This window comes from Methylobacterium sp. OAE515 (genome assembly GCF_041806315.1).
Lineage (GTDB): Bacteria > Pseudomonadota > Alphaproteobacteria > Rhizobiales > Beijerinckiaceae > Methylobacterium > Methylobacterium tardum.
This window is the reverse complement of the sequence record NZ_JBGMUV010000002.1, coordinates 115,344-171,242: the sequence shown is the minus strand read 5'-3', so window position 1 is coordinate 171,242 and position 55,899 is coordinate 115,344. Positions and strand designations below refer to the sequence as shown.

Annotated in this window: 50 protein-coding genes and 10 pseudogenes (2 of these 60 running past the window's edge); 20 read left to right on the top strand and 40 right to left on the bottom strand. The window is 64.0% G+C overall.

The window, feature by feature from the left end; all coding sequences use genetic code 11:
• The 8 genes and pseudogenes from ABIE45_RS31060 to ABIE45_RS31025 all read left to right on the top strand — a co-directional run.
• On the top strand, positions 1-204 hold the end of the coding sequence (locus ABIE45_RS31060; protein WP_192711392.1) for an amino acid ABC transporter permease. 471 nt of this gene lie to the left of the window's left edge; the window shows 204 of its 675 coding nt (coding positions 472-675); its start codon lies beyond the left edge, outside the window; the stop codon is at positions 202-204.
• Between the two features lie 23 nt (positions 205-227).
• Positions 228-1,004, top strand: a complete 777-nt coding sequence (locus tag ABIE45_RS31055; RefSeq protein ID WP_209578440.1) for an amino acid ABC transporter ATP-binding protein — start codon at positions 228-230, stop codon at positions 1,002-1,004.
• Between the two features lie 68 nt (positions 1,005-1,072).
• Positions 1,073-1,876, top strand: a complete 804-nt coding sequence (locus ABIE45_RS31050; protein ID WP_192711394.1) for a transporter substrate-binding domain-containing protein — start codon at positions 1,073-1,075, stop codon at positions 1,874-1,876.
• A gap of 155 nt (positions 1,877-2,031) precedes the next feature.
• Positions 2,032-2,958, top strand: a complete 927-nt coding sequence (locus tag ABIE45_RS31045) for a dihydrodipicolinate synthase family protein (RefSeq protein ID WP_192711395.1) — start codon at positions 2,032-2,034, stop codon at positions 2,956-2,958.
• A 246-nt stretch (positions 2,959-3,204) separates the two neighbouring features.
• Positions 3,205-3,798 (top strand): hypothetical protein, encoded by a 594-nt coding sequence (locus tag ABIE45_RS31040; RefSeq protein ID WP_192711396.1) that lies wholly within the window; start codon positions 3,205-3,207, stop codon positions 3,796-3,798.
• 332 nt (positions 3,799-4,130) lie between these two features.
• A pseudogene (locus ABIE45_RS31035) lies at positions 4,131-4,582 on the top strand (transposase); the annotation flags it as partial.
• Positions 4,572-4,784, top strand: a pseudogene (locus tag ABIE45_RS31030) (transposase); the annotation flags it as partial. The pseudogenes ABIE45_RS31035 and ABIE45_RS31030, both read left to right, overlap by 11 nt.
• A gap of 132 nt (positions 4,785-4,916) precedes the next feature.
• Positions 4,917-5,510: pseudogene (locus tag ABIE45_RS31025) on the top strand (transposase); the annotation flags it as partial.
• Here the strand turns inward: ABIE45_RS31025 and ABIE45_RS31020 are convergent.
• The 3 genes and pseudogenes from ABIE45_RS31020 to ABIE45_RS31010 form a co-directional block, all read right to left on the bottom strand.
• Positions 5,504-6,085: pseudogene (locus tag ABIE45_RS31020) on the bottom strand (helix-turn-helix domain-containing protein); the annotation flags it as partial. The pseudogenes ABIE45_RS31025 and ABIE45_RS31020 sit on opposite strands and share 7 nt — an antisense overlap.
• A 75-nt stretch (positions 6,086-6,160) precedes the next feature.
• The gene (locus tag ABIE45_RS31015) at positions 6,161-6,412 is read right to left on the bottom strand and encodes a hypothetical protein (RefSeq protein WP_192711397.1); all 252 of its coding nucleotides are present in this window, start codon (positions 6,410-6,412) and stop codon (positions 6,161-6,163) included.
• 62 nt (positions 6,413-6,474) lie between these two features.
• A pseudogene (locus ABIE45_RS31010) lies at positions 6,475-6,915 on the bottom strand (transposase); the annotation flags it as partial.
• Between the two features lie 393 nt (positions 6,916-7,308).
• Between ABIE45_RS31010 and ABIE45_RS31005 the strand changes: the two are divergent.
• The 3 genes from ABIE45_RS31005 to ABIE45_RS30995 all read left to right on the top strand — a co-directional run bounded on the left by ABIE45_RS31005 (position 7,309) and on the right by ABIE45_RS30995 (position 8,944).
• The gene (locus tag ABIE45_RS31005; protein WP_192711398.1) at positions 7,309-7,842 is read left to right on the top strand and encodes a hypothetical protein; all 534 of its coding nucleotides are present in this window, start codon (positions 7,309-7,311) and stop codon (positions 7,840-7,842) included.
• A 144-nt stretch (positions 7,843-7,986) separates the two neighbouring features.
• Entirely contained in the window at positions 7,987-8,502 is a 516-nt protein-coding gene (locus ABIE45_RS31000; RefSeq protein WP_373622931.1) for a hypothetical protein, read from the top strand.
• A 181-nt stretch (positions 8,503-8,683) separates the two neighbouring features.
• Complete coding sequence (locus ABIE45_RS30995) at positions 8,684-8,944, top strand: DNA recombinase (RefSeq protein WP_373622930.1); 261 nt, start codon at positions 8,684-8,686, stop codon at positions 8,942-8,944.
• A gap of 68 nt (positions 8,945-9,012) precedes the next feature.
• On the opposite strand, the gene ABIE45_RS30990 is transcribed toward ABIE45_RS30995, so the two are convergent.
• Positions 9,013-9,348 (bottom strand): hypothetical protein, encoded by a 336-nt coding sequence (locus ABIE45_RS30990; protein ID WP_192711399.1) that lies wholly within the window; start codon positions 9,346-9,348, stop codon positions 9,013-9,015.
• Positions 9,349-9,791: 443 nt separating this feature from the next.
• On the opposite strand from ABIE45_RS30990, the gene ABIE45_RS30985 reads away from it, so the two are divergent.
• Both ABIE45_RS30985 and ABIE45_RS30980 read left to right on the top strand, forming a co-directional pair.
• Positions 9,792-10,031 (top strand): hypothetical protein, encoded by a 240-nt coding sequence (locus tag ABIE45_RS30985; RefSeq protein ID WP_192711400.1) that lies wholly within the window; start codon positions 9,792-9,794, stop codon positions 10,029-10,031.
• Positions 10,032-10,046: 15 nt separating this feature from the next.
• On the top strand, positions 10,047-10,553 hold the full coding sequence (locus tag ABIE45_RS30980; protein WP_192711401.1) for a hypothetical protein: 507 nt from the start codon (positions 10,047-10,049) through the stop codon (positions 10,551-10,553).
• Positions 10,554-10,584: 31 nt separating this feature from the next.
• Here the strand turns inward: ABIE45_RS30980 and ABIE45_RS30975 are convergent, their stop codons facing one another.
• The 8 genes and pseudogenes from ABIE45_RS30975 to ABIE45_RS30940 form a co-directional block, all read right to left on the bottom strand.
• Positions 10,585-11,091, bottom strand: coding sequence for a hypothetical protein (locus tag ABIE45_RS30975; protein ID WP_192711402.1), 507 nt, complete (start codon positions 11,089-11,091; stop codon positions 10,585-10,587).
• Between the two features lie 143 nt (positions 11,092-11,234).
• A complete protein-coding gene (locus ABIE45_RS30970; protein WP_192711403.1) occupies positions 11,235-12,497 on the bottom strand; it encodes an ATP-binding protein in 1,263 nt (420 codons plus the stop codon).
• A 93-nt stretch (positions 12,498-12,590) separates the two neighbouring features.
• Entirely contained in the window at positions 12,591-13,001 is a 411-nt protein-coding gene (locus tag ABIE45_RS30965) for a hypothetical protein (protein WP_192711404.1), read from the bottom strand.
• A gap of 209 nt (positions 13,002-13,210) precedes the next feature.
• On the bottom strand, positions 13,211-14,140 hold the full coding sequence (locus ABIE45_RS30960) for a DUF4238 domain-containing protein (RefSeq protein ID WP_192711405.1): 930 nt from the start codon (positions 14,138-14,140) through the stop codon (positions 13,211-13,213).
• A gap of 210 nt (positions 14,141-14,350) precedes the next feature.
• Positions 14,351-14,839, bottom strand: coding sequence for a hypothetical protein (locus ABIE45_RS30955; RefSeq protein ID WP_373622929.1), 489 nt, complete (start codon positions 14,837-14,839; stop codon positions 14,351-14,353).
• Between the two features lie 56 nt (positions 14,840-14,895).
• Positions 14,896-15,084 carry a hypothetical protein gene (locus ABIE45_RS30950; RefSeq protein ID WP_373622928.1) on the bottom strand — a complete coding sequence of 63 codons (189 nt, stop codon included), beginning with the start codon at positions 15,082-15,084 and terminating at the stop codon, positions 14,896-14,898.
• Between the two features lie 77 nt (positions 15,085-15,161).
• Positions 15,162-16,127: pseudogene (locus ABIE45_RS30945) on the bottom strand (IS481 family transposase).
• 198 nt (positions 16,128-16,325) lie between these two features.
• Entirely contained in the window at positions 16,326-16,670 is a 345-nt protein-coding gene (locus tag ABIE45_RS30940; protein WP_373622927.1) for a hypothetical protein, read from the bottom strand.
• Between the two features lie 20 nt (positions 16,671-16,690).
• Here ABIE45_RS30940 and ABIE45_RS30935 point away from each other — a divergent pair.
• Positions 16,691-18,048, top strand: a protein-coding gene (locus tag ABIE45_RS30935; protein WP_373622926.1) for an IS3 family transposase whose coding sequence is annotated in 2 segments (ribosomal slippage) — positions 16,691-17,026 and positions 17,029-18,048 — 1,356 coding nt in all. Because the reading frame shifts where the segments join, the coding sequence is not laid out codon by codon here.
• Between the two features lie 74 nt (positions 18,049-18,122).
• A pseudogene (locus ABIE45_RS30930) lies at positions 18,123-18,686 on the top strand (IS701 family transposase); the annotation flags it as partial.
• Positions 18,687-19,494: 808 nt separating this feature from the next.
• On the opposite strand, the gene repB reads toward ABIE45_RS30930, so the two are convergent.
• The 5 genes from repB to ABIE45_RS30905 all read right to left on the bottom strand — a co-directional run bounded on the left by repB (position 19,495) and on the right by ABIE45_RS30905 (position 24,649).
• Entirely contained in the window at positions 19,495-20,559 is a 1,065-nt protein-coding gene (gene repB, locus ABIE45_RS30925; protein WP_192711408.1) for a plasmid partitioning protein RepB, read from the bottom strand.
• A gap of 4 nt (positions 20,560-20,563) precedes the next feature.
• Entirely contained in the window at positions 20,564-21,787 is a 1,224-nt protein-coding gene (gene repA / locus ABIE45_RS30920; protein ID WP_192711409.1) for a plasmid partitioning protein RepA, read from the bottom strand.
• Between the two features lie 752 nt (positions 21,788-22,539).
• Entirely contained in the window at positions 22,540-23,670 is a 1,131-nt protein-coding gene (gene repC, locus ABIE45_RS30915) for a plasmid replication protein RepC (RefSeq protein ID WP_192711410.1), read from the bottom strand.
• 180 nt (positions 23,671-23,850) lie between these two features.
• Positions 23,851-24,054 carry a hypothetical protein gene (locus ABIE45_RS30910; protein WP_192711411.1) on the bottom strand — a complete coding sequence of 68 codons (204 nt, stop codon included), beginning with the start codon at positions 24,052-24,054 and terminating at the stop codon, positions 23,851-23,853.
• 403 nt (positions 24,055-24,457) lie between these two features.
• Positions 24,458-24,649 carry a hypothetical protein gene (locus tag ABIE45_RS30905; RefSeq protein WP_192711412.1) on the bottom strand — a complete coding sequence of 64 codons (192 nt, stop codon included), beginning with the start codon at positions 24,647-24,649 and terminating at the stop codon, positions 24,458-24,460.
• Positions 24,650-24,998: 349 nt separating this feature from the next.
• Between ABIE45_RS30905 and ABIE45_RS30900 the strand changes: the two genes are divergently transcribed.
• Positions 24,999-26,098, top strand: a protein-coding gene (locus ABIE45_RS30900; protein WP_192711804.1) for an IS3-like element ISMex11 family transposase whose coding sequence is annotated in 2 segments (ribosomal slippage) — positions 24,999-25,251 and positions 25,251-26,098 — 1,101 coding nt in all. Because the reading frame shifts where the segments join, the coding sequence is not laid out codon by codon here.
• 43 nt (positions 26,099-26,141) lie between these two features.
• On the opposite strand, the pseudogene ABIE45_RS30895 reads toward ABIE45_RS30900, so the two are convergent.
• Together ABIE45_RS30895 and ABIE45_RS30890 are read right to left on the bottom strand one after the other, a co-directional pair.
• A pseudogene (locus ABIE45_RS30895) lies at positions 26,142-26,303 on the bottom strand (transposase); the annotation flags it as partial.
• A 215-nt stretch (positions 26,304-26,518) separates the two neighbouring features.
• Positions 26,519-27,079 carry a hypothetical protein gene (locus ABIE45_RS30890; protein ID WP_192711442.1) on the bottom strand — a complete coding sequence of 187 codons (561 nt, stop codon included), beginning with the start codon at positions 27,077-27,079 and terminating at the stop codon, positions 26,519-26,521.
• A 720-nt stretch (positions 27,080-27,799) separates the two neighbouring features.
• Here ABIE45_RS30890 and ABIE45_RS30885 point away from each other — a divergent pair.
• Positions 27,800-28,749: pseudogene (locus ABIE45_RS30885) on the top strand (IS481 family transposase).
• 5 nt (positions 28,750-28,754) lie between these two features.
• Here ABIE45_RS30885 and ABIE45_RS30880 read toward each other — a convergent pair.
• From ABIE45_RS30880 to ABIE45_RS30830, 11 genes and pseudogenes are all read right to left on the bottom strand, one after another.
• Positions 28,755-29,545 (bottom strand): annotated as a pseudogene (locus ABIE45_RS30880) (IS5 family transposase).
• A 60-nt stretch (positions 29,546-29,605) separates the two neighbouring features.
• The gene (locus ABIE45_RS30875) at positions 29,606-30,061 is read right to left on the bottom strand and encodes a hypothetical protein (protein ID WP_192711441.1); all 456 of its coding nucleotides are present in this window, start codon (positions 30,059-30,061) and stop codon (positions 29,606-29,608) included.
• A gap of 606 nt (positions 30,062-30,667) precedes the next feature.
• A complete protein-coding gene (locus ABIE45_RS30870; RefSeq protein ID WP_192711440.1) occupies positions 30,668-31,228 on the bottom strand; it encodes a hypothetical protein in 561 nt (186 codons plus the stop codon).
• The gene (locus ABIE45_RS30865) at positions 31,212-31,784 is read right to left on the bottom strand and encodes a hypothetical protein (protein WP_192711439.1); all 573 of its coding nucleotides are present in this window, start codon (positions 31,782-31,784) and stop codon (positions 31,212-31,214) included. Before ABIE45_RS30865 ends, ABIE45_RS30870 begins: the two co-directional genes overlap by 17 nt.
• A gap of 428 nt (positions 31,785-32,212) precedes the next feature.
• Positions 32,213-33,076 carry a MotA/TolQ/ExbB proton channel family protein gene (locus tag ABIE45_RS30860; RefSeq protein WP_192711438.1) on the bottom strand — a complete coding sequence of 288 codons (864 nt, stop codon included), beginning with the start codon at positions 33,074-33,076 and terminating at the stop codon, positions 32,213-32,215.
• Positions 33,073-33,582, bottom strand: a complete 510-nt coding sequence (locus ABIE45_RS30855) for an FHA domain-containing protein (protein ID WP_192711437.1) — start codon at positions 33,580-33,582, stop codon at positions 33,073-33,075. Before ABIE45_RS30855 ends, ABIE45_RS30860 begins: the two co-directional genes overlap by 4 nt.
• The gene (locus tag ABIE45_RS30850; protein WP_192711436.1) at positions 33,579-34,541 is read right to left on the bottom strand and encodes a DUF4399 domain-containing protein; all 963 of its coding nucleotides are present in this window, start codon (positions 34,539-34,541) and stop codon (positions 33,579-33,581) included. The genes ABIE45_RS30855 and ABIE45_RS30850 overlap by 4 nt, the downstream gene beginning before the upstream one ends.
• Positions 34,542-34,546: 5 nt before the next feature.
• Positions 34,547-35,173: a glycoside hydrolase family protein gene (locus ABIE45_RS30845; protein WP_192711435.1), complete on the bottom strand. Its 627-nt coding sequence runs from the start codon at positions 35,171-35,173 to the stop codon at positions 34,547-34,549.
• Positions 35,174-35,241: 68 nt separating this feature from the next.
• Complete coding sequence (locus tag ABIE45_RS30840; protein WP_192711434.1) at positions 35,242-35,700, bottom strand: hypothetical protein; 459 nt, start codon at positions 35,698-35,700, stop codon at positions 35,242-35,244.
• Positions 35,701-35,783: 83 nt separating this feature from the next.
• Positions 35,784-37,661: a bifunctional serine/threonine-protein kinase/formylglycine-generating enzyme family protein gene (locus ABIE45_RS30835; protein ID WP_192711433.1), complete on the bottom strand. Its 1,878-nt coding sequence runs from the start codon at positions 37,659-37,661 to the stop codon at positions 35,784-35,786.
• Between the two features lie 200 nt (positions 37,662-37,861).
• Complete coding sequence (locus ABIE45_RS30830) at positions 37,862-38,272, bottom strand: hypothetical protein (RefSeq protein WP_192711432.1); 411 nt, start codon at positions 38,270-38,272, stop codon at positions 37,862-37,864.
• An 887-nt stretch (positions 38,273-39,159) separates the two neighbouring features.
• On the opposite strand from ABIE45_RS30830, the gene ABIE45_RS30825 reads away from it, so the two are divergent.
• Positions 39,160-41,460, top strand: a complete 2,301-nt coding sequence (locus ABIE45_RS30825; protein ID WP_192711431.1) for an ATP-binding protein — start codon at positions 39,160-39,162, stop codon at positions 41,458-41,460.
• A gap of 204 nt (positions 41,461-41,664) precedes the next feature.
• On the opposite strand, the gene tssG is transcribed toward ABIE45_RS30825, so the two are convergent.
• From tssG to tssA, 8 genes are all read right to left on the bottom strand, one after another.
• Positions 41,665-42,654, bottom strand: coding sequence for a type VI secretion system baseplate subunit TssG (gene tssG / locus ABIE45_RS30820; protein ID WP_192711430.1), 990 nt, complete (start codon positions 42,652-42,654; stop codon positions 41,665-41,667).
• A 146-nt stretch (positions 42,655-42,800) separates the two neighbouring features.
• Positions 42,801-44,624, bottom strand: coding sequence for a type VI secretion system baseplate subunit TssF (gene tssF, locus ABIE45_RS30815; RefSeq protein WP_192711429.1), 1,824 nt, complete (start codon positions 44,622-44,624; stop codon positions 42,801-42,803).
• A 22-nt stretch (positions 44,625-44,646) separates the two neighbouring features.
• Positions 44,647-45,144 carry a type VI secretion system baseplate subunit TssE gene (gene tssE / locus ABIE45_RS30810; protein ID WP_192711428.1) on the bottom strand — a complete coding sequence of 166 codons (498 nt, stop codon included), beginning with the start codon at positions 45,142-45,144 and terminating at the stop codon, positions 44,647-44,649.
• The gene (locus ABIE45_RS30805; protein ID WP_192711427.1) at positions 45,141-45,926 is read right to left on the bottom strand and encodes a type VI secretion system accessory protein TagJ; all 786 of its coding nucleotides are present in this window, start codon (positions 45,924-45,926) and stop codon (positions 45,141-45,143) included. The genes tssE and ABIE45_RS30805 overlap by 4 nt, the downstream gene beginning before the upstream one ends.
• Before the next feature lie 32 nt (positions 45,927-45,958).
• Positions 45,959-47,545 (bottom strand): type VI secretion system contractile sheath large subunit, encoded by a 1,587-nt coding sequence (gene tssC, locus ABIE45_RS30800; protein WP_192711426.1) that lies wholly within the window; start codon positions 47,543-47,545, stop codon positions 45,959-45,961.
• Positions 47,542-49,044 carry a type VI secretion system contractile sheath large subunit gene (gene tssC, locus ABIE45_RS30795; protein ID WP_192711425.1) on the bottom strand — a complete coding sequence of 501 codons (1,503 nt, stop codon included), beginning with the start codon at positions 49,042-49,044 and terminating at the stop codon, positions 47,542-47,544. Before tssC (ABIE45_RS30795) ends, tssC (ABIE45_RS30800) begins: the two co-directional genes overlap by 4 nt.
• Before the next feature lies 1 nt (position 49,045).
• The gene (tssB, locus tag ABIE45_RS30790; protein ID WP_192711424.1) at positions 49,046-49,558 is read right to left on the bottom strand and encodes a type VI secretion system contractile sheath small subunit; all 513 of its coding nucleotides are present in this window, start codon (positions 49,556-49,558) and stop codon (positions 49,046-49,048) included.
• Between the two features lie 34 nt (positions 49,559-49,592).
• Entirely contained in the window at positions 49,593-50,720 is a 1,128-nt protein-coding gene (tssA, locus tag ABIE45_RS30785; protein ID WP_192711423.1) for a type VI secretion system protein TssA, read from the bottom strand.
• 120 nt (positions 50,721-50,840) lie between these two features.
• Here tssA and tssH point away from each other — a divergent pair, with 120 nt between their 5' ends.
• Both tssH and ABIE45_RS30775 read left to right on the top strand, forming a co-directional pair.
• Complete coding sequence (gene tssH, locus ABIE45_RS30780) at positions 50,841-53,567, top strand: type VI secretion system ATPase TssH (protein WP_209578446.1); 2,727 nt, start codon at positions 50,841-50,843, stop codon at positions 53,565-53,567.
• A 162-nt stretch (positions 53,568-53,729) separates the two neighbouring features.
• Positions 53,730-54,209: a type VI secretion system tube protein Hcp gene (locus tag ABIE45_RS30775; RefSeq protein WP_192711422.1), complete on the top strand. Its 480-nt coding sequence runs from the start codon at positions 53,730-53,732 to the stop codon at positions 54,207-54,209.
• A gap of 370 nt (positions 54,210-54,579) precedes the next feature.
• Here ABIE45_RS30775 and ABIE45_RS30770 read toward each other — a convergent pair whose 3' ends face one another.
• Positions 54,580-55,359, bottom strand: a complete 780-nt coding sequence (locus tag ABIE45_RS30770; protein WP_192711421.1) for a PP2C family serine/threonine-protein phosphatase — start codon at positions 55,357-55,359, stop codon at positions 54,580-54,582.
• Positions 55,359-55,899, bottom strand: partial view of a type VI secretion system-associated protein TagF gene (tagF, locus tag ABIE45_RS30765; RefSeq protein WP_192711420.1) — the 3' portion only. The gene runs 8 nt beyond the window's last position; the window shows 541 of its 549 coding nt (coding positions 9-549); its start codon lies off the right edge, out of view — the gene reads right to left on this strand; it ends in the stop codon at positions 55,359-55,361. The genes ABIE45_RS30770 and tagF overlap by 1 nt, the downstream gene beginning before the upstream one ends.

Here is a 55,899-nt window from a genome sequence, read left to right as displayed (position 1 = left end):
GGCTTCCTGGTGCAGATCGTCAAGAATACATCGTACTCGGTCGTGATCGGGTTCTTCGATCTGACCTATTCGGCGAAGGTCATCAACAACGCCACGTACAAGCCGTTTCAGGTCTTCACTATCGCGGCGTTGATATACTTCGTTATTTGCTACCCGATGTCGGTGCTGAGCCGGCGCTTCGAGGCGCGGATGCGTCGGGCCTGACGGGAGACCAGCGGATGGATGCCATGGCAATCGCCGACCCGCGCCTGGATGCCCCGGCCGCCCGGGCGGACCGGGAGACGATGGTCAGCTTCGAGGATGTGCGGAAGGCGTTCGGAGCTGTCGAGGTGCTGCGGGGCATTACCCTCGACGTGCACCGGGGTGACGTGACCGTGCTGATCGGCCGCTCGGGCTCGGGCAAGAGCACGGCGCTGCGCTGCATCAACGGCCTGGAGATGATCAACGGCGGACGGCTCACCGTCTGCGGACGCAGGCTCCACGAGCCTGGCATCGACCTGCGGGCCCTGCGCCAGGATGTCGGCATCGTCTTTCAGAGCTACAACCTGTTCCCGCATCTCACGGTGGCGCAAAATGTGATGCTTGCCCCGCGCAAGGTGAAGCGCATCGGGATCGGCGAGGCGCGGGAGCTCGCCCGGGAGGTGCTGGACAAAGTTGGCCTCGCCGACAAGGCGGAGGCTTACCCCGAGCAGCTGTCCGGGGGGCAGCAGCAGCGGGTCGCCATCGCCCGCTCGCTCGCCATGCACCCGCGCCTGATCCTGTTCGACGAGGTGACCTCGGCCCTCGACCCCGAGCTGACCGGCGAGGTTCTGCGGGTCATCGAAGGCTTGGCGAAAGCCGGCATGACCATGGTCCTCGTCACCCACGAGATGGGCTTCGCCCGCTCCGTGGCCGACCAGCTGGTGTTCATGCACAAGGGCACCGTGTGGGAAAAGGGCTCGCGCGAGATCCTGCGCGACCCCGCCACCCCCGAACTCCGCCAGTTCGTCGGCAACGGCCTCTGAGCCTGGCCTGCAATCCCGAACGAGAGCCGCGCCGAGGCGGCCGCACATCACATTCCGGAGGACATCCCATGTTCAGGACGCGCACCACCCGTCGCCTCACCTTCGCTCTCGGTCTCAGCGCGCTGGTGCCCGTTGCGGCGCAGGCTGCCGATACCCTCGACACGATCCGCCAGCGGGGCAAGATCCTCGTGGCGATCGACGTGAGCCATCCGCCCTACGGCATGCTCGATGGCAAGGCGCAGGAAACGGGTTCCGACGTCGACACCGCCCGCCTCCTGGCCAAGGGTCTTGGCGTCGGCCTGGAGATCGTCCCCGTCTCCGGGGCCAACCGGGTGCCGTTCCTGCTTTCCGGGAAGGCCGACATCGTGATCGCCTCCTTCTCGATCACTGAGGAGCGCAAGCGCGTCGTAGACTATTCCAAGCCCTACGGCGTGATCCCGGTGGTGATCGCCGCACCCGAGAGCGAAGCCATCGCGAAGCCGGAGGATCTCGCCGGCAAGACGATCGCGGTCGCCCGGGGCACCACAGCCGATATCGAATTGACCAAGGCGCTCAAGTCGGTCTCAGGCGCATCCATCGTGCGCTACGAGGATGAGGCCACCACCAACACGGCGGTCGCCACCGGCCAGCAGTCGATCCTCGCGGCGGCGCTCTCCACCGCCAACAGCGTGCGCGACGCCAATCCGGGCAAGAAGCTGGCGATCAAGATCACCATGAACGCCTATCCGATGGCGGTGGGCCTGCGGAAGAAGGACCCGGAGCTGAAGGCCTGGGTTGACGGCTGGGTCGAAACCAACCTGAAGAACGGCCAGCTCAACGGCATCTACCAGAAGTATTTCGGTCAGTCACTTCCGCCAGAGATGACGAACTGAAGCAATCCTTGCTTCGACTAACTTCCAGAGAGATCATGTCTCGATTGGGAGCAGGGCGAAGTCCCGCAGCCGTCGCGGTGTTGCTACAACGCACCGCCGACGGGTCTGCGGCCCTTCGTCGACGTTAGGACTTCTTCTTCCCGAGTATTATGCGCATGACAAACCTCGCCGGCCCCTACCGGGGCGTCTTCCCGGTCGCCCCCACGGTGTTCGACGCGTCCGGCGCCCTCGATCTCGACAGTCAGCGCCGGGCGATCGACTTCATGATCGCGGCCGGCAGCGAAGGTCTGTGCATCCTCGCCAATTTCTCGGAGCAGTTCGTCCTCACCGACGACGAGCGCGAGACCGTGATGCACGCCGTGCTGGAGCACGTCGCCGGGCGCGTGCCGGTGATCGTGACGACCACCCACTTCGCCACGCAGGTCTGCGCCGAGCGCGCGCGCCGGGCGCAGGCCGCCGGAGCCGCGATGGTGATGATCATGCCGCCCTATCACGGCGCCACGATCCGGGTGCCGGAACTCGGCGTCTACGAGTTCTTCCGCGCGGTGTCGGACGCGATCTCCATCCCGATCATGATCCAGGACGCGCCGGTGGCGGGCACGCCGCTCTCGGCGGCGTTCCTCGCGCGTATGGCCCGGGAGATCGAAAACGTCGCGTATTTCAAGATCGAGACCGCGGGCGCCGCGGCCAAGCTCCGCGAGCTGATCGCGCTGGGCGGCGACGCAGTGGTCGGCCCCTGGGACGGCGAGGAGGCGATCACCCTGATGGCCGACCTCGAGGCCGGCGCCACGGGGGCGATGACCGGCGGCGGCTATCCGGACGGGATCCGGCAGATCACCGACGCCTACGCGGCCGGCCGGCGGGAGGCGGCCATGGACGCCTACGCGCGCTGGCTGCCGCTGATCAACTACGAGAACCGGCAATGCGGGCTTCTGGCCTGCAAGGCGCTGATGAAGGAGGGCGGCGTGATCGCCCACGAGACCGCGCGGCTGCCGGTTCAGCCGCTGCACCCCGACACACGCGCCGGCCTGATCGAACTCGCCCGCCGGAACGACGCGCTGGTGCTCCGCTGGGGCCGGTGACCCGTTCGCACGACGGGACGGCGATCGCATCTCACGGCGAGGCTGCGCGATATTCGGCATGCCGTCCGTGCGCAAACGGTTCGGCATCGCCGCCGTCATACCCAACGTCCGCTGTGGAGCAGCGTTCGACGCCTTCTCAATGACAGGATCGGGCGCAAGTCCGAACATCCGGTTTCGCGCGCGATGGCGAGCTGGTGTGGTGTAGTCTGGCCGAATGCCGCTGTTCGGCCCCGGAGCAAGTCCGAGATGCTCGACGGTCATCCCCTTGTCCTGGCCGATCTGCGTGCGCGGTTGGCCGAGCCGCAGCGCGTCTACCACGGTCAGGCGCATGTCGACGCGCTGCTCAATGATTTCCGCGCCGGCCGCGACGCCTTCCACGTGCCCGATGCCGTCGAGCTGGCGATCTGGTTCCACGATGCGGTCTACGTTCCAGGGGCCCGGGACAACGAGGCGCGCAGCGCCGACCTGCTGCGGCGACGGCTGGATGGTCTGGTCTCGGCGCCGACACTGGCATTGGCCGAGACGATGGTCCGGGCGACTGAGCACCACACCGTCCCGGACGCTCTTCCGTCAACGCAGGCCGAGGACATCGCCGGCTTCCTCGACATGGACATGGCGATACTCGGCGCCGAGCCCGCGACCTATGACGATTATGCCGAGGGCGTAGCGCGCGAGTTCATCCCGGTCGTGGGCGAGGCATCCTATCGACACGGTCGCGCGGCCTTCCTGCGCGCAGCGCTCAATCCTGCCCGAACGCTGTTCCTCACAGTCCGTGCGCGGACTTCGTTGGACGGTCCAGCGCGCTCGAATATGCAACGCGAGCTGACGCATCTATGCTGACGATCCCATCGATGTGGCCGGGTCGAACATGCGTTTTGCGGCGGTCTCGAATTATGGACGATACGCGGCCCGCGTCAGCGAAGGCCCCAGCGCAGGAGCGGCCCCGCCGTACCGGTCGCATCGTCGACGTCGATGAGCCAGCCGCTGCCGATCGAGACCTGAGCCACCGTCCAGACCGCAGCGCCCTCTTTGCGAACGAGGACGGCATGTCCATGGGTTCCCGGAGCGCCGGCACGCCAAGCGGCGGCTCCGGCGATGCCAGCCGCTTCCCGCGCCGAGTGGACTTGCTCCGCAAAAGTGGAGAGCTCTTTTCCTGAAGGAGGAGGGTTCCGATGGCAGACCGGAAGCAAACCTTTACCCCTGAGTTTCGTGCTGAGGCGGTGCGATTGGCGCAGACGAGCGGGCGGTCCCGCCGCGAGGTCGCCGCCGATCTCGGTGTCGGGCTCTCGACGCTGCGCAACTGGATCGACGGTCGACGTGAGCGGGAGATGGACAACCCACCAGCCGACCGGCAGGAGGATATGGCCGCCAAGCTCAAGTGTCCGCGCCGCGAGTACGAGGTGCTACGCTAGGAGCGGGAGATCCTGAAGCGGGCCACCGCTTTTTTCGCCAAAGAGGGAAGTCGATGAGGTTCCGCCTCGTCGATGCGGCGAAGAAGGACTTCCCGGTCGCGCGCCTGTGCAAGGTCCTCGATGTCAGTCCGAGCGGCTACTTTGCCTGGAAAAACCGTCCGGCCTCGACGCGGCAGCACGAGGATCTCGTGCTACTCGCCCATGTACGGGCAACGGCACGGCATCGAGGGCACGATCTCGCAGGGCGTGCGCAGCTTCGGCCTGCGCCGAGCCCGCTACCGCGGACTGGCGAAGACGACCTTCCAAGGGGTGGCCACGACCGCTGCCCTCAATCTCGATCGTCTTGCCGCTTGGTTCGGGCACAGATCGCTGGCTTCGGCGCATACCTCACGCTTCAGCGCTCTCGCCACATAGCCATCGACTTCGCCAACAGTGTCCGGCCGTTTTCCCGTCAAGTTCCGTTCGCATAAGGGAAGGACACTGTTGGCGAAGTGAGCGTGGCCGGCCTGTAAGGCGTTGAGAAGGTTTCCAGTCCGGAGGCCGCCCATGTCGCTCCGTTCGCAACCTCTGCCGCCTGTCCCTGAAGACACCGCTCGAATCGCGCAGGCCGCGTTCCGGCGCGGTAACCCCTACATGCTCCTGCGCGACCGGCTCGGCGCCCTGTTCGCCGATGCCGACTTTGCCGACCTCTACCCGACGCTTGGTCAGCCAGCCTACGCGCCCTGGCGCCTCGCTCTCGTCACGCTGATGCAGTTCCGGGAAGGACTGAGCGACCGGCGCGCCGCCGAGGCGGTGCGAGGGCGGATTAACTGGAAGTACCTGCTCGCCCTCGATCTGGCGGATGCCGGCTTCGACTTTTCGGTCCTGTGCGAGTTCCGGGCCCGCCTGCTCGAACACAAGGCGGGCGAGCGCCTGCTCACCCGTCTCTTGGACGTGGCCCGTGACGGTGGGCTCCTGAAGGCCCGCGGTCGGCAGCGCACGGACAGCACGCACGTGCTGGCCGCCATCCGCACGCTGAACCGGCTCGAGTTGCTTGCCGAGACGCTGCGGGCGGCCTTGAACGCCGTGGCGAGCGAGGTGCCGGCCTGGCTGAACTCTATCGTTCCGGCGGACTGGCACGAGCGTTACGACCGAAGGGTCGTGTGGATCTTGTACGGCACGAACGCGACCAGCGCGCGGAGGAAGTCCGATGCGGTGTAGCGGTTGGCCTCCGTCTCCAGCTTGGCGAAAGCCAGCTTCGAGGTTCGGTCGATAGCCACAAATAGGTAAAGCTTGCCTTCTTCTGTCCTGACCTCGGCGATGTCGATGTGCATGTAGCCGATGGGGTAATCGGCAAAGCGCTTCTTCTTGGGCTTGTCGCCTTCCATCTCTGGCAGGCGACTGATGCCGTGCCGCTCCAGGCAGCGGTGGAGTGACGAGCGGGTCAGGTGCGGGATCGTGGGCTGCAAGCCGTAGAGGCAGTCGTCCAGCGGTAGAAGCGTATGGCGCCGGAAGGCGACGATGACCGCCTCCTCCTCTGGCGTCAGGACGGTCGAGCGGGGTTCTTTCGGCCCCATGGCAGCATCTGCCGTCGACTGCCGCGCGCGCCATTGCTGTAACGTGGTCGGGCTGACGCCGTAGCGCTTGGCCGCCGCTCTCACACTCTCTTGACGTAGCTGTATTGCGCGACGGACCGCCTCCGTCGTGCGGGCGCTGCCGTGGAGAATTTGGCCCATAGCGCATCCCTCGCAGCATGATGGTCAGCAGTACCACCACACCGCGGGATCAAACACCTAGGCCTTCAGGCCATATCATTCCAAGAGCAGGTCCTTCACCTCCTGGGTGGCCTTCTCGCCATAGCAACAGGCGGGGACCCGGCCGTGGTCTTCCAGCTCCAGCGTTACACCGCCTTTCAGCGCATCGAGGAAGGCCCTCTCTCGCTGCGGCTCAACGTAGAAAAAGTAGATCGCCAGGCGGCTGGTGCTGTCCTTCGCGCGGATGATGTGAACGTGCTGGGGCCGCTGGCCGATCAGGCGGTCGCCGTGGGAGCTTCCGGGCGACATGGCAGTCTTCTGCGATAGCGTCACCGCATGATATTGCCGTATCGTCAAAATGGCGAGTGCGTGGCCTGCAGCTCGCGGGTCAGGTCACAGCGGCTCGGCGTGGCCAGGATGGCGCCGAGTTGCCGATCCAGGCTCCGTCGCTTGGCCGAGAGCGTCGCGGCGGCGAGATCGGTGACCCGCTCGGCCAGTGCGAACACGCGCTGCAACCAGAGTTGTAGGCGCCAGGGTACGGGATCGTCGCTGACCTCGACGGCGTAGGCGACGTCGCGCGCCAGATGCCCCCGGCAGGTCTGGTGCTCGGCGGCATGACCTTGTTGAGCGGTGTAGCGGTCCGAGACCCACACCGCAGTTCGATGCCCGTCCATCATCTCGCGCACCACGACAGCGCCGCGTGTCGGCGAGGCCGCGTGCACCACCGCGTCGGCCGAGTGGAACAGCCAATGATTGGCGTTTGAGCCCTCGATGCGCACGCCGGTCTCGTGGCAGGCGACGACCTCGTCCCGGTGGAAGGTCAGGACGCTCATCGAAATATATCCATGTTCGATAAGCTGACTATAGAGAAAAAATCTCTACAAACATGTGCTATAGGATACGATACGAAGGGTTGTAATCCGCACTAAATCTTGACTTCCATCTTCATCATGCAAATTCCCCTTCCCTGTTTCTGGGCCGGTGTTCGTCGTGGTCGAAGGTGCTTCCCGAGCGCCGTTCCACAGGATCATCCATCACGTCCACGGGGCGCTCGTCCCCGTCGGGCACTTGATCGTCTCTGCATTTCACTGTATCCGATGGCCATCGCGTAGCATGATCGACAGTATTCGAACAAATTAGCGCAATCTGCATTGGCAACGCCGCTTGTTTGCCGATCGATGACGACGCATGTCGGGGAGGCGAGAATGGTCAAGCTGCCGGGGAATGTTTCAGGACCGATCGGAGGCCCGAAGACGCCGCCCGAAGGCGCAGTAACCCCCCCAACGATTTCCCCGCGCAACTACATTCAGCAATTCATCAAGCACCTGCAAAGCGGCACCGCGGCGGGCCAAGGCCAGCATTTCGTCTCGTTCTTCGCGACCGTCAGCAACGCATCGCAGGATGGCGATGGTGAGGTGAGCGTGAGTTGCGCCAACGGGACATTCTCCCTTCAGGGCGAGAAGCTCGTGAGCGCACCTTTGAACTTCGGCGCATTATCGTTCGGAGAAGAAATCCCATCTATCGATCTGGATCCGAAGCTGGCTGGCATCGTCATCACCATCGCGCTTGCGGGCGAAGATCTCGTCATGTCGACGAACAAGCTCGGGTCGACCAAGCTCGCGATCTCTTCTGGAGGCCTGTTGGGAGCACAGCAAGGCGGCGTCCTTACGGCAGCGCTGCCACCGCACGCGGATCTGCTTACCCCGGCAATGGCGAAATACACCGTCCCGAAGCTGTGACGGCGTCCCGCCTCACCGATCGCCGAGAAGCTGGAAGCATGGCCTCCATCGCCCTTCCAGCGCTCAGCGGCGAGCTTGTTATGGAAATTTCGCTTATGGTAAGACGGGATATAGAGGCGACCCCGCTCGCTCTCGGATGCCCGCATGTCGGCCAACCTTCCCGCCCCGCTCGCCCAGACCGCCTTCGACGCGGCCGAGGAATTCGCCCGGCAGTCGCTTTCGCCCGCGACACTCGCCGCTTACCGGACCGACTGGGTGACCTTCGTCGATTGGTGCCGATCGGTGGATCTCTCCCCGCAGTCGGCCGAACCGGCTACGGTCGCTGCCTATCTCGCGACGATGGCCCAGACGCATGCGCGATCGACCGTCGAACGCCGCCTCGTCTCGATCGGACAGGCGCACAAGCTGTCCGGCTTCGACTGGTGGCCGTCCGCACCCGGCGATCCGCAACACGCTCCGCGGCATGTTCCGCCGTCACGGCAAGCCGCCCCGGAAGGCGGCCGCGCTTGGCCGGTCGGAAGTAGGCGCGCTGCTCGATGTCTGCGAGGGGAGCATCGTCGCGAATCGCGATCGCGCGCTGTTCCTTGTAGCCTTCGCTGGCGCGCTCCGCCGATCCGAGCTCGCCGCCAGGTGCCGGGAGGACGTTGTGTTCCGGCCTGAGGGTATGCGGATCACCCTGCCGAGATCCAAGACGGATTAGGAAGGCGAGGGGGCCGAGATCGGCATTCCGAATGGTAACGATCCTCAGACCTGCCCGGTCCGCGCGCTCCGTCGCTGGATCGAGGCGTCGGGCTGCGTCGCCGGACCGATCTTTCGAAAGGTGCGAGCCGAAGGGACGATCATGGACGAGGCGCTGCACCCAGCCTCAGTCCGCTACATCCTCCGCAAGCGCGCCGAGGAAGCCGGTCTCGAGGTGGCGCGCAGCAAGCGGCTATCACCGCACGGCTTCGGGGCCGGGTTCGTGACGGAGGCCTACAAGGCCGGCGCCCGCGACGAGCAGATCATGAACCACACGCGCCACCGGAACCTGAACACGATGCGGGGCTACGTGCGCCGGGCGAAGCTGCTGCAGGACAGCCCGGTCAAGCTGCTCGGGCTGTGAGCCCAGTTAGGTTCAATCTGTTCAGTGCTGTACCTGTCTTGAACCTATCTTGATACGGCAAAGCGGCACTACGACGATCTCCGCACCCGATTGCTCGGCACGCGCCACTCGACCGGCCGCCCAGCCTGGTCGCGCACCCCCTTCCGCCCGCTCCACTCCTCAAGAGCCTCGATCAGAAGATCATGCACCTTGACCTTTGGCCCTCGCGCCAGGGCGAAATGCTTGAGCGCCAGCTTCGCCTCCGGACTCATATAAACGAGCGTCGGATCAGCCTTGGTCTCGACCGGCCGCTTCGGACGCGGCGCGTCCTCGGCGGCGATTGACTTCGCCCGCTCAGCCTCTGCCGGCTGCTCGGACGGCTTCAGCGATAGGGCGCCGTATGAAACTGGGGGTGCCTTCGCCATCTCGCCGCATCTCCAATCGAAGCGCTGGCGATACGACGAAGCGGCGATGTTGTGAAAGCCTGCTTAGAGCGTCCCGCACACGCGATTGAGCCAGGCCGATCGCCGTGCCGAGTCGGCGCCGGTCTTGATGTCCTCGGTCGCCCCGCGCTTGTCGCCGGCAGCACGCCGAACACCGATGCGTCTAGCCCAAAAGAGATCGTCATCGGGCTGGGCGCAAACGGCCGCCGTCGCGTCGGCGAGCGCCTGGACGACATTGCCGCCGTCCTTATGGACGGCCGATCGCACAAGCAAGGTTATGGCCCGGGTGCACGGATCGGTCGCGCGGACCGGCGGAATGGTTTCGGCCGCGCTCGCCGACGAGATCGCCCGCCGGCAACGAGAAGCGCCCGGTACAAGCTCATAGCGGAGGTCTCCTCGAATTGAGGGCGAAGCCGCCCCATGTTATGACCATGGCCATGCAACGCTCCACCGCCCGACAGGATCAGACAAAGCCCCGCCCTGCCCCGCAGGAGCGGAAGGCGAAGTTCGTCCAGCCGACGCCGAAGCGGCTCCGCGAGGTACGCAAGGGCATAGAGCTGACGAAGCGCTTGGTCGCAGGCGCGAAGGCGGCCGACGCCGGCGGCGGGACCGACGTGACCGATATGTCCTCAGAGGACTTCATCGCCTTCCTCCGCAGCCGATAACCGCCGGCAGCGAACATGCCGGCCCGGCTGAAGCTGCCGCATCTTGAGCCGAAGCGAAAGCGCGTCATCGCCTCGCCGACGTTCCGCGACCCGGCGAACCTGTCCGACGACGATGATTTTGCCCACGCGGTCGATCGCATCCGTACCTGCATCATCAACGGAACGCCGCTGCCCTCGAAATTCTACAGCAAGGGTGCCGGCGCGGTGCGCGATTACATGCTGTCGACCTACGGCATCATGCACCTGCACCTTGGCGACTGGTCGACCAATGAGCTGCTCTGGCTGGTCCAGTACCCGACGCATGTCGTGTTCCTCGAGCTGAGCGACCACAGACCATTTACCACCAGGCCGCCGGGCGTGAACCTAAACCGCTTTCATTATGCGGGCATCCGGCTCCGTGAACGCGAGATCGATCAGTTCCTTGGGTCTGAAGCCGCAGCAGGAAAGGCACCGCGCCTCACCTTCGGCGAGAAGCGGCGGATGGGCCTCGTCAAGCCGCCGGCGAAGCCGACGGGGAAATGACGTGCGATAGAGACTACCGGTCGTACTACGCTCAATGTTTTGCGAACACGAAGAACGCGGCGACCGCCAAAAAGAAAAACACCGTCGGGTGCTCGTTCATCCATTCGAAAATCGAGCGCCAGGCGAAGTAGATGGCGACGCAGACAATCCCGGCGCCGATCAAGAAGCCTTCATCATGCTGCAAATCGGGCCGGGCACTTACCCAGAAAAAGATGTAGACACTGCCGAGGAAGGCGAACACGCGGACCAGCCGCTCGGAAAACGAGAGGTCGAAAAAGCCGGGCGCGCGGGCTCGACCGGCACCATGTCCGTAGGCGACCGCGCCGCCACTTGATGGCGTCGCTCCCTGTCCGTGCTGCCAGCTTCCTCCATGCAAGCTCTTATGGATCTCGTCGAGGTTGCGATAATGCTCGCGACGGATGCTCTCGCGCTCTTGCTCCTGGCGCCGCTCGTCCGCGCAACGCTGATCGTCCGCACGACGACGCTCCCCGTCCTGCTGCTCGCGCCGGATCTGATCGTCTCTAAAAGGGTCCGACATAACCCGCTCCTCACCAGCCTCCACGAAGCCCTCGTCGACGGCAGGGGTCGTGTGCGGCGGCTGGCTTCGCCGATTGGATCAATGTAGTCGCGGTGGCATAGAGCGAAAAACCACTGACGATCATTTATTTTGACGGGGCGAATTCAGATATCCCGCCCGAGCGTGATGCCCTGATCCTCGGCGCGTAGCCGGACATAGCCGCGCATCAGGTTCTCGCGGAACCCGAACCATCCTGAGCCGTGCCCGATTACGACGCGGCCATGCCCTTCTTTCCGAAGCGAGAGCAGGCGCTGGTTGAAAGCGTCTCGTGGCAGGAAGCGCCGATCGCCCCGCGAGTCCATGATCCGCCGGTAGCTCGCGTCATGTATGTCGGTGACCTGGCGCCGGTCCGACGTGCTGTCGGCCAGCGCCCAAAGCGCCTCTTCATAATCGAGCGTGTTGCGCGTCTTCTGAACGGCCTTCTGGTACTGGGACCGCAGCACGACGTCGCTTCGCTCAAGCGCACCCTTGATCCCGGCCCGGAAATGCCGCCGCTCGACCGTCGTCACTGGGTCTGGATCGTCGAATACATTCCAGAACATCGTATCGCCGATCAGGTGGACGAAATGCGGGAAGCCGTCGCTGATCTGGCTGATGCGGACGAGCATCTCATGGGCGATCGAGATGCCGACCATCTCGGAAACCGTCGTGATGATTTTCCAGAGCGCGTCGTGGCGAAGACGCTCGAGCTTGATCGTCTCAAGGATGCGCCCCGCCGATTGGTGGGCGTTGATAAGCTCCTCGACGTCCGAGGCGATGCCGCAGAAGATGAAGCGAACTTCGTTGCCGAGGGTCGGAATGTTCTTGATGAACTCCGCGAACTTGTCGCGCTCCTCGACCTTCTCGATCCGTTCCATCTCGTCGATCACCACGACGAGCTTGCCCTTCCGCTTCTCGGCGACGTAACGGATGACGTCGAGCGCCTCGTCGATCGTTGTCGGCGCCGGGATTGCCGAGCTGCCGGGCGTGCCGGCGTTGACCCCGACACTGGCCCAAGGCGCCACCCCGAAGTTGAACCCCCGTCCCGTGGCGGGCTTCTCGAACCGCTCGACGATGCTGATCGTCTTGTTGCCGACCGCCTGGATGACGTCGCTGAACCCGCTGAGGCGGCCGCACGGGACATAGATCGGGATGTTCTCGCTGCCGGTGTGAACATGGGCAGCGGTGACGGCAAGGCTCGACTTTCCCACTCCTCGATCGCCATAGACGAAGATCTGGCGGCCGGGTGAATTCAGGGCGCGGTCGATAGCGGTCAGGTTCTTTTGCCGGCCGAAGAGGCGCTCGGGGGTTTTGATCTCTTCGGACGGCGTCAGGTTGGTCGCGATGATCTCGCGGAACTCGTCCTCGGTGATCCCGGCAATCGACATGCACGGCCCCCTGCCCGCCCAGCCTTCGGCCGTGGCGCAACCTGTGATGCCTACATGGGGGCCGAAGCGTTGCCGGCAATGGCGCGATGGGCCTCAGTGGTGGGTCGGGCTTGCCGCTGGCCGGAGCCGCATGCGTTTAGCGATCTCGCGCGCCTCGCGGTAGCGGTCGTTGCGAGGAGCGGTCTCGACGGGCGAGGCGTCAGCCGGCTCTTCAGTCACGTCCGGCGCTTCGGCACTGACGATGACGATCGGCTCAGGCGGCGCGGCCTCCTGCGGCTCGGGCTTCGGCGCCGCGCTCTTCGCGGCGGCTGGGGCTTCCGTCTGACGCATCAGGCCGGCAATCCAGCCGATGCTGCCACCCACGATGCCACCCGCCAGCGTGCCGATCACAGGAATAAACGAACCGGCGATTGCGCCTACGGCCACTCCTTCGACTGTGCTGGTGATCATGTTGCTGGCGACGCGCTCCGTAGCTTCACCTTCGGCGGCGGAAAGCTCGTTCATTTCCTTGCACTAGAACATGTGAATCACCCCGCGCTGGTACGCCTTTTGAAGGCATACCACTCAACCGCGGCGCAGGAAGGTGGTGGCTCAGCGCGTATCTGCCGGCCTCGGCGCTCGGCCTCGGAGCGACGTTCGTGCGCCCGCTGCTCGGGCTTCCCCTTACCAAAACGATCGGCCCCATTCACCTCATCGAGGAGAAGCTGCCGCGGTCATCGAGCCCGAGTTGGCGTGTGTAGAGTTGCTGTCGAGTTCCGCTCCGGACTGCCTTGCCTTCCAAGAACATCCTCGAGCACCTCCCGCGACTCTGCGCCGATCGTGTCGCATTCCGTGGCCAAGGCATCGTTGACAGCCTGCACCTCGCGATCTGTAGCGCTGTCAACCCCGAGCCCACGAGAATGCGGCACGACCTTAAGCGCGGCGCGGGACGCGACGGGAAGCCAAAGATCGGCGCCGGGCTTCGTCAGCAAAAATGGAGATCCCGGGCGGTTTACGGTGGTGACCGGCTGACTGCCGATGATGAAGGGCTTCTGATTATCTGTCAGGATGACAAGGTCGAACCGGCATTCCGATAAAACTTTCGCCAGCTCCGATCCCATCGGACTGCCCATCGCGTCGACGATGGTGTTCTGGCGCATCCGCTCAGCGGCTTCGAGCCCGACCAACGCGCCCTGCTCCGTTTCGGTTAGAGGGCGATACGCATCAACCCACTCTTTCACGCGCGTTTCAAGCATCGCCTCGAACTCTTTGTACCCCTCCAGATTTTGATTGAAGCCAGGTGTCCTTATCCACTGGTAGTAGAAGAACTCGACGACCGTATCCCGGTAATTTTGGACGGCTGACATATCGCCCGTTTGCGCGGCTGTAATGCACGCGTCGAGCGCAGGCGACCACACCCCTTCCTTTTGGCTGAAGCGCTCTTCCAACTCGACCGTCTTTGCTCCGTCCCTATCGACCTTCGAGTAGCCGTGTCCGACAACGAAGGCGTTGGCGATCTTGCTGGAGCGAATAGCCGGTTTCCTGTCCAGCTTGCTGAACAGTTGCAGGTTTTCGCCATCGAGCGTGAACCTGCGGAGGACCATCTCAGGCACGAAGTGATGCCGCTTTGGAACGGAGCGCGGCTTGGCATTTTCTGAGGTCATTTTGCGCTACATGGGCTGAGCGACCGTGGAGGCAAGCGAGTCCCCGTCTCGTCGCGTCTTTCCACGAAAGACGCTCAGCACGATCCATGAACGCAGCGTTTCGTCATATCGCCGCATCATCGAGCTTGGTGGGGTCACATCGCCAGTGTATGATGTTGTGGCCGCTCCCTCCCCTCACCTCGCCGTTGGCGCCGTTCGAGTCAAAAACATTCAGCGCTCGTTATTATCCTCTTCATATCCCGTAAACTCATCCTCATCCGGAGCATAGAACTCAACGGCATCGTAGGTCTGGGTTTTAACGTAACGGTCGGCAAGATCGACCGCAGCCAGCCGTGACAAGCCAGTAATCTTGAGACCGCACGCGATGCACTCGAACTGGTTCGGCAGATACTCCTGCTTCTCGATTATCTCACCCTTTTCGAGTTTTCGTGTCCATGCCAAGACGGGGCTGCCCACAACGAGCGCGTCCGATCCACAAGCCGGGCATTTGACACGATGGCCCGTTTGGCGCGTTGCCCATACCTGCGCCTGAGTACCGAGGGTGGTTCGATCCTCCGCCGATTTCGCTTTCCATACCTTTTGATGCGCTTCGACTTCGCCTTTCACCGCCTTCGCGCTTTCGTCGGCCGCCGCAGCCATGATGATTTTTGCAGCCTTCGCCTCGTCCTCACCGACGAATTCTTCCAGTGTCAGCCCCATCGACTCCAGCAGTACGGCACATGTCTGATAGAACCGTGGCTGCCAGGACGAACCCTTCACGCCGTCAAAGCCCAGCTCGCCTGAATGCAATTCGGCGTTGCGGCGGGCGGTATGCTGAGCGCCGAAGCTTTCGCGCTCGGGTGGAAGTCGGGCAGCATGGCTCCAAGCCGCCGAAAGATTTCCGACAGCTGTATCGATTTCGGCGAGTACTTCTTCTCGATAGGCTCGAAGCCAAGAGCGCTCACCAAGTGCGATCCGGTCCTATCATGTTCTGCCAGCAAAGCCGGATGGATGTTCGCTAGCGCCGCGCGAGCAAGCAGCTCTAGGTGTATGATCCCGGGATGTGGTGTGACGGATCGATCCTGAAGCGTTTGGGCTCTTTCGTCCAGACCTGCAGGACATCCTCGTAGGGCGTGAGGCCGCGCAGGGTCTTCAGCCGACGGGCATGGTTGTAGGCGTCGACGAACAGCTGCAGGTGCGCCCGGAGCTGTTCGTGGGTTTCGTAGTGGTAGCGCTTGACCGTGGCGTCCTTGATGGTGCGGTTCATCCGCTCGACCTGACCGTTGGTCCAGGGATGGTTGGGTTTGGTCAGGCGATGCTCGATGCCGTGCTCGTGGCAGACGCGATCGAACATGTGCCGGCTGTAGAGGGCTGTCGGGCCTGAGCGGTTGCGCGGGGCATGGCAGAATTGCACCCCATTGTCGGTCAGCACCGTGTGGATCTTGTACGGCACGAACGCGACCAGTGCTCGGAGGAAGTCCGATGCGGTGTAGCGGTTGGCCTCCGTCTCCAGCTTGGCGAAAGCTAACTTCGAGGTTCAGTCGATCGCCACAAACACGTAGAGCTTGCCTTCCTCCGTCCTGACCTCGGCGATGTCGATGTGGACGTAGCCGATGGGGTAATCGGCAAAGCGCTTCTTCTTGGGCTTGTCGCCATACATCTCGGGCAGGCGGCTGATGCCGTGCCCTTCAAGGCAACGGTGCAGCGACGAGCGGGTCAGGTGCGAGATCGTGGGCTGCAGGCCGTATAGGCAGTCGTCCAGCGGCAATAGGGTATGCCGGCGGAAGGCGACGATGATCGCCTCGTCCTCCAGTGTCAGGACCGTCGACCGAGCTTCTTTTGGCCCCATGGCGGCATCGGCCGTCGACTGCCGTCCGCGCCATTTCTGTATCGTGGTCGGGCTGACGCCGTAGCGCTTGGCCGCCGCTCTCACACTCTCTTGACGTAGCTGTATTGCGCGACGGACCGCCTCCGTCGTGCGGGCGCTGCCGTGGAGAACTTGGCCCATAGCGCATCCCTCGCCGCATGGTGGTCAACAGTACCACCACATCGCGGGATCAAACACCTAGAGCGAGGCTCGACCAGAGGCCATAGTCCCAGTCGTCTCGACCAAGGCCTTCCGTCTGCTGCATGTACCGAACAGCTTTGTCGTAGAGCGCTTGCGCGTCCCACGCGGCCGCCAGGGGGCCGGGCTTGATCGCTTGTTTCAATGAAGCCTCTCGAGGTACACTCGGGCGAGCTCGCGATTTTCGCGGCCAGGCACGATGGGCGGACGCGAATGAAGCATCCGCCAGTTGTCGATGACGAGCGTATCGCCGGCTTCGACTAAGGCGATCGGAATGGGCTGTACCGCTTCCAGATGCTGGCGCACCAATTCGAAAGCGCGTTCGCCCACTCGGCTTGCCGGTTTTAAGAACACTTCGTCCCAGCGAAGCAAGTCGCCTTCCTCGTTGCCCTGCTGCCATAGGCACAACGGCCGCATGACGCTGTCCGCCGTCAGCACTCCTGAGACAGATCGAGGGTCTTCACGAACAGAGGATGGCTGGTTCATCGTAGCCCCCAGGAGCGAAGATGAAACAGTCATCCGGGCCGGCGCGGAAGCCGGCAGAAGCCGTGATCAAGGACATCCGACGCGCCACGCGCCGGCAGTTCTCGGCCGAGGAGAAGATCCGCATCGTCTTGGAAGGGCTGCGCGATGAGGACAGCATCGCCGAGCTGTGCCGGCGTGAGGGCATCGCCAGCTCGATGTACTACGGTTGGTCCAAGGAGTTCTTAGAGGCCGGCAAGAAGCGGCTGGCCGGCGACACGGCTCGGGCCGCCACCGCCGACGAGGTCAAGGAGCTGCGTCGCGAGGCGGGTGCGCTGAAGGAGGTCGTGGCCGATCTCGTTCTGGAGAACCGCTTGCTGAAAAAAAGCATGACCGGGGCTGGGGGCGACGAGGCATGAGGTACCCGGCCTCTGAGAAGCTGGAGATTATCCAGCTGGTCCAGCAATCCCACCTGCCGGTGCGCGCTACCCTGGAGAAGCTCGCCATCCCGCGCGCCACTTTCTACCGCTGGTACGACGCCTTCCAGCGCGGCGGCCCCGAGGCTCTGGCGGATCGCCCCTCCCGTCCCAGCCGGGTCTGGAACCGGTTGCCCGCCGAGGTTCGCGATCAGATCGTCGCCCTCGCGCTGGAGGAGCCAGAGCTCAGCCCACGCGAGTTGGCGGTGCGCTTCACCGACGAGCGGCGCTACTTCGTATCGGAGGCCACCGTCTACCGCTTGCTCAAAGCCCAGGACCTGATCACCAGCCCGGCTTACATCGTGGTCAAAGCCTCCGATGAGTTCCACGACAAGACGACCGCGCCTAACCAGCTCTGGCAGACGGACTTCACCTACCTGAAGGTGGTCGGCTGGGGCTGGTATTACATCTCGTCCGTGCTCGACGACTTCTCGCGCTACATCGTGGCGTGGAAGCTGTGCACGACGATGCAGGTCGGCGACGTCACCGCCACGCTCGACCTTGCGCTGACCGCCGCTGGCCTCGATCAGGTGCAGGTGATGCATCGGCCACGGCTGCTCACCGACAACGGATCGAGCTATGTCGCGGGTGATCTGGCCAACTGGTTCGGCAGCCGGGGTATGACCCACATCCGCCGTGCCCCGCGCCACCCGCAGACGCAGACGCAGGGCAAAATCGAGCGCTGGCACCAGACGCTCAAGAACCGCATTCTACTCGAACACGCCTACCTGCCCGGCGAACTCGAGGCGCGTAAGGCCGCCTTTGTCGAGCACTACAACCACACTCGGGCTCACGAGAGCCTGGGCAACCTCACCCCTGCCGACGTCTACTTCGGCCGCGGCGAGGCCATCCTGCAGGAACGGGCGCGGATCAAGCGTCAGACCCTCGTGGACCGCCGCTTACGCCACCACGCGCGGGCTGCCTAACCTCTCAACCCAGAAGGACCAGAGCCTCCGTTCCTGAGCACCGCAAACCGTCTCAAATCATCTGACGACGGACAGTCACCGGTCAGCATCACTTCTGGTCCTGGGACGCACACCTCGACGTTGCGGGCACCGCCGCGGAGATCGCCAAGGGCATCCCTGATCAGGATTGGCTGCGCCTCTCGGCCGGAGCCGGCACGAAAGGACCGCGCCTGTACGACTGGGCCTATCTACCGCTGGCCACGCTCCGGGCCGACGCGCTCGACCAGAGCTTGTGGACGCGCGGCCTGCTGGTGCGGCGCGGCCTGTCGGATGGGGCGCTCGCCTACTTCACCACCTGGTGCCCGGCCGGCACGCCGGTCGAGAAGCTGGTGATGGTGGAAGGCCGCCGCTCTCGCGATCGAGGACGCATTCGAGACCGCCAAGACGGAACTCGGAGTGGCCCACAACGAGAGCCGCTCATGGCACGGCTGGCACCGGCACGTCAGCTTGGTGATGCTGGCTTTCGCGATGCTGGCGCGGGCGCGCCACTTGGCCAACGGGCCGCCCCCAAAAACGACGCTCATCGCCAAGCTCGCAGGTGCCGTGGCCATCCAAGAGATCCGGCGCGTGGCGATGCGGCTGGCGCAGCGCCGCATTGAGCCCGCCTTCGTGCTCGCCTGGTCAGCTTGGCGGCGCGCCCACCAAGCTGCCGCCCGACAGGCGCATCTCAGAAGAAGGATGCAACTGTAATGCTAAGCCCGATCCTTCCTGCGTAAGGGTCGCTATTCGAGGAACCGATCGAGGTTTCGTATCGGACGGAGTCGGTCGAGCAAACCCAGCGAGAGTCCCTCGTTCCAGTCCCTGACGACTCCTCGTGCGCCCTGCGGAGCACCTGGGACAGACTCGACCGGAGTAGCGACTGCGTCCGGCTTCAGCCCAACGATGAATATCGACCGGCTCATGATTATTCGAGATGCGCTGACAGACGTCCGGGCGGCCGGCGTGGGCCGATGTTGGACGGGCCGGCCGAGAGTTTGCATCCACGCCTTGCAGATAGCAGCCATCTCGACCGACCGAGCCTTATCTCCGTGCATGCTCGTCGGCGCTATCAACCCCCTCCTTAGATGTTCCGTCTCGTTGACGTACCGCGACTGACCTCACGCTGGTTCGAAGCCTGTCGCGCGATGACCGACGTAGACGCCACAAGAGGGAATACCGTGGGTTTCGCCTCTATGCGAACGTTCAACACTCCGAGCTCCGGCGCTGCAGACAGACTCGCTTAAGTCGAGCCGCGATGGGGCAACGAAAGTTGCCCACAATTGAAGTGGCAGCACCTTATTGGAGCATTAACATTGGTGGAAGTAGTCGCAACGAGTTCTATACATAAATGCTTCTGCTATAAGTTTCTTATTTCCTGACACAACCTTCTTGCAAACATCCTCTGCCCTTTGCCGCAAAGAGGCAACGCTACGCCGGCGAACTCTTCTTACGCTCCTGCTCTCGATGAAACGCAGCAAACAGCTCTGGAAGTCGATCTAGGAGATAATCACCAAATTTTGGGTGAACTGTTTCATCGATTAGCAGACCTAATGTCGTATCCGTGCGTTCGACCTTCACGAGGTGGTTGAGTTCGCCGTTCAATCTGACATCCGCCGTAACCGCCGGTGCTGCTACTGGCAAAGGTCTTACGGCCTCGAACAGGCGTAAAAAGCGTGAGTCGGAAGAAAGGAACTTAAAGGTATCTTCCGCGATCATATTTTCAGCTGCCGCCCGCATATCTGGGCTTGCCAAACGGTCTGCCAAACTCATCCAGCGGCGACGTCCAGCTTTTCGGGCAGGTCCTATGGCAGCTACCACAAAATCAGGTACCGTGCGCCGCACCGAGAGCAGGCGCGACAACTCCGTTTTATCGACTAGCAGTGCGGCCATTATAACTTCGCGGGTATGCCCCAATCCTTCAAGTGTCAGTGCGAAAGAAGCGCGCTCTATGAAGCTAAGATCCTCCCGTGCATTGTTTTCCTGTCCTTGAGCCACCACCAACTCAGCGTCCGATAGCGGCTTCACCATAGCTCGGACCGGCCGGCCTAACGCCACGGCGGCGCGCAAGCGCCTGTGCCCGAATGCAACTTGGTAACGACCACTGTCTTTGGGATGTGGACGAACGAGGATGGGCGTCTGCTGCCCCTGTGCTCTGATGATCTCGATAAAGGTGTTTTCGCTCTGTACATCAGTCACCGGCAATCTGTCCGGGGCTGGAGACGGATCAATGAGTGCTGGATCGAGTTCGACAGCAACTACACCAGCTCTGAGCTGCACTTCCGCGGTCCGCGCAGAAGCGGCCTCTGCTGTCAAGCGCTCGAGCGATCGGCTCATCGCACCCACGGCGCCGCGTCCAGCGAAGCTATGACCAACTAGCGAGGGCGCCTGCGCGGTTCGAGCAGAGCTCGCCTCAGACACCTCAGAGTTGACCGCGGTCAACTCTGACTGTTCGGTTGGATCGAGCAGGCCGGCGAGGAGATTTTTGCGTGCCATCGACTTACCGCCCCCATGCTGACCGAATGAGCGTTTCGATTTCACCGTTAACGGCATCCAAGCTTTCGATTGCCCGATCATAAGTCGCGCGCGTGAATTGGTCGCGACTGACCTCAAACAACGTTTGTTTGGTTATTCCAGCATCAGAAACCGCAGTACTCTTAAGCATAGCATTTGTGAGGACACGATCTCCAAACAACGTGCGCATGAATGCGACCATTTGCGTCTGCGGACCATCAGTAGGTTCGTAGCGAGTGACGAGGTAGCGCATCCAGTCGTAGTTCATGTCGCCACCGGCCTTAGCTACAACACCAAGCATCTCTGATGTCATTAATAGGAACTGACACATCGACATCACGTCGAGCATCTGGGGGTGTACTGTCACCAGCACACTTGTTGCCGCACAAAGCGCTGAGAGTGTGAGATAGCCAAGTTGAGGAGGGCAATCGACCACTACCACATCGTAGCGGTCGGCAACCGGGCTAAGGGCCTCCGCAAAACGGGTAAAGAATAACCCATCTGCGTTATTGGTACGTTCGAGCAGAGCCCGTGGCGTCTCATGCTCGAACTCCATGAGTTCAAGATTGCCTGGCACAAGATCAAGACCCGGAAAATATGTCTGCTGGATCACGTCGCTCAACGGACGTCGTGCTTGATCGTACCGAATGGCTGCGTAGAGAGTTTCGTTGTCGTGAACGTCGAACTCGGGCTGAATGCCGTGAAGAGCTGACAAACTAGCTTGTGGGTCGAGGTCTACGGCCAGCACGCGATAGCCGTGCAAGGCAAGGTGTTGAGCAAGATGAGCGGCTGTCGTCGTCTTTCCGGATCCGCCCTTAAAATTCACAGCAGCGATGACCTGAAGATGCTCGTGAGCACGTCGCTCTTTTTGGTATCGACGACCGGTCTTGGCGCCTTCGTCGAGTACGATCCGCAGCGCCCGAATATCCTCGCTAGAGTATGAACGCCGACCGGACGGTCCCACCTCGGGAGTAGGGCCCTTTCCATCGAGTGACAAACGACGCAGATAGCCGTCGTCAACCCCGATCAGCCTTGCGGCTTCTCCCGAGGAGAATCGCCGTAGATGTTTACGAGCTTTAGGTGGGAAAAGGCGTTGTCGATGTGATTGCAGCTTCGCAGATAAGGCCTGCGCGTCGCCGGCAATGAGGTCATGTATGGCGGTGGTTGACCTGGCAGAGGGCGTAGCGTCAGAGGCTGCGGTGCTGGCCACGGTTCCAATCTCCTGTCACGTTTTCAACCGTTACCAGCGCCGGCTTTCCGTGAGAAGAGCATGTACATGGTTAACGACCGCTTGACGCATCGTGCTTTGCCACGACCGCTATGGTTTTTCTGAGAAGCCCCAGATGGCGGTTGTCGGTAGTTGACCGCGGTCAACCGCTGATGAGATCGCCAGAGCAACGGTATGAGCGGCAGGCGCGCCGGTCACATTCCTAGCTAATTGGTTGTCTGAATTTCAGATGCCCTCGACTCCGCCGAAAATGTGCATAGTTAAAATCCAATCTTTCCTCCACCAAGAAATGCTGGCGGATAGCAGATCGCACCGTCTCGTTGATCTGCTAAAAAAGCGAATTCAAGCGACTAGCAGATATGCATGTAAAGAGGCAGTCGTGCCACGCGCGATATAGCTCGTGAGCTGCGGCGAGCATTGAGGGGGGAGGGCGGACTGCCAATGAGTGTGCTGTCATTGCAGACGGTATTGGCCACGGATTCATTTCCAATTCCATTGTTATACTTCGGACAATTTAAGTGATCCCAACTCGGCTGCTAACGTACGCTGATGCAATCCGATAAACCCAATGAGAGAGGGCAGGTTACAACGTTCACTCAGTGATTTTGTCTGGTTTCATCTTCGAAAGCCAACGTTACGTCATGCGATAAATCCGGTTCTCCATTATTAATTCATCTCATGGTATTTTAGTTTTAGGTGTATATAATGATTTCCGAGAAGCGGGCACCTCCCATTCACGTCATTTTTCTTCTTCGCATTGCCATCAACTCGGCCTCGATTCCGTAGCGACCCGCGGCGCACAGACGTGTGATCTGCCGGAAGTAACCGCCGGGATTTTTGATTCGGATGTCGCCGCGTCGTGCCTCATCGTCATGAATTTGCGCGATGATCAGAATCAGCACGGAGGCGCGGAACGCGCCGAGAGTTTCGCAGGCTTCGTCCCAGGCCGATGGATGTGCTCCGATAGAACCTCGCATCAGGCGACCAATCTCGATGATATTCTCCTTGGTTTTGAGGGGTGCGCCGAATTCGGCCGCGACAGGACAGGCGGCCGCGACGAGATCAGGGTCGGGCAGACGGTCTGGCCCAGGCTCGTTTCGAGAGCCGGTTGTACAAGGATCGGTAGGAGATCCGGTGTTTTGTTCTATGTGACGGCCAGAATTGCCGGCAGAGGCGGCTTGGAAGAACCGTTGTTCTGCCATGGCCTGAAGCTCTCCCCACGCCTCAAGAATTTGGTCTGGATCGGCGGTGGCATCTCGCCTACGGGGTGTATCGCGCTCGAGAGATTCGCGAGCGGCGAGCAGGTCGGACGCCTCAATTAGCGGAAATCGCGTTAGGAGAGCATTGAGAGCTTCCGATACGGCGCGGCGTCGAACGGTCAAAAGATCGAACGAACGCCGCCTATGGGCTTCTCTCGAGGTCGCCTCCAAAATCGCGCTAACCCACTCGCCCTTTCGCGCCACGATCGGGGTGAGATCGAAGCCGTATGCTTCGATGATCGCGCCGCCCGGCGCTCGTACCGCGAAGCGCTTGCCGTTGGCACTATCGCGGGGCGTAATAACTTCTAGGGCCACTAAGTCGCGCAGGCCGTAGCGGAGCGCCCGCTCGGACAGCCCGGTCATCCCACACAGGTGCTCGTTAGACGGCCAGACGACCAGACGGTCCCATTCTTGCTCTCCCCAGACAGCGCAAAGCGCCGACAGGATCGACCGTAGGGCAGGGCGCAGGCGCAGAGCCTTCGCAGCGTCCCGGCCCGCAGCCGAGAGCTCTTTGCGCGAGATCGTCCGCCCCTCTTCGAGCACACGTCTCCGACCGGCAAGGGCGGCGCGCGTCAGCGGCCGACCACCGGAATGAACCGTCTCCACCTTTCACCTCCTTCAGGAGGCAAAGCGAGATCGTTCACCCGCGAGGGTGTCATTGACGGGCGGTGCCCAGGAAGGTTAGAAAGGGGTGCGAATCACTTTCTGACCTGGGTCCCCACCTAGCGATGAGAGATCCAAAGGCCCTACGGCTCCCCAGCCGTGGGGCCTTTTGCTTTGCCGGGGTTACATCGAGTTGGTCTCCGTGAATGCTGCCTTGAGCGCGTGGACGATAGCAGTACGACGGTTCGGAAACCGACCGGCCCTCACGGCTTGGTCGATCGCCTCACGCACCGGCGCCGGCACCCAGACATTCGTCTCAACCTCACCTGAGGCCTTGCGCGCATCGCGCAAGCGCTTCACGCGGGCCTGAGACTGCATGTCGGGCATCGGGCATACCTCCCACGACTCGTAGCGTTACGAGTAGTCGGCTGATTCTGGGGACCGAGTCCAGATGGAGCCCAGATTCACACGGGGATTGATGGTTTGTTAAAGGTCAGATGGCGCACGGGCCGACCGCGATTTGGCCCTTCGCGTTCCGGATTACGCCCTCGTCGCGCGTTTCCGTCCGCGAAGTGTAGCGGGTTTCGATCGAATAGGCAGGCTTAAGCGGCTGAGCCTGCTTGGCGCCAATCTCCTCCAGTTTCACGCAGCTCATCGCGCTGATTGGGTTGAAGAAGACGTCATGTTGTAGAGATCACGCAGATGCCTGGCGATCTCCCGGGATCTCATGCCGCGAGCGTACATCGACACCCGGTCGTTTTCGCCGGTTGATACGCTCAGGGGAGGGGCTTCAAAGCCAGCGCTGGTAGCGGGCGATCAGCTGCCGGTCGCACGGGATCGGCCAATCGATCCGAGCAGTCTCGAACGTCACGTTCTTGCGGCCGTAGCCATTGCGGCGGCTGCCATCGTCGCTAGCCAGATTATGATCGATCTCAGTGCTAAGGGCGCACTCGCCGAAGGCCTTCTTCAACTCGTACAGCACGCCGTCGGCCTTACACGCCAGCATCGAGTGGGTGGCGGCTAGCTTCTAATACTGTATTAAGTTAGCAATGCGTAGCACATTGCATTGCGTCGTCGGGATTTTACTTCTTTTCTACTACGGTCACCTGCGCGAAAGCCCGGACAATCCGGCGCGCCCAATAGGTCGAGGCCGGTCGGAACTCCTGCTGCCATTACAGCTGGCCGCATTTCGCAGAGGCTGAAGCGGAATCCGCCATCTTGTCTCAGCGCAAGAATCGGGAACGCTACCTCACTGACGTCCCCCATCGCTTTGGTCCGGCGTGAGTGCGAGTTTTCCGGTTGTGTGAGACCCTGATGGGAGGAGCAGAGCCGTGAAGAAGGGCAGGTTCACCGAGGAGCAAATCGCCTTCGCGCTGAAGCAGGCGGAGACCGGGACACCGGTCGCGGAGGTGCTGCGCCGGATGGGCATCTCCGAACAGACATTCTACCGTTGGAAGAAGCTCTACGGTGGCTTGGGCACAGGCGAGCTGCGGCGGCTGAAGCAGCTTGAGGACGAGAATCGCAAGCTCAAGCAGCTCGTTGCCGATCTGAGCCTCGACAAGCACATCCTGCAGGACGTGCTCGCAAAAAAGCTCTGACGCCTGATCGGCGACGCGCGCTCGTGCACCAGGTTCAGGCGGCACACGGGGTGAGCGAGCGGCGCGGCTGCGCCGCGCTCGGCGTCGGCCGGTCGGGCGTCCGCTACCGCTCGACCAAGCCCGATCAGGCACCGCTGCGGATGCGCATCTGTGATCTGGCCAAGAGCCGGGTGCGCTATGGGTACTTCCGGATCTACATCCTGCTGCGCCGGGAGGGCTGGCGGGTAAATCACAAGAGGGTCCACCGTCTCTACCGGGACGAGGGGCTCAGCCTGCGGCTCAAGCGACCGCGCCGGCACGTCAGCGCGGCACACCGCGAGCGTCAGCCTGCTGCGCTCCGGCCGAACGAACGCTGGTCGATGGACTTCGTCTCCGACGCGCTGTTCGACGGCCGCCGGCTGAGGGCCCTGACGGTCGTCGATGCGTTCACGCGCGAGGCTCTGGCGATCGAGGTCGACCAGGGCATCAAAGGCGAACAGGTCGTGGCTGTCGTCGGCCGCTTGGCGCTGCTGCGCGGAGCACCGTGCGCGATTCAGGTCGATAACGGGCCTGAGTTCGTCTCGAAAGCCCTCGACCGCTGGGCCTACGAGAACGGCGTCACGTTGGACTTCTCACGGCCTGGCAAGCCGACCGACAACGCGCTGGTCGAGTCGTTCAACGGCCGTCTGCGCGACGAGTGCCTGAACGCGAACTGGTTCTTGTCGTTGGCCGACGCGAGGAGCAAGATCGAGACGTGGCGGCGGCACTACAACGAGAGCCGTCCTCACACCGCCCTGGGGTGGCGGACGCCCCAGGAATTCGCCCTGGCGGCGGCCATCCAGGCCGCCGAATGAGATCCGGAGGCTCACCTTTCGGCCGGACCAAGATCCGGGGGACCCTCATCCAATCCTTCATCTTCCTGGCCTGATCAAGCCGGAGGCCGCCGTACTCCTTGCGCCAGCGATAGTAGGTTTGCTCAGAGATCTCTGCTTCCTTGCAGGCCAAAGCCAAACTCTTGCCCTGGGCTGTCTGCACCTCAATCTGGCTCAGCTTGAGCACGACCTGCTCCGCGCTCGTCTTCTGTCCTCGCTTCCCAAATCCAGCCGGTCAGGTCAGGTCAACAGAACTTGCACCTATCGTGGAGGCTCACAACCGCGGCCGCCGGCTCGAACTCCTGCGTGGCCCGACGCCCTGAAAGTCCATCTATCAACCAGGACGGACGAGCCTGAACGCTTTAAGCCCAATTTTTGATATTAAATGCGGAGATCGAACATTTAACTATCGTCGTGCATCTTTTCACGCTTAACCGGTTCGTATGTATAGCCATCTGAGGTGGAATCAAGATGATTTACACAAATGTTCAGCTCACCGTTCGCAGTGGAGGTCAGTTTACCGCCAAGCCGGACGTGGGTAGAGCCGTGCACGGGAACGTTCTTGTGGCTTTTGTATTTTGCTCCTTGAAAGTTATTATAGTGTATATTTTGGTGATCAGGCAGATTTAGCGAGAAGCTAACAGTTTGGCCGGCTGCAAGATATACTTTTTTGGAAGCCGAATCCATTTCGTTGATTATTGCATTCTCTAAGTCTTTCATGTTTTCCGCATTGTCGGCTCTAATAACCGTACTTGGATTCGCTGGATTTATTCGGCCTATCGGATTTTCGGAATTCCATTCCTTTCCAGTGCCCGTGATAGTGCCTCGAATATGCGTGCCTCTTTCGTGGCGCATGGTCTCAATCCATCGTGCGTGTTTTTCAAAAGGCTTGCTCGAACCATCAAGGTAAAGATGCCGCTTTTGAAAGCCTTCGCTAAAGCTGACGGACGTAACTCTCGGCATGACCACCACCCTTTATGAGTAAAAATACTACGATGCTTCGCATAGATCGGTGATACGCGCTTTAGTTCCTATCTGCCGAGTCGAATAGGCTATATGCGACTTTTTTTATTGTCGCATATTAATATAGAAATTTATAATGGTTTAAAATTTTATTCTATGATAGCGATGAATGTGCTCAAGTTTGAGCTGCTCCGCTCGACCGGCAAGGAATTTTTGGGTTAGGCTATCGGTAATAAATGTTGCGCACGGATTTGCTGGAATCTTTGCTGGTGCCCGTACTGCCGTAATCGGACAGAGAGATCCGGCTTTAGCAAGCACCGCCGAACCCATCGCCGCAAAGGCCGGTGAAGTATGGACCTCCCATATGGATGCGATGGCCGTTGGCTGCATTGGAGCCGCCGGCAGAGGCGAGAGCCGGAATGCGGCCTGACGATAAGGTTGCGCCTGTCACAAAACTTATTGGCATCCAGGCGGCCCCGCCAAAATGTCTTCGGATATGCAGCACAGTAATGTGCATCGCAAGAGCAATTGTACAGCGTGTCTTTATGGACGTCCCCTTTTATCGTGTTGCAGCTGTAACGACATGGCGCTTTGTCTAAGGAATGCCAGCATGGAAACACCTGGCAGCGGTGCCGGCAAGGCCGACTCCACTTAAAGCGTCCGGTGTCTGATCCCGCAGTGTGGTGGTACGGTTGACCACCGCGCTGCGAGGGATGCGCTATGGGCCAGGTTCTCCATGGAAGCGCCACCACGACGGAGGCAGTCCGTCGCGCGATTCAGCTCCGTGAAGAGAGCGTAAGAGCGCTGGCCAAGCGCTACGGCGTCAGCCCGACGACGGTGCAGAAGTGGCGCAAACGGACGAGCACAGCGGATGCCCGGATGGCCCCCAAGGAGCCGCGCTCCACCGTGCTCACCGTCGAGGAGGAAGCGATCATCGTCGCCTTCCGCCGTCACACCCTGCTTCCGCTTGACGACTGCCTCTACGGCTTGCAGCCAACGATCCCGCACCTGACGCGCTCCTCGCTGCATCGCTGCCTGGAACGGCAGGCATCAGCCGACTACCCGAGATCGACGGCGACAAGCCCAAGAAGCAGCGCTTTGCGAGCTACGCCATCGGCTTCGTCCATATAGACATCGCCGAGGTGAGCACGGCTGAGGGCAAGCTCAGGCTGTTCGTGGCTATTGACCGAACTAGCAGGTTCGCCTTCGTGCGGCTCGTGGAGAGCGCCGGGAAGATGGAGGCTGCTCAGTTTCTGCGCGACTTCATCGAGGCGGTGTCTTACCGCATCCACACCGTGCTCACAGACAACGGCGTCCAGTTCACATCACGCCGGCAAGACACTTACGATAGCCAGCACATCTTCGACCGCGTCTGCGACGAGCACGACATCGAGCATCGGCTGACCAAGGTGAACCATCCTTGGACCAACGGGCAGGCCGAGCGGATGAACCGCACCATCAAGGATGCGAAGGTCAAGCGCTACCACTACGACAGCCACGACCAGCTTCGAACGCATCTGCACCTGTTCGTCGATGCCTACAATCACGCTCGTCGGCTCAAGACCCTGCGGGGCCTGACACCCGCGGAGTTCATCCTGAACGCCTGGACGAAAGAGCCTGATCGTTTCAGGATCGACCCGTCACACCTCATCCCGGGACCATACACCTAGCAGAATCATCGTTCGATGAAGCGCGGGACGATAAACGCTGCGGCCAGCACCGAGAAGGCGAGAGCGATGTCTGCCCGTCGCTCGTGGTGGATGGCGAAGCGGCGGTACTGAGCAAACCAAGCCAGCGTCCACTTGACGACTGACCTGCGCCGTCCCGGTCGTCGGCTGCTCTCGATGCCGCGGGGCGCGATGCGGTATTCGCATAACAGCGGGAGAGCGCCTGACGACAGCGGCTTTGATCGTAGCCCTTAACGGCATGCAGCCGAGTGGGGCGTTTGCGCGGCCCTTCGCAGCACGGGCGGATCGGCAGGACGGCAACGATGATCGCCTCGAGCATCTGGTAGTCGTGCAGGTTGGCATCCGTCAGCTCCAGCGCGAGGGTTATGCCCTTCGCATCGGTGGGGCCGTGGCGCTTCGTACCCGGTCTGCAGCGATCGGTTGAATGCGGTCCCGCCGGCTCCCTCTTTAGAGTCGAACGTCGCGCTTCCGAACAAATCGTGAATGACGTCGATCCCATTCCGACGGGCGAGCCGGTTGTGCAACTCCTGCTTTGGGCGTCCTACGCCCCGGCCTTCTGCCGGTCGCGTAAGCGGCGCCTGCAGGTCATGCTCGAGCCGCATCCCATCATATGCGGAAGCAACTCCCAGGACGTGCCCGAGCGCGGCACGAAGAAGATGCCCGTCGATTCCGCGAAGTCTGATGGGCGTAAGCGACCGCCTTTCGGCTTGGCCGGCTCATCCGGCAGCAACGGTGCGATCACGGTCCACAGGCCGTTGGGGCGACGCGGCCTTATCATCCTCCCACAACGCGGCACAACCGTTTTATCGCGCGTTTAAAGACTTGCTATATGGCTTCACTACCGAGAAATGTTTATTCCGGGGTGGCAGAGTCCCGTGCTCTGCGCGAGGATGGGCACGTTGCCGACCATGCTCTGGCGGGTCAGAGAGGCCGGCAGACCGGATCGGCTTCGTGCAGAAACGAATAGCGTCAATGCGACGATGTCGCCCTGCTGCACGGCACCGACGAACAAGGCCAGCTTGCTTGTGAGGACGATCTGGGCGATCGCGGCCCGTTCCCGTTCGATCAACGCGGCTTTGCCCTGGTGAAGATCTTCGGGACTCGCCGCGATCATGACCACGGTCGTACCGCTCGGAACGCCCGGAGCGTAATCCAGCTCCCGGAATTGCCCGATCGAGACCGCCTGGAAGCTGCAGGCTAGCGGAGCTGCCAATAATTCTTCAAGGAGCTCCCCTCCACGCGCGCTGCCGGTCGAGTAGAGACTGCCGATCATGAGGAGGAGCATCGCTCCCATGTTCGTCTCCCACCTTGATCCGCGCATCATCACTTCACTCTGAATTGGACGGTCTGGCCAGCTTGCGGCAACCGGAGGCGCTCAGGGGTGCCGTAGATGAACTGGACACCGTTCAGGCTTCTGCGAAGGGAGTCTCGCGGCGCGGTCATTTCGTCGCGTCCGCCATGATCGGCGGGGGCGAGCGCGCCTGCTATCCCGAGGCGTACGATGCGATCGGCCAACTGGGCCTGTCCCATATTGATCGGGATCCGAGGCGAGGACGCCGGACCCGCGAATGCTCTCCAGGAGGGAGCGAGACCGGCTCCCGGAGTGGGCGGGGAAGCCGGGATCGAACCCATTGGCTGGAGCCGGCCGATGATCGGAGCGTGTCGAGCCGGTGCGAATTGCGCAAGCGACGGAGGCGGGCCGCTCGCGGCGGAGGGATTGGCGATCACTTCACCGGGCCAAGGAGGTTCGAAATCGAAGCTTCGATTCTCGCCCGATGCCGTCTTGGACGGTTCCGCGGCGACGGCCGACGGGGCGGTCGTCGACGGGATGGTGGCCATCAAGAAGATGGACAAATATCTGTAGCATTTCGGACATCCGATAAGTGCGGACAGAATTGCCTCACAGAACGCGTATGGCTATCAATTTCTGCCCGAAGGCCAAATAGAACAACATATTGGTCGCAAGACGCGATCGGGTCTTTGGCACCCGAAACGATATCCGGCCGAATACGATCCGCTCGGTGTCGTCGCGACGCAACCGGCCGCTTACGGGGCGCGCGACGTCGAACAACCAATCGGTGCCGCCATGTCCATCGGAACGATAAAGGGCGAGGCCGAGCCAATCGAAGTGGGCCTCCTCCGCGGCGAGCTTCGCGCGTTCGAGCGGGTCGATCCGGACGTTCATGTACGCCACGGAGAACGTGTACGATCGTCCGGCATCTCGGCACATTACGACGCCGCTGGCCCTCATCCCCCAGGATGCTCCGAGACTTTTGATAGGAACCTGCGCGCGCGCGTGCGCACAGAACTGCGCAGGCGTGCCGAACGCCAGCCAATAGCCTCGGTCGGCTAGGTCGGCACGGGCGGGAACCGCCGTCGCGCCGGTCCCTACGGCGAGAGCAAGCACGCCGTGCAGGCTGCTCGAACGGGCGCGTCGTCCAAATTCAGCGAAGGGCGACATGGCCACCCTGATCAACCTGGATCGTCGCCACAAGTACGCGCCGCTTGACGTCGTTCAGCTTTCGCACCGCGAGATCGTGTCGGCCCTTCGGCTCGAACACGGTCCCGACAACCTCAACGCCGACACCGTCGGGCAGGGCGTTGGCGACGTATTCGATTTGGTAGGTGCCGGGCTCCGGCGTCGTAGATTGCCACAACTCGACGGCCGGGCCGCTCGTCATGTCGTAGCTCAGCGTGGCCTCCGAGCCGGCGTAGTCGCCTCCGCCGCGGTTGGCCTTGTACCAGTAGAATTCACGGCCGGCCGGATCCGTGACGTGTAGGTCGATGTCGGCACCGGGCACGAGCCATCTGATCTGGACGAGAAGGAACGAAGGCCCGGCAATGGAGGGTTGATCGGCTCTCGCCCGAGTCTCCCCCGGAGAGGCTTGCATGGCCGAGGCCGGATCTGCCGCCGCTCGCCCTCTTCCGTAATAGGGAAACAGGATCATCGTCACGAGAATGAATGCTCCGAGCGCCGACGCGAATAGATCAAGCGCCGAGATGCTGAAGATCTCCACCTGCCGCCTGCGTCTCCTGCGCATCGAGGCTGCTCAGCACATGGCGGCGGGTGACGTGGCGAGGACGGGCGGCCGACGGCAGCCTGCTTCGCGACTACTGGCGTGGCACGACGACGGTCGCGTCCGGGTCGTCGTCGCGGGCCGGGGAGGAGGGTGCCGGTCCGCCTCGCGACCAAGCTTCGTGTCGCGTACGACTGACGTCGCGCGCCGGCCACGACAAGGCGGCAGTAGCTTCCCGTGTCGGCGGGATCGGGTTTGTCCGCGCGACCGCCCCTTGACCTCCTGTCGAACGGTGCAACGGGTCGGCGGGACGTTCGAGCAGATCCCGGCCGGAAGCGCCGGGGCTGCCTCTCGGGACCAGGAGTGCGATGCGGGTGCGAACGTAGCGAAAAAATCCGAGCAGGAGGGCAAAAGGCAAGATTTCGCTTTCATGTCGGGTGGGCCGTTTTTGGAACGTAGAGCCGGTTGATTAGATGATCGAGGCAGTACTGTGCCGAGAGATTTAGGGATTTTTCTTCCTTTGTCTCGACAATATTTTGCCAGAGCATTAGTATCGCCGCCAACACAAGCGCGACCAGGGTGCCGTCGAACGATACGGCGAGCCGCGCTGTCACCTCGGTGAGGAGGCTCGGCTGTTGGTAGCGGCCAGGCTCGCCAGCATAGGACAGCGCGTTGCCGATGCCGGTCACGGTGCCGATGAAACCCAGCGAGGGTATCAGCCAGGTCACGTAGCGTAGAGGGGCGTAACGGAGCTCGACTTCGTGTGCGAGCATGTCAAGGGTGACGTTCATCAAGGTCGTACATTGCTCGACCGAGGCGCTGATCTGGAACTGTAGGATGCAGCGGGAGATCAGGCGCGGCAGAAAACAGCGATCTGCCATCCCGCCGTCTCGTACCCGCTGGAAGATCGGCCCGAGATCTTCGGCTTGAAGAACCACCCTGGGGTCCTCCGGCAGGTACCCCTGGCGGAGTTGCCGCATCTCGCGCGAGGCCGAGCGCATTCGCAGCGCCAGTTCGCCCGCGGCGACGCTGAAAGCCACCCACATGCAGTTCTGCACGGAGAACGGGTAGAGCAGGCCTCCGCGGTCCACGAGGACCTTGGCCGCTTGATCGGGAAGCGCGAAAGCGAGCCCGGCGCAGAGGCCGGCACCCGATAGGCCGGCCATGAGCGCGACCGCGGCCCGGTTCTCCACCAGCGACTTCCGGCGGAAACAACCACGCGTTCGGCCGGGCGCCGGCCCGGCGGCATTCAGATTGCTCTCGGGAACTCCTGCCGGGACCGGGGCGATCATGATCGGCGTACCACGATCCGCCCCGTCGCGGGATCGCGCTCCACCAGTGTACGGTTTCGACCCGACCCGGTCGTTTCGGCCAGCGCCTCCTGTGGCCGCGGCTCGGCTCGCTCCGCGGAGTCAGCCACATAGGCCGCATCGGACCGAGTCGTCACGGAGGCCGAGTCCGGGCGAGACGAACCGGCCCACGCCGCGTCCTCCGACGCAGCTCTCTCGGCTTCCAAGCCGTGAGCGCGCCTTTGGTCCGAGGCCGCACGTAGAAGCAGATCGGATACCGTGGTCACGACGTTTCCGAGTCGGAGCCGGTCGGCTTTGTGAACTTCGGCTTCCGTCAACGGCCGCCAGCCGTCGGCCGCGAAAAGGAAGCTCCCCGAGAGGCTGCTGGTGTCGACGAATCGGTAGGTGCCGTTCTCAGACGCAAAGAGCACGGCGTGCCGGCGCGACACGGTGGGGTCGGGCAGCACGATATCGCAGGTTCCGGAGCGACCGATCGAAAAGGACTTCATCGGCTGCGGCGGACCTTGATCGCTATCCTCCTCGACAAGAGAGGTGGATCGAAGCTGCGACCCTGAGGGTCGGTAAAGAAGAGCTGCAGCGTGTGCGCCCCAGGCTCCAACCTCAGATCCGTCTGGGTGGTGCCATCGGGGAAGCTCCTGTGCCGGTCGTCTTTTGGGAAGGGGAGAGCGGGATCAGGCGCGTCGGAGTCGATCGCGACGTGGAAATACCCGGTGTTGGGCACCTCGCTCTGTGCCGGTGCAACGCCCATGCCCTGGACTCCGAAGTACAGACGAACCGTACCGGGTAAGATCATCCCGTCCCGCAACCCGATCAGGGATACCGACGCGCCCGTAGGCGGGACGTTGCGCGGTTCCACGGCCACGACGGTGATGCGTTGCGATGCCACGGGCGGATCGTTGGGGACGTGGTTTGCGTCCCCAACGAGCAACTGAAGCGTGTGCGGGCCCGGGGTGAGGGTGACCTCGGCTTCCGTCTGACCACCGCCGAGATGGATGTGGTTGTCGTCCGCAGGGATCGGTCTGTCGACGCGCGGCAGCGGCGCATCGATGATAATATGATGATGGCCGGTGTTCGGCGCCATCTGATGGGCCCCCGTCGTGACGAGGATGCCGGCTGGCGCAACGCCCATGTTGGAAAGCCCGATGCGGACCAGGAGCTTCAATGGAACGCGCGCGCCGTCTTTGAGATCGATGAAGTAGACCCGTGCGCCAGCCGGTGGAGCGGATCCGGCAAGGTTCTGCGCGCCTGGGTCGGCGCTTTCGACGGTCTGTCCTTCGGCCGCCGCGGCTCGCCCGACCAAAGTGGCGGAAAGCAGAATGGCGAACGCGTGCGCTGCAAGTGGTAGCAGGGCCAGCCGACCGGCTCGAGTTCGCCGAACCGGCCGCGCCGCGGCGCTGGGCGGGAACGTCGTCGGTGCGGAACGGCGAGCCGTCAGATCGAAATCCATAGCAGTCACTCGTTGTCGAACGGCCACGGCTTGCGTGGTCCGGCTGGAGCGGGGGTTGGCTGGTCCGAACCGCCGCTCACGCCCTTCATGCCGGGCACGGCGAAGCGCTGGCCCGGCGGGCTGGGCACGGCGGACGCGGGGAACAGCCCGCTTCGCATCGCGACGGTCATGCGGCGCGCTCTCAACGGCGAGTCGATCCGGCTCCATTTGGAGTTTTCCATCGATACGACAGCCCCGTTCCAGTCCTGCACTTTAACTGCTTCGATCAGGCGGTGAAATTTTCCGAAGCTGGACTGTCCCATCTGATAGACCATGGATGTTAGGACGACCTTTCGCGGCAGATCCACTGTATCGAAGCGACGAAAGAACGTTCGAACACCTTTCAAAGCAACGTATTCAGAGAGCAGAAGCAGGGATTGAGCCTCGGCTTCCGTCAGGAAGGCCGACTTGGCGATCAAGTCCGACGCGGATTTCGTCGTGACGCTGCGCAGGACGCCGTACGCACCGGCCTCCAGGTTGAAGCCATAGCCGATCGTCGCGATCCCCTTGCTGTCCCGGTAGGCGACGTGAAGTCCGTTGCGCACCACGCGCCCCTCTTCGAAGATCAGCAGGTTCTTGAGCCGATCGGTCAAATCGTCGGCGTTGCCCGTGGAAGGCGTCGTAGGATGAGTCGACTCGGCGTCCCCGCGGCCCGCAGCCGTCACGGCAGATTGATGGTCACCAACGAAATTTTTTTTTGCGTGCAGGCCTGATCGACGCAGGCTTGGCTGATCCAGAAGGTCCCCCGCGCCAGACCTATCTCGTCTCCGCGTACGATGGTCTGTTGGTCGTCCATGACGTCGTCGTGCAACCCGGGGACGTTCAGGAGCTTCTGGCCGAGCGCACCGAGTTTCCCCTTCGCGATCAAAGTGTTCTTGCCTTCGTCCGTCACGCGGATCGTCGGCAGGGCTCGATCGAGCACCTGCGCGAGATTCCCCGAAGCGAGCCCCTCCGCGATGCCGTTGACCGTTCCCTCGTATTGCCCGACGTCGAACTGATGCGCATCGAGGTCGCGTCGAAGATCTGACGAAAGGACGTAGTTCCTGCGCTCCACATCCTGTGCTTTCGCAGACAGGACCGGCTGCAGCATTGCGAGGCCGATCAAGACGAGTCCCGGCATCCAGTCTCGCGAAGACCGCCTTGTCGCGAGGACACAGTCGCCCTGCGCAGGTGTCCTCCACCATGTCTCAATGCTTTCCCCCATCATCTAGGCCTCACATCGGTCGCGACACGGAAGCCATGTGCGTAGTACGGGGTGGCCGCCTCGTAATGGTATCGGGAGGCGGACCTCAGGTAGCGGGCGTCGTTGACGAAGCTGCCTCCGCGCAGGACCCGCTGGGAACAGCCAAAAATTTCCTTCGCGCTTCCGTCGCTCGGCGCGGATCCGTAATCGGGCGTCCAGCAATCCTGGACCCATTCGGCAGCGTTGCCGGCAGTGTCGTAGAGGCCGAACGGGTTGGAAGGATAGCTGCCTGCGCGCGTCACGGCATCGTTGGGCTTGTTGGAACAATCCGCGCAGTTCGCGTGATCCGAACCGCCGGCGCCACCCCACCAATAGGCGGCGCTAGTGCCCCCGCGCGCGGCGTATTCCCATTCCGCTTCGCTCGGCAGTCGGTAGCGCCGCCCGGTCGCCCCCGAGAGCCAGGTCAGGTATGTCTGCACGTCTAGCCAACTCAGGTTGGTGGCCGGATCTTCGCCTCTCGTGGCGCGAGCCTTGCGCGGGTTGCAGAAGCCGGCCGACACGCAGACTGCCCATTCCGCCTCCGTGACTTCCCGTTGGCCGATGGCAAACGGGGCGGCGAACGTGACATCGTGAACCGGCCGCTCATCAGGGCGCCCGTCGACCGAGCCCATCCGGAACGAGCCGGCAGGGATCACGACCACAGGTGGACATGTCGGGCAGTCCTTGAAGGTCGTCCCCGGTCGTGGGTCGGCAGGCCGCGAAGGCTGTGCGCTCGCCAGCCGATCCCTTGGCTCCTCGGCGGGAGCGGCGGTGGGGGCGGCCGTTTGTCGATGCTCGGTGGGCGGCAGAGCGTCCGGTGCCTCGACTGTCTTTTCCGGCCCGGAGCCACGCGGCACTAGCCACAGGCCTGCACCGCCAGCCACCGCCAGGACTGAAACTCCAAAAGCGATGGCCCAAACCCGCCGGGAGCGCACCGGCATGGTGGAACTGCTGGCGGATGTCCCGGAGCTTGCGATCCTGACATGTCGGCCTGGTCGTTCCGTCGGCGCAATTCGGTCGGCCGGATCGAACGAGGATCCCAGCACCTCCCGGATGGCGTCGACCGAACCGGGTCGGCCCTCGGGATCGATCGCCATCAACGTGTCGATCAGCTTCAGGAGAACGGGATCGTAGCGGCCGGCACTCGCGTGGCTCGCCGCCTCTAGAGGATCTGATCTCAGCCGACGCAGTGCGTCGACCGGTATGCTCCCAGTCACTGCGCGGTATAGAACGGCGCCGAGCGCGTAGAAGTCGGACCAAGGACCCTGCTGGCTACCGACCCCGTACTGCTCGGGCGAAGAGTAGTTCGGGGATACGATCTGCGTAACCGTGGCGCTATGCCGAAAGCCGAAATCGCGGGCCGCTCCGAAGTCGATGAGCACGGGGTTGCCGTCGGGGCGGAGGATGACGTTCCTCGGCTTCAGGTCCCGGTGCAGAATGGCTTGGTCGTGCAGCACCGACAGTCCGTCGACGATACCCTCGAGGATCTGCCGAACCTCAGGCTCGGGAAGCGGTGCATTGACGAGCGCCGCTTCCAGGGATCGGCCGTGCACGAACTCCAGGACCATGTATCCGGTGCCGTGCGCCTCGAAGAAGCGGCGCACCTGCATGATGTTGGGGTGCCGGAAGCGCGCGATGATGCGCGCCTCGTTGAGGAACGAGTCGACGCCTTGCTTGAAGGCCGCCGCCTCCCGGGTGGAGCGGGCGCGGGCCGACTGATCGGCGGTGCGTACCGCGGTGAAGCTCGGGAAGAACTCCTTGATCGCCACGACTTCGTCGAGGAGCGTGTCGTGGGCGAGATAGGTGATGCCGAAGCCACCGAAACCTAGAACTGCATCGATCCTGTACTCGAACAGCATCGTACCTTGCAGAAGGGCAGCGGCATGATCCTCCGCGCCGTCCGACGGACCACCAAGTTCTCCGGACCCGCTCGCGACAGTCTTCGCCGACGCCTGGTCCTGAGGCTTTCGAGGCGTCGCGGAAGTCACCTGAAAGGCGCGCTGCGATGCGTCTCCCGACGCACCCCTCGTTCGCCCCCCGGCCGTCTCGTGGAAATCCGTCAATTGGCTCTCCTGAATGAGAGCCCCTCGAACGCCCTGCAGGCTGGTTGACCCGAGTTAACTTGGAATCCGCCGAAGATGCCGCTCACGCGGCATACGAGCGGAAAGCGCGTCCGGCCAACATCGCCTCGTGCGGACGTGAACGTGATCGAGCCTGCACCCAGAGCATACCGCCCTTCCGCAATCCGGCTTCCACCCAGTTCCTGGATCCGGAAGCCTTCGTCGGGACGTAGCGTCAACGCGACCGAGGCGGAGAGATAGATCCCCTTCGCCACCTGGAAGCCGGCCGAAGGTCGCGGGCGCCCTTCGCCGGTAGCCGCCGCATAGACGCCGGTCGGGCCGATCGCGAAAGCGAGCACGTGGAGGCTTCGCAGGAAGTTCCACCGCGCTGTCGGATCGGTTGCCGGCACGCGCTCCGGCCCCGGGCGGACGACGGGCTGCCGTACACGCCTGAGCCGAACCGACCGGGATGCTCCTGTAGAAGCAGAGCGGCCCGGGACTTGGGCCGATATTCTCCCGGATCGGCCGGTCGGCGCAGGCATTCTGAGGCGAGCTGAAAGCAAAGCATCAAGGCACTGCTTCATGTCTTCTGAGACCCGAGTGCGTACTTTCATGCTGTATCATTCGGACTTCATGATTACAATTTGATGTGTAGAGTGTTACGATTGTAACTGATGCTAAATAGACAATCAAACCGATAGGACCTAAACAGCGTCAAGCGTGCGGGCGCGTCCGCCCCCGCGGAGGTGGCGGCTTCGGGAAGCAGTCTCGTGACCGAGTAAAGCGAGGTCTCGCACCGAAAGGGTCGGCGGAGTGCCGCATCCGTCGACGACCAGCGATATTGCTTCCTGTCTCGCGGCGCGGGTGCCGCCGCACCGGGCTCGTCCTGCCTCATGGAGGTGCGAGCCTCGTCACGACGCGGGCAGCGTCGAGCCCAGTGCCAGCCCGATGATCCGGACCGGCATCGTTCCCTGGTAGCGGACCATGGCTCGTCCCGATCGCAAGGTAGTACGGAATGCCGACATCCATGGCCGGGGTGCGCCATCCAAGGCGCCGGACGAGGCAGAGTCTTTTCCGTACTGAGCCGTGCCGGCGACCGGGCGGACGAGCGGTTGCCCATCAGCCGGCGCTTGCCGGCACCTGCATCCATGACCTCGCCGGGTTTCACGAGTTCTGATCGATGTTCCCGATTCCGTGGGCGAGTCGTGGCTCGGTTGGCTCTCGCCTACTGGAGAGAGCGGATGCGGAGCCTCGGGCGGGGAGCCGCGCGCATCCGAAGAGATGCCTCCGCCGTCGGATGGCCTTCAACGCTCTTCCAGTCGCCATACTGTCATGGCTGACGATGAGCGGTCCCGGCGATTCGGCGGTCTATGGCGGCGGGCTCGGTCCGGGCATCCCTGGCCATGCGGTGCGGGGTTTGCTCGCAACGCGGGAATTTCAAGGTCGGCGGGAACTCCCGTATCTCCGTTCTGGGGTCGACGCATCTCTGGACGCGGGGTGTTCAGCGGGACGCGGTCGGGGTGCGGGAGTTCGGATTGTCCACCACGAGACGCCCGAAATAGGTGCGCGCAACATCGGCGAGGTGGCCCTGTCTTCGGAGACCGAGGCAGCCCACGCCTGCGAGCTGCTTGCGGCGACCGCTGCCGATATTCCGGGCGGCGGGCCGGCCGGCGACGTCCTCGAACGCGCGCACGGGCGGATCGACGCTTCCGCCCGCGTCGAGCCGGTTGCGTCCGGGGCGATGCGCCGCCTCGGCCCGACATCGGCGAAACACGCCTCCCGAACCCGCAGCGACCTACTCGCCGGTGTATGCGGCCCGGTCCTGGACCTTGCCTTCCTGTCCTTCCTCCTCGTGCTGGCGCTGAGGATCCGATCTCTCGTCGTCAGCCTGCACCGGACCGTGCGCCTTCAGGGCATGATGGCGGCGGCAACCAATCTCGTCCTGGGCAGCCGACCCGACAGAGTATCGGACTACCTGCCCGACGTTCTGGCGACCGTCGGCGATGCGGTCGGGGCCGACCATGGATACGTCCTCGAGCTCGGCGCGACCGGCGACGCCTACGTCTGGTCGCGGCCCGGCCTCTCGTTGCCGTCCGGATGGCCCGAAGCGCAGCGCGCGGTGGTCCCCGAAGTTCTGGACTCGCCCGAGGATCTGGTCTCGTTCGATGCGAGCGCGGCCGGCTCCGTGGTCGAGATCCCGCGAAGCCTTTCCACTCGGGGGCTGGTCTCCTTGAGATGCCTGCGTCTGCGTCGTGAGGATCGGATCGTCGCCCTGCTATGCTTCGAGTACGCGACCCGTCCCGTCCCTCCGTGGCTGCATGAAGCCCGAGACACGCTTCTTGGCATCGGCAGCATCTTCGCAGCCGCGCTCGAACGCCGTTTCGCGTGGGAGCGTCATCGCGAGACCGAGGCCGAGTTGCGGCAGGCGCAACGCCTGGAGGCGGTCGGCACTTTCGCGAGCGGCGTCGCGCACAACATCAACAACGTGCTCAACGTCATCGTCGGGCATGCCGAGATCGCAGCCGAGGTGCTGCCGCCGGGCTCGCGGGCCACCCGTCAGATCGAGTTGCTCGTTCAGGCCGGTGAACGCGCGCGCCAGATCACCGATCAGATTCTCGAGTTCGGCCGGCGGGGACGTTGGACACGCCACCCCAATCCGATCGATGCGGTCGTGGCTGAAACTCTGGAGCAGCTGCGCAGCTCCACGGCCGAGCCCATTGCAATCCGTTTCGAAGGCTCGACCGGGGGAGCCTTGGTCGGCGGGGAACCGGCGCAACTGCAGCAGGTGATCTTCAATCTCATTCGCAATGCCGCTCAAGCCTCGGAGCCCGGCGCGGTGGTCGGCCTTCGTGTGACCATCGTCGGTGTGACGGGCGCCCGCCGGCTCTCGCACGGTGTCTTGCGCCCGGGACCTTACGTATGCCTGACCGTCGTAGATGCCGGCTGCGGCATGGACGAGGAGACGCACGCGCGGATCTTCGAACCTTTCTTCACGACGCGCCCGGCTGGCACCGGGCTGGGCCTCGCCACCGCATTCGAATTCGTAGAGGAGCAGGGCGGCGCCTTCGACGTCCGCAGCGCGCCGGGCGAAGGCAGCACCTTCGAGGCTTGGCTTCCCGTGGTCGCGCCGTCCGAAGCCGTCTCCGGCGGCCCAGCGGCTCAAGGAGTGCTGATGCTCGTCGGGCGCAATCAGGCCGCGGTTCTGGAGGACGAGGAGATGCTGGCTGCTCTCGGCTTCGAGCCGGTCGGCTTCGTGAATCCGCAGACGGCCCTGGCGGCTTTGTGCACGACGCCGGACCGGTTCGACTTGGTTCTCGTCGAGAGTTGGCTGACAACCATGACGGGACTGGAATTCGCGCGTCAGGCGAACGAACTCGCCAACAAGCCGATCATCCTGTCCGTTGCCTCCCATGAAGGCTACGAGACCGCCGCGGGTTCGTCCCTGGCCGACGTCGTCCACCGGCCGTGGTCCCCGCGGCTACTTGCGGCGGCACTCTCACGCCATCTCGGTGGCGCGGGCGAGACGTCGCTCGCCGAGATCGGCCGATCGCGAAAGGCGCGGCTCGAACACCGTCGCCGACTCGCCGCCCCACGCTGAGGTCGAACGACCGCGACCGATCGGTTGAGGTCTAGAATCTCCGCCGTGAGAGCCGACGCTGATGGGCGACGGTCGGCACCGTGCGAGATCCCGTGTCGGTGGCTCGGACCGCCTCAACAGGATCGGGCTTCGTGCAGGGCGAGTTATACCCGAACGCCACTTCCGTGATCTCCACGGTCCGGCATCCGACGATGGCATCGGACTCTACAGGTGAAAGGAAGCGTCTTCCGCATCGACCTTTCTGCCCTCCGCCACCGGGAGCCAACTTGTCCATCCGAGAAGACAGGACGATGCGCCGCCGAGGCGCGGCGGCGGCACGGCGGCGGCTGCCAGAACGGGCCTGAGCACGACGGCGGTTTCGCCGCCTAGATAGGCCCGCGCGAGGGCGCCGACCTGCGTCAGCAGTGGACCACCTGGTAAAAGCGCCCTGAACTGTCTCTCGTCGAGGGGACCGATCCTGAGCACGATGCGCGAACCGATGTTCCATGCCCGCACGCCCGCGCTCGCGTCAATCCCGAGTTGGTTGAAACGCCCAACGCCGTGCCTGGGCAGCCTCGTCATCTGATCACGGCCGAGTTCGAGCCACATACCGGCGAACTGTTCCGCCTCGACCGGGCGGCCGAGCCATTCGCCGAGCATCCCTGCGAGCCGCTCCGCCGACCGCGGCCGCGACGCGAACAGACCGGCGTAGTACAGGAGCGGATCCGGACCGGTCTCAAGGCGTGCACTCAGGTTCGGATCGGCGTAGCCGATCAGAGCGAGGAGTACGTCGCGCATGCCGTGCCGGGGCACGGCGGCCGCCCCGTCAATTGTCGTTCCTTCCGCGATGGCCGCAGCATCGGCCGCGCGGTGCGGACGATACTTGATCCCTGCCTGCGCGAACTGGGCAAGCGGCCGCTGCGCCAAAAGGTTGAGGAATCGCGGGAAGGCGTCCGAGCGTTGGCGAGCTTGAGCGATGGCCGTGGCGGTGTAGGGTCGAGGCAGTACCCCGCCCGGGCCGGTCAGCCCCAAAACCCCGGTCTCGGCCTTGAAGCCTCCGGCCTCCGTGGCGCGGATCGCTCCGAAGTCTCCGGGCACGTAGCCGAGTCCCAAGGCCGCTTCGAACCGCACCGCGGCTCCGGGATCGCTCTGTCCGCTCGCGCGCATCATGACAGCCACCGCCGCATCGAAGCTGAAGCGTGCAGGGCTTGCCATCAGGCTGTCGCGCAGGGAGAGCCGGGCAGGAAGTCGCTGGTCCCTACCGACGGGCGGCGCGTTCGGTGCGGCAGCAGCGGCGGGCCCCTGCTCCGGCTCGGCTTCCGCGTCCTCGAGCGGTATGACAGGAGCGAAGGTCGGGTTCCTCAAAGCAGCACCTGGGCTCCGGCCCGGGGAGCGAAGCGCGCGACCGCCTCGGGCCGTCCGGCCAGCAACGCCTCGGTCCGGGTGAAGGAGTTGACCGTCGCGTGCAGGGCGAGAAAGTGCTCCAGCACGCTCGCCAGCAGATAGAGGCCGCCGCTTGTCCAGGCGCTGCGGTCGAAGGTGAGCGCGATGTCCAACCCCCGGCAGAAGCTTCCGAGCCGCGCGCCCGGTACTCTTGCGGTCGCCTCCCTCGACGTTACCTCGAGCAGGGCTCCGATGGCCGCACGGGTGTCGGGCGTATCGCGGACGTCGTAGAGTTGCAGCACGTCGCGCAGGGCTGCTGCAGCATCGGGACCTCCGACGATCGACAGATGTCCGAGCGAGAGTTGGGAGATCAAGCGCCAGTTCCGGCGCGTGCGTAGCTGTGGGCGCCAACTCGCAGTCGGCGCGGTCAGGCAGGTGATCCGAGCCAGGGCGCTCAGGCCCTCTGCCGGAAAAAGGCGTGGCTGATCGACGCCGAACGGCAATCGCGCCGGCAGGTCGCGGCTGATGCACAGCGCGTCTATCGACAGAACCCGGTCCGACGGCTCGTCGGCCCGCAGATCGGGATCGAACGGTGCGATCAGGACCTCGCTGCCGCCGAGAGCCTCCGAGGCATCGCGACGGACGGTGGCGTAGTAGCCTGCCGTGGGCTCGCCGGGATCCAGGGCTGCCGGGCGACGATAGAAGGGTTGCCACGGCCGGCTTGCCCCATCCTCGCCGATCTCGCGCACCGCCTCCACACTCCACACCTCGTAGGCTTCGGACCGTCGGTAGTCGGGTACGATCGGGTATTCGGTGCGCGTACCGTCGAGGGCGATCGGTTCGCATTGCCGCGGAAACAGGTTCACCATCGGTGTGCAGCCGAGTGCGAGACAATCGGACCGCAGACGTCGCTCCAGCTCGGGTGCTGCCTGGTCGAAATAGACGAACAGATCGAGTTTGTTCGACTGCTGTATCAACGTCCGAGCTTCCAGGCCGACGAGGTCGAGGAACAAAAACTTCTCAGGGAGCGCGAAGTACTCCGTCAGCAGACGGAAGCCGGAGAACGACCGCGCCGACCATGGATAGAGCGCCTCCTCCGCGGCGAAGCCGACCGGCCGGATGCAATCCGCCGGCAGGAGAGTCGGCCGTTCGTCGTTCGGACCATCGGCGAGGGCGACACCCACGACGTGACCGCATAGCAGCTCGTAGAGCGTCAGCGCCTGTTCGAGCGGACCGCGGAGAAACATCCGCAGCGTTCCCGGCTCCAGCTCTGCGAACGTCGCCTCGGGATCGGCTAGTCGCAAGGTTGCCCTCAGGCTGGCGCGCGCGCTTCGAGCCCGTGGATTGACCGGCGCCGTTAATGGAAGACCGCTCAGCCGGATCGCCTCGATCTCAATCGGCCATAACGTAGTCGCGTATGCGGTGCGGAACCGGACGGGGTCGCCGTTGACGGGCTCGCTCTCCAGCATCGTTCCGGAGGGGACCGTCACCGGGACGCGAAGGTCGGGCCTGCAGGCAAACTGAACGATCGCCGACGAGGGCAGCGGCGCGAGGTAGTGCGGGTAGAGGACGCCGAGCAGCGCGTCGGCGATCTCCGGCAGTTCGTCGTCGAGCCGTCGCTGGACGCGGGCCGTGAGGAACGCGACGCCCTCGAGAAGCCGTTCGACGTGCGGATCGTCGACCGCCTCGCCGCTCAATCGCAAGCGACCCGCGACCTTCGGATGTGCCTCGGCGAAACTCTGCGACAGCTTACGCAGAGCGTCGAGTTCGCGGTTGTAGGTCCCAAGAAGTCCCTCGTCCATGATCACTCGCACACGGTCCCGTTCAGCCCACGTGAGTCGGCCGCAGCACGACGTCGGCCGCCGACGTATCGATGAGGGTGTCGAAGCCGATCGGCTCGGGCATTGGATCGATCAACAGCAAGGCGTCGATACGCAGGCGCAGCACTGCCCGAAGCGCGGTTGGCACCTCCGCGAGGCGAACCTGCACCTGCGCCAGCCGCGGTTCGAACCGGCGAATCGTCTCCTCCACGTCGCGGCGCAGTCGCTCCTGCTCCGCCGCATCGTTGAAGGTGCCGGCCGTGAAATCCGAGATGCCGTAGCCCAGCGGCGAGTTCGCCAGGGTCGGCCAGGGCAGAGAGCGCCACGGACGCCGCGCGTTCAGCAAGTTCTCGATGTCCCGATGGACTGCATGGCGAGCCTGGGCGACGGTTTCCGATGCGCTGCACGGCGGGTCCCGCGGCCGGTCGGGACGATCGTCGAGCAGCCGATCGAGCACCGAGGCCCTCGCCTTCGGGAGGCTTTCGCCGCGCCGGGTGCTCATGCAAACTCGACCGATCGGAGTTCCGTGATGGCTACGCCCTCGTCCCCCGCCAGGAACATACGCAGCCCGAGGCCTCTGACCGGCGCCCCGTCGCTCCACTCGGTCCGACGTCCGAGACGGAGGCCGTCGTCAGTACCGAGCGCCTCGTAGAGAGTCGGCAGATAGACGTCACCCTGCGGCCCGTCTCGTACGACCATCGTGCAGCGGCGCCAGTACAGATCGCGTGGGCGCCTGGGTGCGTGGCACTCCAAGCTGACGATGCGCGCGAGCGGAATCCAGAAGTACCTCCCCGTGGTCGCCAGGACTTCGAGACTGCCGCCGATAAGGTCGTCCGCGTCGCGGAAATCGTCGACTTCCCGTCCGTTGACCGCGCAAGCCACGACCGGACGGATCGACTCCGCGGTCTCGGCGGCGACACGGGCTCCGCCCCCATCGTCCGCTCGCTGAGCGACCAGGCTCGCCAGCGCGGCCTCCTGGTCGGGCGTCGGGCCGCCCACGAAATCGGGCAGCCGCCCTTCCTCGAACAGCTGGCGGCGTGCCGCTTCGGCCCGGAGCAACTGCCGGAACTCGGCCACCGTGAGCGCGGTATTTGGATCGAGCGTCTCGGCCGCGGCGACGACCGCATCCGCCCGCTCGAAGTCGGCCGCGAACAAGAGGAACTCAGCCAAAAGCATGCGGGCGGCCACGTCCGTCGGCGCCTGCCGCACCGCAAGCCCTGCGGCCGCGATTGCCTCGGCGAGACGGCCGTGTCGGAAAAGATCGCCGATTTCCGTCCCAACCATTCACGAAAGTCCCTTCTGAGAAAGGCGAAGCCTCAGGCCGCAGTGCCGGAGCTGCCGATGCCGGTCACGAGCCGAAAGGTCGTCGAGACGTCGTCCAGTTGATGGTATGGCTGGAGGTGGATGACGCAGCCGTAGGCACCCGGACGACCCGGCATTTCACGGACATGAACGTCGCTGGACACGAGCGGGTAACGGGCGCGGCTGTCGGCGGAGGAGGCCGCAGTCAGGTTCGTGTACCCGGCGAGCCACTGCCCGAGCCTCCGCTCGATGGCGGTGGCATCCGTCAAAGAGCCGGTCAGTTCCCGACCCAGGACCTTCACGTAGTGAGCGAAGCGCGACACGCACAGCATGGCATTGACGTGCGCGGAAATGCGCCTGTTCGCCTGGAAGGGGGTCGGGTCGCGGCCCGGAGCCTCGCTCGCGTTCGCTTGTATGCTGCGGACCGACGCGAAGGCTGCATCGCCGTAGGGTAGGGTGTTCAGCGGCATGAGCCCGGCAGCCACGAGGTCACGCTCCTGCCGGTCGGTTAGGGCGAGATCGATGGACGCGCGTGCCCAGCGGGTCTCGGCGCCGAAGACGAAGTGCTCGTCGGGAAGATCGAGGACGAGTCCGCCACCGACCCGATCGGTGCCGACGCCCCGCACGTCGGCGGGCCAACCGTGGGACAGGAAGGCGCGTCCGACCGTCGCCGCGAAGGCGTAGCCCGCGACGAACCAAACCCGCTCGGCCGACCTGGGCGTGTCCTCGGTGTAGAAGACGCTGCCGAGTTCGCGCGACCACGGCGGACGTGCCAGGATCCGAGGCAGCGTCGCGCAGAGGAAACGCGCCTCTTCCCGCCGCGTCATGGCTCGCCAGCGCGCGTGATCGTGGCCATCCAGGGCGGCCGTGACGTCCTGCGACAACGCAAGATCCTCGAAGCGGTCCACTCCGAGAAGTGCCGGCGAGGCCGCCAGCACGGTCGGCACGAAGGCGGCCGCGGCTATCTCCGCGAGCGCGCTCACCACGATCAGGTCGTCCACCGGGGCCGCCGCGCCTGGCGCCCGGCGCTCGGGTCGGTGTCTGACCTCGTGGTCGACGAGCAGGAGCCCGAATGGCTCGCCACCCGCCTGACCGAACTCGTTCTCGTAGATCTTCCGGAAGAGCTGCGACTGATCGAATTCGGTCGTGCGCGTCACGTCGCGCTCCAACTCCCGCCAGGTCGCGGTCAGGAGCCTGACCTTCAGCGGCGCGTCGGGAGCGAAGCGCGCGACGAGCCAGGCGAGGCCTCTCCATGAGCCTTCGAGCCTCTGGAGGCGCGGCTGGTGAAGCACGGCGTCGAGCTGGGTCGAGAGCAGGCGATCGATGACGACGACGTCCCGTTCGATCAATCCCCGCAGTCGCTCCGGATGCCGGCGCAGCGTCGCCGCCGCGTCGGATCCGAACCAAAGGTCGAGCGAGCCCGCGTCCGTCTCCATGAAATCGGCGAGCGCGCCGCCGAAGCCGCCCTGTTCCGCCGAGCCGCGACGACCAGCCAGCAGCGCGGCACGCAAACCACCCGGCATTGCCGCCGCCCGATCGGGCGGCCGGGGAGGTTTCCCTCGTCCGGCCCAGTCGTGGCCCGTCGCGACGGTGTCGCTCACACCCGCTCCGGGATGCGGGCGACCATCCGCATGCTGGTGGTCAACTCCTCGAGCTGGAGCCACGGCCGCATGTAGGCAACGGCGTTGTAGGCGCCGGGTCGGCCTGGGATCTCGCGCACCTCCACCCGCGCCTCGCGTAGCGGGAAGCGAGCCTTGTTCTCCGGCCCTGCGTTCTCATTGGTGTTGACGTAGTTCTGAATCCAGCGATTCAGCCAGCGCTCGCAATCGTCGACCTCCATGAACGAGCCGATCTTGTCGCGCGCCATCACCTTCAGGTAGTGAGCAAATCGGCTTGTCGCGAGAATGTAGGGGAGGCGTGCCGAAATCCGGGCGTTCGCGGTGGCCTCGGGCCGATCGTACTCCTTGGATTTCTGCGTCGTCTGGGCGCCGAAGAACACGGCGTGGTCCTGATTCTTGTAGTGGCACAAGGGCAGGAACCCGAGACCCGACAGTTCGTACTCGCGTCTGTCTGTGATGCCGATCTCCGTCGGGCACTTGGCATCGAGGTCGCCGTCATCCGACCGGAAGATGTGGGTCGGCAGGTCCTCGACCTTGCCCCCGCCCTCGGCTCCCCTGATCGCGGTACAGAACCCGTGCTTCGCGAAAGCCTCGGTCAGCCGCGCTCCCATGACGTAGGCGGCGTTCATCCAGCAGTAATGGTCGTGCTCCATCTGCATCGGTGCTCCGCTCGCGTCGAAAGGCGCCTCCTCGTAGCCGAACTCGTCGATCGGGCGCGTGCGGTCGCCGTAGGGAAGACGGGCAAGGACCCGGGGCATCACCAACGAGACGAAACGGCTGTCCTCGCTGTCTCGGAAGCCGCGCCACTTCGTGTACTCGACCGTGTCGAAGATTTTGGCGAGGTCGCGCGGGCGCGACAGGTCGCTCCAGCGCTCGAAGCCCATGAGAGACGCTCCGGCGGCCGAGATGAACGGCGCGAAGGCCGCGGCGCTGACGTTGGAGATCAACCGCAACGCCTCGATGTCTTCGGCGTGGTTGGTCCATTCGTAATCGCCGATGAGCGCACCGAATGGTTCGCCGCCCGGCGTCCCGAACTCGTTCTCGTATATCTTGCGGAACAGCAGGCTTTGATCGAACTCCACCGATCGGGTTAGATCTCGGTGCAGCTCGCGTTTGGACGCGTTCACGACTCTGATCTTGAGGTTGGTGCTCGTCTCCGTGTTCATGACGAGGTAGTGCAGACCTCGCCAGCTGCCTTCCAACTTCGTGAAGCGTTCGTCATGCACGATCGCGTTGAGTTGGATCGAGAGCGCGGCGTCGATCCGCGAGATCGCATTCTCGATGGTCCGGCTGAGGTTGCGATCGAAACGGACCGTGCCGCGGTTCGCCTCCTCGATCAGCGTGCGCACGAGATCCTGCGCCCGTCCCGGCTCGGTCTGCCGGGTGGCCGAGACCACCTGATCGAGCAGGCCTGGGCGCTCGGCACCCTGGGCTTGCGTCTCCGGAGCGGGTATGGCGTCGGCTGGTCGTACGTCGGACATCTCAGTCCTCCTTCTCGTTCGATCCGACGCCAAGTTCGCCCGAGATCGCTTCCAGGTCGGATTCATTCTTCAGGATCCGCTCCAGGAGCAGCTCCAGGTTCTCGGAGCGGTCGGCCTTGCTCATGAGATCGCGCAGGCGATTGCGGGTCTCGAGCAGGAGCCTGAGGGACGGCACCTGATCCAGCACGCGTCCCGGCGAGAAGTCGTCGATGCTGTTGAAGGCCAAGTCGACCGCCATGGTGCTTCCGTCGCCGGCCAAGGTGTTCTCGACGGTCAGCTTGAGCCCTGGCGAGAGACGTTGCATGACCTCGTCGAAGTTGTCCCGATCGATCTGAACGAACTTGCGGTCCGCGAACGGACGCAAGGGCTTGGTCGGGTCGCCGGAGAAGTCACCGACGACGCCGACGACGAACGGAAGCTCTCGGACGATCTCGGCTCCCTCGGTCTCGACCTCATAGGTGATGTGAACGCGTGGCCGTCGCACCCTGGCCAGCTTCTCGTGAATGCTCGGCATGATGTTCCTATCTCCGTCTTCGGAACCGATCCCACTACTCCGGGCTGGCGGCCGAACTCGGCTCTGTCAGCCTCATGCCGACGGATGTCGTCACGACGGACCGGGCTGCCGGATCCGGGACGAGTTCGCGCAGCAGATCGGGCCACGCGAGCCGGGCGCGCCGCACCGCCTCCTCCAAGGTGAAGCCGATCGGCGAGTTTGGCTCGTTGACCCGGAATAGGGCGGCGATCCGCAGGATCTGGTCGAGCAGGACGTCGCGACCGGCCTCCGCCGACTGCCCGGCATCCGGCCGCGCCGCCGGTGCTTGGCTGTGAGAACCGTCGGGCTCGACGTCGGAGGAAGCGGTCTCCGCCAGGCCCGGACGATGCGGGGCTTCTTCGGGCACGTAGCGGGCCGTCGTGCGCCGAAGCGCGTCCAGCACGCTCCGGACGCGGCCCGTCGAAGGCTGTGCCTGCGTCGGCACGACTCGGGCGATCGCATCCTCGAGACGTCCCCAGCCCGACGCCGCACGGGCGATCTCGCCATCCAAGACACGCAGGGCAGCAAGCCCGGAGCCGCGCGCCTCGGCCTCGATTTCCGAAAAAGGCACGACGGCGGCGGCCGACTTGGTGTCGGGCGCGGTTCCGCTGGCCGAGAGGCTGGCCGAGCGCTCGTAGTCCCATAGCGTGACCGGCATGCCGTCCGGCCGCTCGAACAGCACGGTCTTGCGCAGTTGCTGGAGCAGCGATCCGTCGCGATCCTGCCCGCTGAGCCCGGTTATGGCCGCTAAGCGTGCCTCCGGATCGTCTTCTTCGTCCACCGGGAAAAGCCCCTGGGACCAGAATCCGTCGATCAGGCCGGCCAGCAGTTCGGCGCCGTCCGCAAGCCCGGCGAGGCCGCCGAGGCGGGTCAAGCTTTCGGTCAGCCAGCAGCCGACCTCGACGTCCTTGCCGCGTGTTCTTAGGATCTCCGTCGCGAGGGCCTGCACCTGCGCCCACTGCGAGGGCAGAGCGCCGCCGAACTCCGGATCGTCGTCGGCGGCACGTTCCGCCGCGCGGGCTTCGGATCGGGCATCGCGCAGCCGATAGTACAGCGATTGCGGCGAGGCGTCGCTTCGGACGTCTTCGCCGGCCGGTTGCGGCTCCTCGAACGGATCGAGGAGTGGCGCAAGGGAGCCGTCCATGTCTGGATCACTCATTCCGCCAGTAATCTAGCGTCGTCAACGAGGAAGATTCGACAACATCCGCCAATGTTGTTTCGGATGATTACAAGAGTATTTCAGCCTGAACTTGCTGCGTTACAGATGAAACCGAACGCTTGTAGACATGCTCCCGGCATTTTGCCTACGCTTCTCCATGGGTTTACCGTACGGAGACCACCGGATTTGGCGACCATCGATCTGTCCAAGCTAGTGGGACGCTTGAGCGAAGGCGCGCGACGCACCCTTGAGGCGGCCGCCGGAAGCGCGAGCTCGCGCTCGAACTACAACGTCGAGATCGAGCATTGGCTGGTTCAGCTGCTCGACCGGCCGGAACTCGATGTGACCGCGATCCTGCGCGGGCTCGAAGCCGATCCCGATCGCGTCATGGCCGGCCTGACGAGCGCTTTGGATCGTATCGCCACGGGTAGCGGCCGGACGCCGAGCCTCGCGCCGGATGTCGTCCGTGTGATGAAGGAGGCTTGGCTTTTCGCATCCGTGGAGCATGGCACGCCTGCATTCCGCTCCGGGCATCTGCTGTGGGCGGCGCTGTCGGATGAGACCGTGGCGGCGCGGTTGGTCTCGGCCGCACCCGACCTGCGCCGCATCGGTCCCGATGCGGTGCGTCAGGGCTTCGCGGCTCTCGTGGCGCGCAGCGCGGAAGGCGGTCGGACCGCCCCGCCGGACGCGACCGCGGGTGAGGGTGGCGGAGCGGCAGGTGGGTCCACGAGCCTGAGTGCGACCCCGGCGCTGGACCGGTTCACCACGGATCTCACCGCTCGGGCCCGCGCCGGACGGATCGACCCGATCCTCGGCCGCGACGCGGAGATCCGTCAAGTCATCGACGTCCTGACCCGCCGCCGTCAGAACAATCCAATCCTTACCGGTGAGGCCGGCGTCGGCAAGACTGCGGTGGTCGAGGGTTTGGCGGCTCGGATCGCTGCTGGCGACGTGCCACCGCCGTTGGCCGACGTGGCCTTGCGGACGCTCGATCTCGGGCTCCTGCAGGCAGGAGCCGGCGTGAAAGGCGAGTTCGAAAACCGTCTGCGCGGCGTAATCGACGAGACGCAGGCGAGCGCCAAGCCGGTGATCCTGTTCATCGACGAGGCCCACACGCTGATCGGCGCAGGGGGGGCGCCCGGCCAGGGTGATGCCGCCAACCTGCTAAAGCCGCCACTCGCGCGCGGCGAACTGCGGGTCGTCGCGGCCACGACCTGGTCCGAGTACAAACGATATTTCGAGAAGGATGCGGCGCTGACACGCCGATTCCAGCCTGTGAAAGTGGGGGAACCCGACGAGGCAACGGCCATCGATATGGTGCGGGGCCTCTTGGCGACCTTGGAAGGGCATCACCGCGTGCGCATCCTGGATGAGGCGGCGCAGGCGGCCGTCCGCCTCTCGACGCGTTACATTCAAGGCCGCCAGCTACCCGACAAGGCCATCAGCCTCGTCGATACGGCCTGTGCCCGCGTCGGGATGAGCCAAGCCGCGACGCCTCCGGTGATCGAGGATCGCCGGCGACGGGCTGCGGCGTTGCGGAACCAGGTTCGCGTGCTCGAACGCGAGGAGGTCTCCGGCGCCGACCACGCCGTCCGGCTGGCTGCGTCCGCCGAGGAGGACGAAGCTCTATGTGCCGAGCTTCTCGAACTTGAGGCGCGTTGGAAGGAGGAGCGGCGCCTGGTGGCCGAGCTCGCGCGTCTCCGCGAACAGGCGGAGCTGACCCCCGGATCGGCCGACCTGCGCATGGAGCTGGCGGCCTCCGCGAAGGCGCTGCGCGCGATCCAAGGCGAGCGCCCCATGGTGTTTCCGGTGGTGGACGCCCAGGCCGTAGCCGAGATCGTCGCGGATTGGACGGGAATCCCGGCTGGCCGGATGCGCGGCGACGAGATCGCGTCGGTGCTCTCCCTGCGCGAGATGCTGGCCCGCCGAGTGGTCGGACAGGACCATGCCCTCGAGGCCGTTTCCCAGGCGATCCGCACTTCCCGTGCCGGCCTCACCGACCCGCGCAAGCCGGTCGGCGTCTTCCTGATGGTCGGAACGTCCGGAGTGGGCAAAACCGAGACCGCGCTGGCGCTGGCCGAGGCTCTTTACGGCGGCGAACAGACCATGACGACGATCAATATGAGCGAGTTCAAGGAGGAGCATAAGGTCTCCCTCCTGATGGGCAGCCCGCCGGGGTACATCGGGTATGGCGAAGGCGGTATCCTGACGGAGGCGGTCCGGCGGCGTCCGCACTCCGTGCTGCTCCTCGACGAGATCGAAAAGGCGCACCCCGGCGTCCAGGACGTTTTCTTTCAGGTGTTCGACAAGGGCACGATGAAGGACGGCGAGGGACGCGACATCGATTTCCGCAACACGATCATCATCATGACTTCGAACGCCGGCACGGCGCTGATCGACAGTCTCTTCGCCGACCCCGTGAGCGCCCCGGATCCCGAAGGACTCGGCGACGCGCTGCGGACCGAGATGACGAAGCATTTCAAGCCCGCGTTCCTGGGTCGCGTCAGCCTCGTACCCTACCTGCCGCTCGGCCCCGACACCCTCGACCGGATCGTCGACCTGCAACTCCGGCGCGTCGCCGACCGAGTCGCGGAACGTTACGGAGCCGACTTCACGGTCAGCGACGCGGCCCGGGCGGCGATCCGTTCGCGCGCCGACGTTGCTGGAGCCGGCGCCCGCGGCATCGAGGCATACCTTGCAAGAAGCCTTTTGCCTGACCTTTCCGCACGGTTCCTCGCCCGTATGGCGGAGGGGCAGCCGATCGCCGAGGTCCGGATCGATGTCGATCCCGCTTCCGATCCGGCACATGCGCTGGCTTGCATCGTGGCGTAGTAATGTCCGGCAACATTACCGATCTTTTTGCCCGTTGATCCAGAGCATGGGCGCAGGTTACGCCTGCAATAACATTCGTATATTCGGCAACAATTCCGCAACTTTTGGACTAAATACTTGGATATCCGCAGTCGCGGGCCGAAATAGGACGGGAAATTACCGATGGCTATCTACTTGAAAATTCAAGGAGCGGAAGGCGACGTTACGGAGTCCGGTCACAAGAAGTGGATCGAGTTGCTCGACGTGCGCTGGAACATGTCGCGCACGATCCGGAGCGCGGTGGGCGTGGGCAACAACCGCGAGTCCTCCTCCGCGTATGTGAGCGAGGTGATGGTCACGAAGTACGTCGATAGCGCCAGCAAGGGCGTGGCGAGTCTCGCCTTCGTAGGGACCGCGAAGGATGCCACGATCGAGTTCACCCGCGTAGACAAGGGCCAGGAAGCCACGTTCCGCAAGCTCGTGCTGACCGAAGCCATCATTAGTAGCCTGTCCAACCAGGCGGCCGGCTCCGATCGCCCCGTCGAGGTGATCACGCTGAATTTCACCAAGATCGCGATCACCGATACCGACCAGAAGGACGACGGGACGCAAGGTTCACCTGCCACGACGACCTACAATCTGGCCACCGCGCAGACCGAGTAGACACCCGACGGCCTCGTCGCGGCGGGCCCCATCCGTCGGTGCCGCCGGCGGGGTGCGCCGCTCGACGCGCCGCGATATCCCGAGGGCACATCCCCGCGCTTCTCGAGTTGGGTGCGGCTTCTCGCCGACGGCCACCGTGTCCCGCAGCGGCGCGTAGAACAGAACGCGGCAGCGCGTTCTGATGCGTCCACGGCGGAGACATTGTCGGGATGGTTGCCGGTCCGCGCCCCTTATTCCTGGGCGCAAGCGCCTTCATGGACCGGGTCGCGCCTTCCCCGAGCATTGGATCTCGCGGGTGCGTAGGACGTTTGGGCGCTCCCGATCGGGAACGGTGTAGGCGTCCGTAATTGTCCGGCCGCCCTACGGAATCTTAGATGAACTCCCCTTTTTCGTTCCCCTGATTACCAGGCGACGGCGGAGTGGGAGCAGCCTTATGATCGCCGCCGCAAGCCTGCGCAACTATGACGGTTACGTTGTCCTTGACCCCGGCACCGAGCGCCGCTTCGAGGAGCGCGGCAGCTGGATCATCCTCGTCCATGTGACTTTCGATGTCCTGCGACGACAGCGCTTTGGGCAATCCATCGCTGCAGAGCAGGAATCGGTCGCCCGGCTCCGCCGCCGCGACGACCTTGTCGAGGGGAGCGTTGTCGGGCCCCACCCCGAGCGCCCGTGTAATGATGTTGGCGTCAGGATGGCGTTCGGCCTCGGCATCGGTCAGCCTGCCGGCCCGCACCAGTTCTCCGACCATGCTGTGGTCGCTGGTCAGTCTCAAAAGCTCGCCGTTGCGGAAAAGGTACGCGCGAGAGTCGCCGGCCCAGACGCAGGCGAGATGGCTACCGCTGAACAGGAGAACGACGACGGTGCTCGCGGGAGAATTCCGCCTACCGCCACCCGAGATGGTACGTAAGCGTTTGTGCACCGACTGAAGCTGATCCCGTACCGCGGCGAGGATCTCGGCGGGACCGATGGAGTCGGGGATCTGCTCGAGAGCCTTCACGACTTCGGTGGCTGCAAACGCGCCCCCGCCATGACCCCCGACTCCGTCCGCGACGGCGAACAGACCTATCTCGGGGCGGCAGAGGAAGGCGTCCTCGTTACTGGTGCGTCGGGTTCCGGGATGCGTGATCGCCCAGTGTCGTTGCGTACCCATCAAGACCTGACCATCTCCATGAACGCTGTCGCATCGGGCCAGCCGGGTGTCTCCAGATCCTCGTTCGAGGCCAGCCGATCTCCACGCCACCACCGAGCCTGCCTGTCCCGAGCTGGAACGGTGATCCGATCCGGGATCACGCGAGGTTCCGCATGGCTGCCCAGGGCGGCGATCAGGTCGTCCGGCGAGACGTCACCGCGGATCGCATCCGCGGCAACCGCTTCTGCCGCGTCCAGGAAGCCGTCCGTCAGCAGCACGCCTTGAGCGGCCAGAAGGAGCGGGAAGGGGCGTCCGACGCTGTCGGAACTCGCGAACCAGACGCCGCTCAGGAGGGCTTCGCCGCAGAGCCCGGGCGCAAGGAGGAAGCGCCAAGGCCGCAAAGCCTCCCAGTTCCCGTACCAGTCGCCGTCCAGCTCGCATCGGGCCACCGGGAGAACCCGCTCGACCCAGCCGTCCCAAGCCTGTGCGACTTTCCTCGGCAGTCCCTGCCTCAGGAAGTCGCCGCGGGCCGGCAGCTTGCCGTAGAACCCGGCCCGTACC

Coding starts and splice junctions, on each gene's coding strand:
- ABIE45_RS31055 (WP_209578440.1), top strand. CDS start 228: ATGGCAATCGCCGACCCGCGCCTGGATGCCCCGGCCGCCCGGGCGGAC.
- ABIE45_RS31050 (WP_192711394.1), top strand. CDS start 1,073: ATGTTCAGGACGCGCACCACCCGTCGCCTCACCTTCGCTCTCGGTCTC.
- ABIE45_RS31045 (WP_192711395.1), top strand. CDS start 2,032: ATGACAAACCTCGCCGGCCCCTACCGGGGCGTCTTCCCGGTCGCCCCC.
- ABIE45_RS31040 (WP_192711396.1), top strand. CDS start 3,205: ATGCTCGACGGTCATCCCCTTGTCCTGGCCGATCTGCGTGCGCGGTTG.
- ABIE45_RS31015 (WP_192711397.1), bottom strand. CDS start 6,412: ATGTCGCCCGGAAGCTCCCACGGCGACCGCCTGATCGGCCAGCGGCCC.
- ABIE45_RS31005 (WP_192711398.1), top strand. CDS start 7,309: ATGGTCAAGCTGCCGGGGAATGTTTCAGGACCGATCGGAGGCCCGAAG.
- ABIE45_RS31000 (WP_373622931.1), top strand. CDS start 7,987: ATGTCGGCCAACCTTCCCGCCCCGCTCGCCCAGACCGCCTTCGACGCG.
- ABIE45_RS30995 (WP_373622930.1), top strand. CDS start 8,684: ATGGACGAGGCGCTGCACCCAGCCTCAGTCCGCTACATCCTCCGCAAG.
- ABIE45_RS30990 (WP_192711399.1), bottom strand. CDS start 9,348: ATGGCGAAGGCACCCCCAGTTTCATACGGCGCCCTATCGCTGAAGCCG.
- ABIE45_RS30985 (WP_192711400.1), top strand. CDS start 9,792: ATGACCATGGCCATGCAACGCTCCACCGCCCGACAGGATCAGACAAAG.
- ABIE45_RS30980 (WP_192711401.1), top strand. CDS start 10,047: ATGCCGGCCCGGCTGAAGCTGCCGCATCTTGAGCCGAAGCGAAAGCGC.
- ABIE45_RS30975 (WP_192711402.1), bottom strand. CDS start 11,091: ATGTCGGACCCTTTTAGAGACGATCAGATCCGGCGCGAGCAGCAGGAC.
- ABIE45_RS30970 (WP_192711403.1), bottom strand. CDS start 12,497: ATGTCGATTGCCGGGATCACCGAGGACGAGTTCCGCGAGATCATCGCG.
- ABIE45_RS30965 (WP_192711404.1), bottom strand. CDS start 13,001: ATGAACGAGCTTTCCGCCGCCGAAGGTGAAGCTACGGAGCGCGTCGCC.
- ABIE45_RS30960 (WP_192711405.1), bottom strand. CDS start 14,140: ATGACCTCAGAAAATGCCAAGCCGCGCTCCGTTCCAAAGCGGCATCAC.
- ABIE45_RS30955 (WP_373622929.1), bottom strand. CDS start 14,839: ATGGGGCTGACACTGGAAGAATTCGTCGGTGAGGACGAGGCGAAGGCT.
- ABIE45_RS30940 (WP_373622927.1), bottom strand. CDS start 16,670: ATGAACCAGCCATCCTCTGTTCGTGAAGACCCTCGATCTGTCTCAGGA.
- repB (WP_192711408.1), bottom strand. CDS start 20,559: ATGGCACGCAAAAATCTCCTCGCCGGCCTGCTCGATCCAACCGAACAG.
- ABIE45_RS30910 (WP_192711411.1), bottom strand. CDS start 24,054: ATGCCCGACATGCAGTCTCAGGCCCGCGTGAAGCGCTTGCGCGATGCG.
- ABIE45_RS30890 (WP_192711442.1), bottom strand. CDS start 27,079: ATGCCGAGAGTTACGTCCGTCAGCTTTAGCGAAGGCTTTCAAAAGCGG.
- ABIE45_RS30875 (WP_192711441.1), bottom strand. CDS start 30,061: ATGGGAGCGATGCTCCTCCTCATGATCGGCAGTCTCTACTCGACCGGC.
- ABIE45_RS30870 (WP_192711440.1), bottom strand. CDS start 31,228: ATGTCGCCCTTCGCTGAATTTGGACGACGCGCCCGTTCGAGCAGCCTG.
- ABIE45_RS30860 (WP_192711438.1), bottom strand. CDS start 33,076: ATGATCGCCCCGGTCCCGGCAGGAGTTCCCGAGAGCAATCTGAATGCC.
- ABIE45_RS30855 (WP_192711437.1), bottom strand. CDS start 33,582: ATGAAGTCCTTTTCGATCGGTCGCTCCGGAACCTGCGATATCGTGCTG.
- ABIE45_RS30850 (WP_192711436.1), bottom strand. CDS start 34,541: ATGGATTTCGATCTGACGGCTCGCCGTTCCGCACCGACGACGTTCCCG.
- ABIE45_RS30840 (WP_192711434.1), bottom strand. CDS start 35,700: ATGCCGGGACTCGTCTTGATCGGCCTCGCAATGCTGCAGCCGGTCCTG.
- ABIE45_RS30835 (WP_192711433.1), bottom strand. CDS start 37,661: ATGCTGTTCGAGTACAGGATCGATGCAGTTCTAGGTTTCGGTGGCTTC.
- ABIE45_RS30825 (WP_192711431.1), top strand. CDS start 39,160: ATGGCCTTCAACGCTCTTCCAGTCGCCATACTGTCATGGCTGACGATG.
- tssG (WP_192711430.1), bottom strand. CDS start 42,654: ATGGCAAGCCCTGCACGCTTCAGCTTCGATGCGGCGGTGGCTGTCATG.
- tssF (WP_192711429.1), bottom strand. CDS start 44,624: ATGGACGAGGGACTTCTTGGGACCTACAACCGCGAACTCGACGCTCTG.
- tssE (WP_192711428.1), bottom strand. CDS start 45,144: ATGAGCACCCGGCGCGGCGAAAGCCTCCCGAAGGCGAGGGCCTCGGTG.
- ABIE45_RS30805 (WP_192711427.1), bottom strand. CDS start 45,926: ATGGTTGGGACGGAAATCGGCGATCTTTTCCGACACGGCCGTCTCGCC.
- tssC (WP_192711425.1), bottom strand. CDS start 49,044: ATGTCCGACGTACGACCAGCCGACGCCATACCCGCTCCGGAGACGCAA.
- tssB (WP_192711424.1), bottom strand. CDS start 49,558: ATGCCGAGCATTCACGAGAAGCTGGCCAGGGTGCGACGGCCACGCGTT.
- tssA (WP_192711423.1), bottom strand. CDS start 50,720: ATGGACGGCTCCCTTGCGCCACTCCTCGATCCGTTCGAGGAGCCGCAA.
- tssH (WP_209578446.1), top strand. CDS start 50,841: ATGAAACCGAACGCTTGTAGACATGCTCCCGGCATTTTGCCTACGCTT.
- ABIE45_RS30775 (WP_192711422.1), top strand. CDS start 53,730: ATGGCTATCTACTTGAAAATTCAAGGAGCGGAAGGCGACGTTACGGAG.
- ABIE45_RS30770 (WP_192711421.1), bottom strand. CDS start 55,359: ATGGGTACGCAACGACACTGGGCGATCACGCATCCCGGAACCCGACGC.